This is a genomic window from Nocardioides lacusdianchii, from assembly GCF_020102855.1.
GTDB classification, from domain to species: domain Bacteria; phylum Actinomycetota; class Actinomycetes; order Propionibacteriales; family Nocardioidaceae; genus Nocardioides; species Nocardioides lacusdianchii.
The window spans coordinates 450,709-505,485 of sequence record NZ_JADHZD010000001.1 but is presented as its reverse complement, the minus strand read 5'-3'; the positions used below and the strand labels follow the sequence as shown (position 1 = coordinate 505,485).

Here is a 54,777-nt window from a genome sequence, read left to right as displayed (position 1 = left end):
GCATCGCGGGCACCGAGCTCCCGGAGACGGCCAGGGCGAGCAGGACCCCGCCACCGACGAGGCAGAGCGCGGCCAGCCCGAGGCGCCAGCGGCCCGCCGCCGAGCGGACGTCGACGCCGGTGTCCGGGCGCAGGGCGGCCAGCGGGGCGACCCGCGTCGCGGTGCGCGTCGGCAGCCAGGAGGCCCCGAGCGTGACCAGCGTGCCGACGACGAACGCCGACAGGGCCCAGACGGGGTCGAGCGCCGCAGGTCCCATGTCGGTGAACCAGCGCCGGACCAGGGCCACCAGCCCGGCGCCGGCCGCGACGCCGACCACGATCCCGACGGCGGCTGCCGCCAGACCGAGCGCGAGCGCCTCGAGCCGGATCGCGCGACGCAGCTGTCGGCGGGTGACCCCGACGCAGCGCAGCAGCGCGAAGTCGCGCATCCGCTGGGCGAAGAGGATCGAGAAGGTGTTGGTGATGACCAGCACGCCCACGAAGAGGGCGATCACGACGAAGAGCAGCGCCAGGATCGCGATGACGTCCACGCCGCGCGAGATCTCGGCCTGGCGGGCGGCGGTCCAGTCGGCGGCCGACTCGACGCCTGCCTCGGGAGCGGTCGCCCGCGCCAGGTCCTCCGACCCGCCCCACGCGACGGCGTCGACCCAGAAGGAGGTGTCCTGGAAGCGGCGCAGGTCCTCCCACGGGACGTAGAGCGCGGAGTTCCGCGCGGCCGGGCTGTCGACCAGCCCGACGACCTCGACGTCCACCGCTGCGTCCCCGCTGCCGACCCGCACGACGTCACCGAGGCGTACGCCGCTGCTCTTGGCGCGGTTCACGTCCGCGAGGGCCTCGCCCGTCGCGGCGGGGAACCGTCCGTCCTCGAGCTGCTGCCACTGCAGGCGCGCATCCAGCGACACCTCCGACACGTCGGCGGTCGCGGCCAGCTGCACGCCGTCGCGGGAGACCGGCTCCGTCGCGTACCCGAGGGTGAGCACGGGGATGTCGCGGTCGGCGGCCACCTCGACGAGCCGCGCCACCTCGCGGGAGTCGTACGTCGTCACGACCCGGTCGACGCCCGCGACCGGCGCCCCGACGTCGGCGGTCAGGCCGGAGCGGGTGGCCCCGGTGAGCATCCCGACGACCACGATGAACGCCACGCCGATCGCGACCGCGACCGACGCGGCGACGTACCTGCGGGTGTGGTGGCGCATCGACGCCAGGAGCACGGTGCGCATCAGGCGATCCCTCCGCGCAGCGCGGCGACGAGCGCGTCCTGGTCGGGGTCGGTGAGGTGCGCGGTGACCGCGCCGTCGTGGATGACCACGACGTCGTCGGCGTACGCCGCTGCGTCGAGGCCGTGGGTCACCATCACCACGGTCATGCCGAGCTCGCGGACCGAGCGGCGCAGGTGGCCGAGCACCTCGGCGCTGGCCTCGCTGTCGAGGTTGCCGGTGGGCTCGTCGGCGAAGACGATGTCGGGCTGCGTGACCAGCGCGCGGGCGATCGCGACGCGCTGCTGCTGGCCGCCGGAGAGCTGGCTGGGCAGGTGGCCGAGCCGGTCGGCGAGGCCGAGGACGCCGACCACCTGGTCGTAGCGCTCCCGGTCGACGGCCCGGCCGGCGAGCTCGAGCGGGAGCAGGATGTTCTGCCCGGCGGTGAGCATCGGGAGCAGGTTGAAGGCCTGGAAGACGAAGCCGATGTGCTCGCGGCGGAAGAGTGTCAGTGCGGTGTCGTCGAGGCCGGCGAGGTCGCGTCCGGCGACGGCGATGGTGCCGGAGGTGGCGGCGTCGAGGCCGGCGAGGCAGTGCATGAGCGTCGACTTGCCGGAGCCGCTCGGGCCCATGATCGCGGTGAAGCGGCCGGCGGGCAGGTCGAGGTCGACGCCGCGCAGGGCGTGCACGGTGCTGTCCCCGTCGCCGTAGGTGCGGGTCAGCCCGCGCGCGCTGGCCGCGGTGGCGGTGCCGGTCGGTGTGCCTGTGGGGAGTGTCGTCGTCATGGGGACAACGCTCGTCGTCGGCGGCCCCGCGATCGTCGGTCCCGGGCACGGACCTGCGGTCGGTCCGGGGTCGTACGCCGGCGCGCGGCGTACGACCTGGGTACGACCCGGGCACGCTGTGGGGAGGGTGGATCAGGGAGCGACGAGCCCGGACTCGTAGCCCAGCACCACGAGCTGGACCCGGTCGCGCGAGCCGGTCTTGGCCAGGATCCGCCCGACGTGGGTCTTCACGGTCGTCTCGGCGACGACGAGCTCGGCCGCGATCTCGGTGTTGGTGCGCCCGCGCGCGATGAGGGTGAGAACCTCGACCTCGCGCTCGGTGAGGTGTCGGAGGCGGTCGTCGTGCGCGGCGGGTGCCGCGGGGTCGGGCAGTGCGGCGAAGTGCTCCAGGAGCCGGCGGGTGGTGCTGGGAGCGACGACTGCGTCACCGCCCTGGACCGACCGGATCGCGCCCAGCAGGTCGGGCGGCGCGGCGTCCTTGAGCAGGAACGCGGAGGCGCCGGCGCGGATCGCGGCGAAGGCGTACTCGTCGAGGTCGAAGGTGGTCAGCACGATCACCCGCGGCGCCTCGGGCTGCGCCAGCAGCCGCCGGGTGGCCTCGACCCCGTCGAGCCGCGGCATCCGGACGTCCATCAGCACGACGTCGGCGGCCGTGACCGCGAGCCGTTCCAGCGCCTCGCCGCCGTCGCCCGCCTCGCCGACCACGACCATGTCGTCCTGGCTCTCCACCAGCATCCGGAAGCCCGCGCGCACCATCTGCTGGTCGTCGACCAGGAAGACCCGGATCGGTGCCGTCACGACCCGATCGCTCACAGCGGCAGCCTCGCAGACACCACGAACCCGCCACCCGGTGCGGGTCCGGCCTCCAGCGTGCCGCCGTGCACCGCGGCGCGCTCGCGCATCCCGGTGACGCCCAGCCCACGCCCGTCCGAGGCCGCGGCCGCCCCGCGCCCGTCGTCGCGCACCTCCACCTCGACCGCGCGGCCGACGGCGACCCGCAGCGCCACCGAGGCGCGAGGTCCCGCGTGCTTGCGGACGTTGGTGAGCGACTCCTGCACGATCCGGTACGCCGCCAGCCCGACGCCGTCGGGGACGTCCGGGGCCTCCTCGGGGAGGTCGGCCTCCACCTGCATCCCGGCGGCGCGGGCCTCGTCGACGAGGTGGCGTACGTCGTCGAGGCCGGGCTGCGGCGCGACGCCGGTGTCGCCGTCGCGGAGCAGCCCCAGCAGCCGGCGCATCTCGGTCAGGGACTCGCGTCCGGTGGCCGAGATAGTCGCCAGCGTGCCGACGGCGACGTCGGGGTCCTTGGCGGCGGCGTAGCGGGCGCCGTCGGCCTGCACCACGATCACCGACAGGCCGTGTGCGACGACGTCGTGCATCTCGCGGGCGATGCGCGAGCGCTCGTCGCGCGCCGCCAGCTCGACCTCACGCTCGGCGATCCGCTCGGCCTGCTCGGCGCGCGCGACCAGGGAAGTGACGAACCGCTCCCGCTGCTGCGCGGCGAAGCCGAGCGCCCATGCGGCGGTGACGATCGCGCCGATGCTGACGACGTAGGGCACGACGGCGTCCAGCGTGACGGTCGGGGCGCCCAGGCCCCCGATCCAGCTCCAGGCGGCCACCACGGACCCGATGTAGCCGACGAGCAGCGCCGCGACGCCGTGCGGTCGCGGGCCCCAGCGGGCCACGGAGTAGGTGGCGATCGGAAAGGCCAGCTGGCCGAAGATCGGCATGTCGTGGACGGATGCCTGCGCGGCGCTCGTCATGGCGACGACCGCGAAGACGGCGCTCGGGTGGGCGCGGCGGAACCACAGCGGGGCGACCTGGGCAGCCGTCAGGAGGGCGGCGAGCGGCTCCTCGGCCGTGAGGTGGCCCAGGAACCCCGTGACGAGGAGGCCCAGGGTCAGGGTCGCGTCGAACAGCCACCGGCCGCGTGGGCCGAGCCGCCAGGGGTGGGAGTCCCGGTGATCGCGCATGGTGCGGACCCTAGACGCCGGACGCGGCCGGCACGTCAGACCACGGGAGGACGCCGCGCGGCGCCCGGTGGGGCCCGAGTAGGGTGCGATCCATGACCCAGTGGGAATACCAGGTGGCGCCGATTCCGCTCCACAACGAAGCGCTCATGCTCAACAACTTCGGCCAGGACGGCTGGGAGCTGGTGGCCATCCACACCAACGCCCAGGGCGGTCTGGTGGCCTTCCTCAAGCGCCCGAAGGCGGCCTGACGTGTCGGCCGAGGCGCGCCTCGCCGAGCTCGGCATCACCGTCCCGGAGGTCGTGCCTCCGGTCGCGGCCTACCAGCCCACTGCGCGCACCGGGAACCTCGTCTTCACCGCCGGCCAGCTGCCGGCGCGTGACGGCGAGATGATCGCGGTCGGCAAGCTGGGCGGTGAGGTCAGCGAGGAGCAGGGCTACGAGTGCGCCCGCCAGTGCGCGCTCAACGCGCTCGCCGCGGTGAAGGCCGAGATCGGCTCGCTCGACCAGGTCAAGCGCGTGGTGAAGGTCGTCGTCTTCGTCGCCTCCACCCCCGACTTCACCGGCCAGCCCAAGGTCGCCAACGGTGCGTCCGAGCTGCTCGGCGAGGTCTTCGGCGAGGCCGGCAAGCACGCGCGGTCCGCCGTCGGCGTCTCCGTGCTGCCGCTGGACGTGCCGGTCGAGGTCGAGATCGTCGTCGAGGTCTGAGTGCAGCGCCTCCCGCTGCCCGACGCCCTCGTCGCCCAGGCCAGGGCGTACGCCTCGGGTGACGCCTCGCCGGCCGAGCCGCGCGACGCGGCCACGGTCGTGCTGCTGCGTCCCGGTGCCGCCGGGCCCGACGTCTACCTCCTGCGTCGGCAGACCTCGATGGCCTTCGCGGGCGGGATGTGCGTCTTCCCCGGCGGCGGCGTGGATCCGCGCGACTTCGACGACGAGCTGGTCGACCGCGGGCTCTGGGCCGGGCCGGCACCCGAGGAGTGGGCGCGGCGGCTCGGGTGCGAGGAGCCGAAGGCACGCGCGCTCGTGTGTGCTGCGGTGCGCGAGACCTTTGAGGAGTCCGGCGTGCTGCTCGCCGGCACCGGCGCGGACTCCGTCGTCGCCGACACGACGGGCGACGACTGGGAGGCCGACCGGGTCGCCCTGGAGTCGCGCGCGACCTCGCTGACGGAGTTCCTCGAGAAGCGCTCGCTCGTGCTGCGCACCGACCTGCTCGGCGCGTGGTCCGGCTGGTTGACCCCGGTCTTCGAGCCGCGGCGCTACCGGACGTGGTTCTTCGTGGCCCGGCTGCCGGAGGGGCAGGTGACCCGCGACGTGTCCACCGAGTCGTCGTCGGTGACGTGGACGGGCGCGCTGGACGCGGTCGCCCAGGTCGAGCAGGAGCAGATCCTGATGCTGCCGCCGACCTGGCTGACCTGCCTCGAGATCGGACAGCTCGCTGACCCCGACGCCGTGCTGGTGGCGGCGCAGGACCGGACCGTCGACATGTTCATGCCCGAGGTCGTGGCCGACGGTGACGAGTTCATCCTGTCCACGCCGCCGCACTACACCGCGCTGATGGCCTCTCGATGACCTTCACCCCACGACGTTCTTCTCCTCCGCTGCGCTCCCCCGAACAACGCCGCGGGGACCCCGAATGACTTGGAGCGGGGGCTCCTTCGGCTACACCGGCACGTGCGTGCTGGCGCCGAACGCCGACGTGATGACCCTCGACGGCACCAACACGTGGGTGCTGCGCGACCCGTCCTCCTCGCGCTCCGTGGTCGTCGACCCGGGCCCCTCGATCACCCGCCACCTCGACGCCATCGACGCCGCCGCCGGCGACGTGGCCGTCGTGCTGCTGACCCACCACCACGCCGACCACAGCGAGGCCGCGAGGGAGTACGCCGAGCGGCACGGGTGCGGCGTACGCGCCCTCGACCCGGCGCACCGCCTCGGCTCCGAGGGGCTCGGCGAGGGCGACGTGGTGTCCTTCGGCGACCTCGAGGTGCACGTCGTCGCGACGCCCGGCCACACGGCCGACTCGCTGTCCTTCGTCGTGCCGCAGGACCGGGCCGTGCTGACCGGCGACACGGTGCTCGGCCGCGGCACCACCGTCGTCGCGCACCCGGACGGCCAGCTCGGGGCCTACCTCTCCTCCCTCGAGCGGCTCCACGCGCTGTGCGGCGAGCAGGGCATCACGTCGGTGTGGCCCGGCCACGGGCCCGTGATCGATGACGCCCTCGGGGCGCTCGACTTCTACCTCGCGCACCGCAAGCAGCGCCTCGACCAGGTCCGCGACGCGCTGCGCGACCTGCACGCGATCGCCCGCGAGGGCGGGGAGTTCCCGCACGAGACGCTGCCGCGCGCGATCGTGGAGGTCGTCTACGCCGACGTCGACCCCGTGCTCTGGGGCGCTGCGGAGCTCTCGGTGCGCGCGCAGCTGGCCTACCTCACCGGGTCGAAGTAGGGCTTGCGCGCACGCCCCGGCAGGAGTGGAGTGGGGGCATGGACTCCCAGCACCGGTCCGTCGTCGTCCTGTCCCGCGCGCTCGACCAGGCGGGAGACGCGCTCGCCGCCGTCCATGCGGACGACTGGGACCGGCCGACGCCGTGCGAGGGCTGGACCGTGCGCCAGCTGGCCGACCACCTCGCGGCCGCGCCGCAGCACTTCCTGCAGCTGGCCCGCGGCGAGGAGGTCGACTGGGCGGCCGGCACCGGGGTCGAGCCGCACGTCCTGGCCGCCCACTTCCGTGCACGCGCCGACGACCTCATCCACCACTGGCACGGCCAGCCCGACGACCGGCTCGCGCAGGCCGACTGGCAGACCGCCGAGCTCGGCGTCCACACCTGGGACCTCGTCCGCGCGCTCGGCCAGCCGCTGCCGCTCGACGACGAGGTGGCCGAGCGCGGGCTGGCCTTCATCCAGCAGGGGCTGACCGCGGACAACCGCGGCCCGGCCTTCGGTCCGCCCGTCGCGGTGGCGGAGGACGCCTCGGCGTACGACCGGCTGGTGGCGTTCGCCGGGCGCGACCCGCGCTGAGGCGTCGTACGGACCCAACGGCGCCGGCCTCGGCCGCTGCTGCGGCGCTGTGCTCGGTCCGCGGTCGATCGGTCCGTACGACGGCGCGGACGCGCGGACATTGGTCCGCGGCCCGACCCGGGGCCACGCTCAGCGGCGAGGTGATCGTCGGGCTTTGTCCGCGCGTCTACGTCAGCCGACGCCAGAGCAGACGCAACCCCAGCAGCAGCGCGATCGCCGCGGCCACGCCCAGGCCGATGATCCACGAGACGTCGCGCGGAGTGCCGGCCGTGTCGCCGAAGTCGTGGGTGAGCTCCTGCGACGAGGTGCCGTCGAGGTCGGGGATGAGGTCGACGGCCAGGCTGAGCGAGTTCGCGATGCCGTTGGTCGACACCGAGCCGACCGAACCCCGCCAGGTGCTCGCCGCGCCGACGTCTGGCGTGGTCACCACCAACTCGGGAACGGACCCGTCGAAGGGCTGCACGACGAGCACCTGCAGCCGGTCGTCGAGCCAGCCCACGGGCCTGGCCGCCGACCTCCCCAGAGTGCCCGGCGGGAACGGGTGTCGCAGGACCTCCTGGGTGCGGACGTCGAAGGTGGACGACGAGGTGCCCGGTTCCGTGCCCAGGGACAGGTAGTGGCCATCGGGCGAGAAGGCGAAGGCCCCGACGGACACGTCGGTCGTCACCCGCCCCAGCCCTCGCTGCCCGTCCACCGGGAGGAACAGGCCGCCCCGCATGCTGGTGAGCGCCAGGGCGCCGCTGTCGGTGACCGCCACGCTGGACGGGGTGAAAGGCAGCGCCGTCGTGCGGGACTCGCCCGGCCTGATCCTGCCTACGGCCGGCACGTCGCCGTACCTGGATGACGACCATGCCAGCCACTCGCCACCGGGCGACCAGGTGAGGGTGTCGTAGGTGAGCTCCTCGCCGGGCTGACGGTGCAGCACCTCTTCCCTGCCCGTCTCGAGGTCCAGCCGGGAGATGACCGTCGTTCCGGCGTCCACTCGCTGGTAGGCCAGGAATCGGCCGTCGGGGGACAGCGCCAGCGTCCGACGCTCGAGGGCCCAGCCCGGCAGCCCCAGCCGGCGCGGCACGCCGTCGTTCGCGGTGATCACCACCGGGTCGCCGGTGGCCGAGATGAAGGCCACCGAGGCCCGCCCCACGGCAAGGTCGGTGGTCACCTCGAGGTCTTCGGGGATGTCCTCGATCCGGCTCGGGATCGCGCCACCGGCCGGCACCTCGCCCGACGCCGTACGCGCCTCCCGGTCCGGCGCGGACCACAGCGCTACGCCACCGCCGACGGAGGCCAGGAACACGAGGACTGCGGCCACCGCGAGCGCCTGCGCGCGGCGGCGGGCGGCCCGTCCCCGACGCCAGAGGTCAGCGGACACGGGCAGCGGGGTTACCTCGTCGGCCACGTGGTGCATCCGGGTGCGCAGGTCGTCGCTCATGCGTCTGCTCCGATCAGGTCGGCCAGCTCGGGAGCCAGCGTCCGCAGCCGCGCGAGCGCGTGCCGGGTCGTGGACTTCACGGTGCTCGTCGAGAGGTCGAGCGCACGTGCGGTCTCGACCTCGGTCAGGTCCTCGTAGAAGCGCAGCACCAGCACGGTCCGCTGCTTGGCGGTGAGGCGGGCGAGTGCCTGGTCGAGGGTCAGTCGCAGGTCGGTGTCGACGGCATCGGCCGTGCCGTCGTGCCCGAGCAGCGGTGACTCGGTGAAGCGGCGGCGACGCCACCAGGAGATGTTCTGGTGGTACATCGCGCGCCGGACGTACGCCTCGGGCGAGGTGTGGATCCGCGTCCAGTGCCTCGCCGCCTGCATCAGCGCGGCCTGCACGAGGTCCTGCGCGAGGTGGTGGTCGCCGGTCAGCAGGTACGCCGTCCGCGACAGGGCAGCCTGACGCCCCGCCACGAAGGCGTCGAAGCCCGCCTCGTCCCCTGTGATCACGTCGAACCTCCCCCGCATCAGCACTTCACCACGTACGACGCGCGCTGGCGTTGTGCCGGGTGGCAGTGACCGCGAAGGAGTTTCGGGGCCGTCGGGAGTCAGGTGCCGGGTGTCAGCGTGCGCGGCGCGAGAGGCGCTCGAGGTCCATGATCACCACGGAGCGGGGCTCCAGGCGCAGCCAGCCGCGCGAGGCGAAGTCGGCGAGCGCCTTGTTGACCGTCTCGCGGGAGGCGCCGACCAGCTGGGCGAGCTCCTCCTGGGTGAGGTCGTGGTGGACGTGGACGCCGTCGTCGGCGGTGCGGCCGAAGCGGTCGGCGAGGTCGAGCAGTGCCTTGGCGACACGGCCGGGGACGTCGGAGAAGACGAGGTCGGCGACGACGTCGTTGGACTTGCGCAGGCGGCCGGCGAGCTGGGACAGCAGGCCGCGGGCGACCATCGGCCGGCCGTCGAGCCACTTGAGGAGGTCGTCGTGGGACAGCGAGCCGAAGGTGGCGTCGGTGACCGCGGTGACCGTCGCCGAGCGCGGGCCCGGGTCGAAGAGGGAGAGCTCGCCGAACATCTGGCCGGGGCCCATGATCGCCAGGAGGTTCTCGCGGCCGTCGGAGGAGGAGCGGCCGAGCTTCACCTTGCCCTCGGTGACGATGTAGAGCTTGTCGCCGGAGTCGCCCTCGTGGAAGAGCACGTCGCCGCGACGCAGCGTGGTCTCGGCCATCGAGTTGCCCAGCGCGGTCGCGGCCTCGTCGTCGAGCGAGCTGAACAGCGGTGCCTGCCGAAGCACGTCGTTGTCCACGTTGATCCTCCAAGTAGTTGCGTCCCGTGCCGGGCCCGGTGCCGAGCCCTCGGGATCGGCACGATCCTAGCCGTGGTCTGGCTCACAACGGCCACTTAGGGCCGGTGCGGCAGCCGAAGTCGTCGATCGGGGGCGTGTCGGAGGCGGACCGTAGGCTGGGCGCGTGCCTGCCCCCACTGTGAGCGTCAAGCCCGACACGTCGCTGGTGCGCAGGGCTCGCAAGATGGACCGGATCCTCGCCGAGACCTATCCCGACGCCCGCGCCGAGCTCGACTTCACCAACGCCTTCGAGTGCCTGGTGGTCACCGTGGTCTCCGCGCAGACCACCGACCGCCGGGTCAACGCCGCGAGCCCCGCGCTCTTCGCCGCCTACCCGACGCCCGAGGCGATGGCCGCCGCGCCGCGCGAGCACATGGAGCAGCTGCTCGGCCCGCTCGGCTTCTTCCGCGCCAAGACCGACTCGGTGCTCAAGCTCAGCCAGGCGCTCGTGGAGCGCTTCGACGGCCAGGTGCCCGACCGGCTCGAGGACCTCGTCACCCTCCCCGGGGTCGGCCGCAAGACGGCCAACGTCGTGCTCGGCAACGCGTTCGACAAGCCCGGCATCACCGTCGACACCCACTTCGGCCGCCTCGCACGTCGCTTCGGCTGGACCGAGGAGACCGACCCGGTGAAGGTCGAGCACGCCGTCGGCGCGCTCTTCCCCAAGCGCGACTGGACGATGCTGTCGCACCACCTCATCTGGCACGGCCGCCGGCGCTGCCACGCCAAGAAGCCCGCGTGCGGCGCCTGCCCGATCGCGCGGCTGTGCCCCTCCTTCGGCGCCGGCCCCACCGACCCGGTCGAGGCCGAGAAGCTCGTGAAGACGCAGGGGCCCGCATGAGTCGCACCCGTCTCCGTGGGGTCGTCCTCGCGGGACTGCTCGTCGCGGCACTCGGCTCGTGCACGTCCGACGACGTCGGCGGCGGCTTCGACGTACGCCCTCCCGACGTGCAGGTCGACACCCCCGAGCTGCGCAAGGTGAAGGCGCGCATCGGCATGGAGGACTGCGAGCCCGGCACCGGCGCGCCCGTCGAGGGCGGCCTGCCGGAGCTGACGCTGCCGTGCCTGGCCGGGGGGCCCGACGTCGACCTGTCGTCGTTGCGCGGGCCGCTGGTGATCAACCTGTGGCAGGCCAACTGCGGTCCCTGCCGTGAGGAGATGCCGGTGCTGGAGGAGTTCCACCAGCAGCACGCCGACCGCGTGCGCATCGTCGGCGTCGACTTCAACGACGTGAACCCCGACGGCGCCATGGCGCTCGTCGAGGAGACCGGAGCGACGTACCCCTCGATCGCCGATCCCGGTGGCGAGCTGATGGCGGAGGACACCTTCGCGGTCGGCCGCCGCGGCCTGCCGGCCTTCGTCTTCGTCGACGAGGACGGTGTCGTCGTCGGCCAGGACTCCGGCGGCGTCGAGTCGATGGACGAGCTCAAGGCCCTCGTCGCCGAGCACCTCGGGGTCGACCTGTGACGTCCCTCCCGGGCTGGCTGGCCCCGGTGGTCGAGGCCGCCTCCACGATCACGGTCCACGAGCTGACCCGCTTCATGCCGCCGGAGGACGCCGACGCGCGCCGCGGGGCGGTGCTGATGGTGTTCGCCGACCGCGACGACGACCCGAGCGCTCCCGACGACCTGGCCCACCGCGGCGAGCTGCTGCTCACCGAGCGCGCCCACCACATGCGCTCCCACCCCGGCCAGGTGTCGTTCCCGGGCGGATCGCTCGACGACGGCGAGACGCCCGTGCAGGCAGCGCTGCGCGAGGCCCACGAGGAGATCGGCCTCGAGCCCTCCGAGGTGGAGGTCTTCGGCGAGCTGCCCGAGCTGTGGCTGCCGCCGAGCAACTTCGCGGTCACCCCGGTCCTCGGCTACTGGCGCGACCGCGGCCAGGTGCGGATCGCGAGCCCCGACGAGGTGCACGAGATCCACCACGTGGCGATCGCCGAGCTGCTCGACCCCGAGCACCGGATCAACGTGCGCCACCCCAGCGGCTGGACCGGTCCGGGCTTCCTCATCGGGCCCGACAAGGACGTCATCCTGTGGGGCTTCACCGCCGGGATCATCGCCCGGCTGTTCTCCTTCCTCGGGTGGGACGAGAACTGGGACCGGGCGCGGGTGCGTGACCTGCCGGACCACATGCTGCAGGGTGAGCCCCGACAGTCCGACCTGGCGCCCAACCCGTCGCCCAACACCAGGCTCGAGGAGTAGCAGCGATGAACGTCCTCGACTGGTGCCTGGTCGCACTCGTGGGGATCTACGCGCTCTCGGGCTACTGGCAGGGCTTCATCACCGGCGCCGCCGCCACCGCCGGCCTCCTCCTCGGGGGCCTGCTCGGCATCTGGGTGGCGCCGCTCGCGCTCGGCGACGCGGCCCCGTCGCTGTGGGTCTCGCTCGGCGCGCTCTTCATCGTGATCCTGTCCGCGTCCCTGGGCCAGGCGGTCTTCCAGTGGTTCGGCGCCCGACTGCGCGACCGCATCACCTGGCAGCCGGTGCGCGCGCTCGACGCCGTCGGCGGGTCGGCCCTGAGCGCCGTCGCCGTGCTGCTCGTGGCGTGGGCGCTCGGCGTCGCGGTCTCCGGCACGCGCATCGGCGCGATCACGCCGCTGGTGCGGGACTCCGCGATCCTGGCCCGCGTCGACCAGACCCTGCCGCCCGACTCGGGCAAGGTGCTGGCCACCTTCAACAACGTCGTCGGCACGACCTTCTTCCCTCGCTACCTCGAGCCCTTCGCCCCCGAGCGGATCGTCGCGGTCAAGCCCGGCGACCCGCGGATGCTCACCGACCCCGACGTGATGGCCGCCGAGGCCAGCGTGGTCAAGGTCCGTGGCGCCAACGGCTGCGGCAGCGGAGTCGAGGGCACCGGCTTCTTCTACGCCCCCGGCCGGCTGATGACCAACGCCCACGTCGTCGCGGGCGTCACCCGTCCCGAGGTCGAGGTGGGCGGCTCGAGCGTCGTCGCGTCCGTGGTCCTCTACGACGCCGACCTCGACATCGCCGTGCTCTCGGTGCCCGACGTCGGCGTGCCGCAGCTCGCCTTCGACACCGAGGTCGAGCCGCGCGACCCGATCGCGGTGCTGGGCTATCCCGAGGACGGCCCCTACGACGTGCAGTCCGGTCGCATCCGCGCCGAGCAGCGGCTGCGCTCGCCCGACATCTACGGCGACGGCACCGTGATCCGCCAGGTCTACTCGCTGCGCGCACTGATCCGCCCCGGCAACTCCGGCGGCCCGATCGTCACCTCGGCCGGCGAGGTCGCGGGCCTCGTCTTCGCCGCCTCCGTCAGCGACCGGGACACCGGCTACGCGCTGACCGCGAGCCAGGTCGCGGAGTCGGCGGCCGCCGGTGTCACCCGGGAGTCCCCGGTCGACACCGGCACCTGCGTGCGCTGAGTCGGCGTACGCCCCGGGCGCGGCGGTGCGTGAGGCGGCTTTCGGGCGTGCAGAACCCGCGTCACTCACCGCTCGATCGTGCGGCAGGGATCTCGATACGCCGGCTCGTTCCTCGCCGGCTACTCGATCAGCGAGGAACTAGCCGCGGCCCTTGAGCGCCGAGGGGATCTGCTTGCCCTGCTGGATCGCGCGCTCGGGCGCCTTGACCTGCTTGACCTGCTTGATGCCGACGAAGGCCAGCAGTGCGGCGATGAGGACGTAGAGGCCGAAGACGATCAGGAAGGCCCAGTGCAGGTCGAGGCCGGAGCCGTTCCAGTGGATGAAGTAGGCGATCGCGACCGACAGCATGATCACCGCGAGCAGGCCGAGGAAGGCGGCGCCGGCGAAGAGGCCGATGCCGAGGCCGCCGTGGCGGACGCTCACCTTGATCTCGCTCTTGGCGAGCGCGATCTCCTGCGAGATCAGCGTCGAGATGTCGCGCTGCGCGTCCATGACGAGCTTGCCGAGCGTCGGATCGGTGTCCTTGATCGGTTCGTTGGCCATGTGTGGCGGTCCTTCGGTGAACGCTCGGGGGCTGACGGCTGAGACCCTACCAACGGGTCCGACTAGACTGGAGCCTCAGGTGAGCCGGGAAGTCTGGTCGGCCCGTGACGCGGAGTCGCGGTGACAGTTCCCCGTCGACCCCGAAGGATGCGCCCCCGCATGGCCTCACGCCAGAACAGTCCGCACGACCCGGCTCCCGACGACGACCTCTGGGAGTCCGGGCCGGTCTACATCGCCAGCAACAAGCCGCTGGCGCGCCTCGTCGCGCGGCCGGTGCGCGAGTTCCTCCGGGTGGAGGCGGCCGGCTCGATCCTGCTGCTGCTCGCCGCTGCCACGGCCCTGATCTGGGCCAACAGCCCGTGGGCGTCGTCGTACGACGCGTTGTGGCACGCCCACCTCGTCATCGACGTCGGTCCCCTGTACCTCGACGAGTCGATCCAGCACTGGGTCAACGACGCGCTGATGGTGATCTTCTTCTTCGTCGTCGGCCTCGAGATCAAGTACGAGCTGGTCAACGGCGACCTGCGCGACCCCAAGACCGCAGCGCTGCCGATCATCGCCGCGATCGGCGGCATGGTGGTGCCCGCCGCGCTCTACCTCGCGCTCAACCCGCCCGGCAGTGACGGCAACGCCGGGTGGGGCATCCCCATGGCCACCGACATCGCGTTCGCGGTCGGTGTGCTCGGCGTGCTGGGCCGGCGGATCCCGTCCGCGGCGCGGCTCTTCCTGCTGACGCTCGCCATCGTCGACGACATCGGTGCGATCCTCGTGATCGCGGTCTTCTACACCAGCGACCTCTCGCTCACCTGGCTGGCGATCGCCATCGGCCTGCTGGCGGTCATGGTCGTCGCCCGGCTCCTGCGGGTCTGGTCGGTCGTGGTCTACGCGATCCTCGGCGTGGGCGTGTGGTTCGCGCTGCTCGAGTCGGGCGTGCACGCCACCCTGGCCGGCGTCGCGATCGGACTGCTCGCCCCGGCCAGGCCGCTGCTCAACGAGGCCGTCGCGCGCGGCTACGCCACCGACGCGCTCCGCGACCGCCACCTCAACCCCGACGAGCTGGCGCGCCTGCGCTTCCTGCTCAAGGAGTCGGTCTCGGTCGTGGAGCGGCTGATCAGCACGCTCCACCCGCTGTCGGCCTACGTCGTGCTCCCGATCTTCGCGCTGGCCAACGCCGGCGTCGAGCTGGGAGCGATCAGCAAGGTCTTCACCGAGCCGGTGGGCCTCGGCATCATCCTGGGCCTGGTCCTCGGCAAGCCGGTCGGCATCTTCCTGACGTCCTACCTGGCCGTACGCCTCGGCGTCGCACGCCTGCCGGAGGGCACGTCCTGGCCGATGGTGCTCGGCCTCGGCGCGGTCGCCGGCATCGGCTTCACCGTGTCGATCTTCATCGCCGGACTGTCCTTCCCGGGTGCCGACCTGCTGACCGAGGAGGCGAAGATCGCGATCCTGCTGGCCTCGCTGTTCGCCGCGATCGTGGGCGTCGCGGTGCTGCTGGCCTCGACCAGCGGCGCGACAGAGGACGAGGACGACGCGGTCGACGAGGACCGGGAGACCGCCGCCCCGTGACGGGAGGCGGTCAGGCCGGCAGCCGTACGACGAAGCGGCAGCCGGCCGCGCCCACGCCGTCCGACTCGACGTTGGCCACCGCCACCGCGCCGTGGTGCGCCTCGACGAGGCCCTTGACGATCGCCAGGCCGAGCCCGGCGCGCGAGGTGTGCACGTCGTCGAGCGGCGACTCGGGGGTGCGTGCCGCGGACCCGCGGTAGCCGACGTCGAAGACCCGCTCGCGCGACTCGTCGTCGATGCCGCCGCAGCCGTCGGTGACCTCGAGCTCGACGCCGCCGTCCACCGAGCGGGCGGCGACGTGGACCGAGCCGTCGGCCGGGGTGTGCCGGATGCCGTTGACGATGAGGTTGCCCAGCACCCGGCCGAGCCCGGCGGGGTCGACGGCGACCTGGAGGCCGGGCTGCACGTCGCCCTCGAGGCGTACGCGGCGGGCGCGGGCGACCGGGTCGGCGCCGGCGATCGCCTCGCTGACCAGGTCGCCGAGCAGGACGACCTCGGGCTGGAGGCGCAGCACGCCGGCGTGGATGCGCGAGAGCTCGAAGAGGTCGTCGACCATCTCGACCATGCGGTCGACCTCGCCGCGGATCTGGCGGTGGTAGCGCGCCGGGTCGACGGCCAGGTCGTCCTCGAGCGCCTCGGCCATCGCCCGGATCCCGGCCAGCGGGGTGCGCAGGTCGTGGGAGACCCAGGAGACGAGCTCGCGACGGGACTCCTCGAGCCGGGACTCACGCGCCGAGGCCTCCTCGAGACGGCGCCGGGCCTGGGCCAGCTCGTCGGCCAGCTCGCGCAGCTCGGCGGGAGCATGGGGCGCGGGTCCCTCGGGCAGGCCGCCGCCGATGCGGCGTACCTCCGCCCGGATGCTGCGCGACCACCGCACCAGCGCCTCGGACAGGATCGCGGCGACCGCGAGCGAGATCACCGCGGCCGCGAGGGTCACGAGCATGACCACACCCAGGTCATGGCGCGAGAGGAACATCAGCTGCGCGATCGCCACCACGCCGACGATGACGGTGGTGACCGAGACGACGGCGACCAGCGCGAGCTGCCAGCGCAGGGACCGACGGCGCAGCAGCCAGCCGGCCAGCAGGCCGAGGACGCCGACGACCGCACCGCCACCGGCGGCGACGACGAGGATCTGCAGCTGCTCGCTCACGACGCGGCGTCCCAGCGGTAGCCGATGCCCCAGACGGTCACCAGCCGCACGGGCGCGGTCGGGTCGGCCTCGACCTTCTCGCGCACCCGGCGCACGTGGACCGTGACGGTGGAGGAGTCACCGAAGGACCAGCCCCACACCTGGGTCATCAGCTCCTCGCGGCTGAAGGCCTGCCCGGGGTGTCCGGTGAGGAAGGCCAGCAGGTCGAACTCGCGCGTGGTGAAGGCGCGCGCCTCACCGTCCTTGACGACCGTGCGGCGCCGGCGGTCCACGACGAGGTCGCCGTCGACCGTCACCGGCGGCAGCTCTGTGGCGTGGTCGCCGGCGCTGCGGCGCAGCACCGAGTCCACGCGCAGCACCAGCTCGCGGGGGCTGAAGGGCTTGGTGACGTAGTCGTCGGCACCGGTCTCGAGACCGAGCACGCGGTCCTGCTCGGCGCCGAGCGCGGTGAGCAGGATGACCGGCACGTCACCGGCAAGACGCAGGCGGCGGCACACCTCGAGGCCGTCCATCCCGGGCATCATCACGTCGAGGACCAGCAGGTCGGCGCGCCTGCGTGCGTGCTCGGCGAGCGCGGCGGCACCGTCGCCGGCCTCAGCGACGTCGTGGCCCGCGGCGAGGAGGTAGGACACGACGACCTCGCGGACGGTGACGTCGTCGTCGACGACCAGCACGCGCGCCATGTCAGGCGTCCGCCCGGCGCGAGCGCACCAGGCCCGCCACGGCGACCGCAGCGAGGGTGAGCAGGGTCAGGACGAGCCACGTGGCGAGGTAGGGGCGGTCGAGCAGCGTCGGGTTGTCGGCGCGGGCGCCGAACCTGCCCAGCACCGGCACCGCCATCACCGACACGCTGCCCCACACCACGAGACCGAGTGTCGCAGGCGCGTGCCACGGGAGGGGCAGGACGCGACGGCCGAGGAGCGAGGCGCCGATGACGACGCCGGCGACCAGCGCGTCGTGCACGGCGACGCCGGCGCCCAGCCACAGCGCGATCTCGACGAGCTGGAGGAGGTCCTGCCGCGTCAGCGCCAGCCAGGCGCCGTACGCCCCGCCGAGGACGCCGAGGCCGCCGAGGACCCAGCGGACCGCGCTCATGCGCTGACCTCCAGCGAGGACAGCCACTTGGTCTGCAGCACGCCGGGACGGTTGGGCGCGATCAGCCGGCACGGGTGGCCGTGGTCGAGGGACAGCGGCTCGCCGGCGAGGTCGAGCGCGAGCAGGGTGCGGTCGTCGTCGGCGAAGGCGCCGGGCAGGACGGTGCGCCGGAAGGCGCCGCTCTGCTGGAGCGAGGTGACCAGCACGTCGCGCCCGCCCGACGCGCCGGCCGTTGCGAGCACGTCGGAGATGCGTACGCCCGTCCACCGGCCCTGTGCGCTCCAGCCCTCCACGCAGGCGATCGGCAGGTCGACGGTGTGCTGCGGCAGCGCGCGGAGGTCGGCGAGGCCCAGCCGGGTGCGGACGTCCCCGCCGACCACCACCTCGAGCGCCCAGCCGGGGTCGGCGGCGGTGGTGGTGACGCCGGCCGCGGCAGCGGTCTTGTTGATCGGTACGCCGCCGGGGCCCTCCCCGGTGCGCACGGCCAGCACGCTGACCCGGCGCAGCCACGGCACGGTGCCGCCCGCAGTGGCGAGGACTGCGATGCCGGCGGCCGCCCAGGTGGTGCGCAGCAGCGTGCGGCGCGAGACGGGGCCCGGCTCCACAGCGGTCTCGCGGTCGTGCGTGGTGTCGTCGACGTCGGCGCGGAGGGCGGTGCGGATCACCGGGAGCCTGACCGCGACGTGCACCAGCAGGGCGCCGATCGCGACCCAGGCGAGTGCGTAGTGGGTGGTGCGGAAGGAGAACTCGCGCCAGGGATACCACTGCGAGGCGTTGGCGAGACCGGTCGCGAGCTGGAAGATCGAGGCGGCGACGAGCACGGCGATCGACGCGCGCTCGAGCCCCACGGCGACGAGGCGTCGACCGGCGCCCAGGTCGACCCGCTCGAAGAGGCGGGGGTAGACCGCCCACAGCTTCACCAGCAGCAGGGGCACGGCGGCGCAGCCGGTGACGACGTGCAGGCCCTGGCTGAAGCGGTAGCCCCAGGCGGGCGACGTGGGGAAGCCGATGGCCGGCGACGGGAGCTGCGCCCAGTGGCTCACCAGGCCGGTGAGGAAGCAGGTGCCGAAGCTGATCCCCAGCCAGACGCCGACGCGCGCCGCGACGGCCGGGCTGCGCAGCTGCGAGGTGAAGTGGTCGGGGTGCGGGACCCTCACGACGGGTCCGTGAGGACCGCGGCCCAGCGTCCGCTCCCGGCAAGGTCGTGCAGCGAGTGCATCACCAGGCCCGCGGCGACGGCGACGACGGCGACGTCGTCCGCGGCCACCTGCGCCCAGCGGAACGGCCGGCTGCGGGCGCCGGCGCCCTCGATGACGGTCCACCCCGACGTCGATCCCGTGCCGGGAGCGCTCACCTCGACCACGGCGCGCCCACCCGGGTGCAGGAGCTCGCGCACCCGGCCGAGCAGCCGGTGCGGCTCGCCGCAGATGCCGACGTTGCCGTCGGCGAGCAGCACGCTGGACCACTCGCCCTCGTCGGGCAGCGGCTCGAACACGTCGGCGACGACCGCGTCCGCGCCGCGGCGTCGGGTCTGGGTCACGGCCTCGTCGACCAGGTCGACGCCGAGGGCCCGGTGACCGCGACGGGCGAGCTCCTGGGTGAGGCGGCCGGGGCCGCAGCCGATGTCGAGCGTCGCCCCGCGACACAGGTCGAGCAGGGCGTGGTCGGCGGCGCCGGCCGGCCCCGTCCAGGACGCGACCGGCAGCGGCAACGGCGGGAGCATCTCGTCGGCCTCGTGGACGACGTGGGTCGGCACCCCGCGCAGCGCGGAGGTGAAGACCTCGGTGAACGAGCGCTCGGCGGTCACGGTGCCACCGCCGTGCTGTCGACCCAGGCCCGCAGGGTGCGCGCGAAGTGCGTGTCGGGTGCGAGGCGGGCCACCTCGTGGGCGTCGTCGATCGTGTCGACGTCGCGGAGCCTGGCGGTCGCCCCGACGGTGTGACCGGCGGCGAGGAGCGCGGCCCGGGTGTCGTCGTGCGTGGCGGCGGTGGACATCACGACCGTCGCCAGCGGTGCCGCGACCCGTGGGTCACGGCGGGCCAGCACCCACCAGCCGCCGTCGGGCGCCGGCCCCAGGCAGGCGTCGTACGCCCCGAGGTCGCGCGCCGCACCGAGGAGGAGGTCGGACGTCAGGTGCGGGGTGTCCATGCCCACCTGCACGACCGGGCCGTGGCCGGCGTCCTCGTGCGCGGCGACGAGCCGCTCGGCGAAGGTGCGGCCGCGCTGGGGGGTGATCGTCCAGCCGCGGACGGCGTCGGCCAGGTCGGCCCCACGGGCACCGTCGGCGAGGTCGCCGGCCAGCGCCAGGTGTCCCCGGGCGCCGGGCGTCGCCTCGACGGCGGCGACCGTGTCGAGCAGGGCCGCGGCGGCGAGGTCGGCGGCGACGTCGTCACCGGTGTGGGCGGCGAGCCGGGTCTTGGCCCGGCCAGCGACGGGTGCCTTCGCCATCACCAGCACGGTGAAGCCGCTCACGACAGCACCCGCCAGAAGTCGCGGGCCGTGCGCACGGTCCCCGTCACCGAGCCGGAGACCTTGGAGCGGGTGCCCTCGGCGCGGGGGTGGTAGTCGACGTCGTGCTCGGTGATCCGCCACCCCGCGCGGGTGACGGCCTGCAGCAGCTCGACGGGGTAGCCGAAGCGACGGTCGCGCAGGCCGAGGTCGAGCAGCGCCTGGCGCCGGCACACCCGCATCGGCGCGATGTCGTGGGCGTCCATCCCGATCGAGCGGCGCAGCCAGGCAACGATCAGGGCGTTGCCCAGCCGGGCGTGCCACGGCCACACGCCGCGACCGGTGGGACGTCGTCGGCCGACGGACATGTCGGCGCGGTCCTCGCGCACGTCGGCGAGCAGGCGCCGCAGGTCGGTGGGGTCGAAGGAGCCGTCACCGTCCATGACGGCGACGTAGTCGTGGGTCGCGGCCAGCATCCCGGCGTGGACGGCCGAGCCGTAGCCCGGCGTCGGCTCCACGACGACCCGCGCACCGAGGCCGGCCGCGACCTCCGCGGTGCCGTCACGCGATCCGTTGTCGACGACCACGACGGAGAACTCGGCCGGCACCCGGGCGAGCAGGGCGGCCAGCGCGGGGGCCTCGTCGCGGCACGGCAGCACCAGGTCGCAGACGGTGTCGTGGGTCATGTCATCGAACGTAGCCAGTCGGGCGCAGCCCGTGCTCACCCTTCGGCTTACGAAACTGTGACGGCACTCGGCGGCACTGGGTGCGCTCGCAGGCGGCCCCTAGGCTCGGCGGCATGACCGAGGGGGGCACGACCGTACGCGTGGGGCGACGGGCCGCGATCGGTCTGACCGTGGCGGCGCTGGTGCTGCTGGCGTCGTTCGTCGTCCCGCCCATGACCGGCTGGGACGTCGACGCGCGCAGCGACATGCTGGGCGTGCCGCCGACCCACGGCTTCTGGCAGGCCAAGGTCGGCATCGGCACCCTGCCGGCGTTGCTCGTCGCCGGCCTCGGGGTGTGGCGCGCGGAGGCCTGGGCGCTGGCCTGGTCGTGGCGCCGCCTGCTGCTGACGGCGTACGTCGTCGCGCTGGTGTGGCTGGTGTCCCTCGCCCTCGTCGACGGCTCTGCCGGGCTGACGCGGGTGATGACCAACGACACCGAGTACCTCGTCACGGCGCGGACGGTGTCCGACGTGCCGGCACTGCTCGCGGGATACGTCGAGCGGATCCCGCAGGCCCACCCGGACAACTGGCCGATCCACGTCGCCGGCCACCCGCCCGGGGCGCTGCTGTTCTTCGTGGGGCTTGTCGCGGTCGGCCTGGGCAGCGACCTCGCGGCCGCGCTCGTGGTCTGCGCCGTGGCGGCCAGCATCCCGGTGGCGACCCTGGTCGCCCTGCGCGCGCTCGGGGTGGACCGCGGCGCCCGCCTCGCGGCGCCCTTCTTGGTGCTGACGCCGGCGGCGGTGTTCCTGGCAGTGTCGGCGGACGCGGTGTTCACCGCACTCGGCGCATGGGGGCTCGCTGCCCTCGCTCTGTCGGCGACGTCGCCCTCCCGCGGGCGCCTCATCGGCTGGGGCGTCGTGGCGGGCCTGCTGCTGGGCTGGTGCGTGATGAGCTCCTACGGCCTGCCGCTGCTCGGCCTGCCCGCGCTGGCGGTGCTGTTCCTCGCCCGCTCGTGGTGGCCGCTGCCGGTCGCGGCGGGCGCCGCGCTGGTGGTGGTGCTGGGCTTCGCCGTCCTCGGCTTCGCGTGGTGGGAGGCCTACCCGGTGCTCGTCGACCGCTACTGGGACGGGATCGCCTCGACGCGGCCGGGGGCGTACTGGATGTGGGGCAACCTCGGGGCGCTGCTCGTGTCGGGTGGCCCCCTGCTCGGCGCCGGCCTGGCGGTCGCGGCACGTCGCCACGAGGGCGAGGCGCGCACGCTCGCGGTCCTGGCGCTGGCGGGTGCGGCCGCGGTCGCCGCGGCCGACCTGAGCCGGATGTCGAAGGCGGAGGTCGAGCGGATCTGGCTGCCGTTCGTGCCGTGGCTGACCCTGTCGCTGGCGCTGCTGCCGGGCGGCTGGCGGCGCTGGGGTCTGGGGCTCCAGGTGCTCACCGCGCTGGTGGTGCAGCACCTGCTCTACACGACCTGGTGAGTCCTCAGGCGCGCAGCGGTGCGGTCGCGAAGTCGGCGAGCCCGGCGTGCGGGTCGACCGACGCCGTGAAGCCCAGCTCCGCCGTGGCGAGAGCGGGCGAGGCCACCACGTGGCGTACGTCGCCGACACGGAAGCCCCCGGTCACCTGCGGGGCGATGTCGCGCCCCGTGCCCTCCGCGACGCGGGTCGCGACGTCGAGGATGGTGACGGGCGTGCCGGAGCAGACGTTGTAGGCGGCGTAGCGCGGCGCCGACTCGGTGACGACCTGCTCGAGCGCTGCGACGTTGGCGCGGGCCACGTCGTCGACGTGGACGAAGTCGCGCACCTGCCCACCGTCCTCGAAGACCTGCGGCCGCTCGCCGCGCTCGAGCGAGGAGCGGAACATCGCCGCGACCCCGGAGTAGGGGGTGTCGCGCGGCATGCCCGGGCCGTAGACGTTGTGGTAGCGCAGGGCCACCGCGCCGGCGCCGGCCTGACGCACCCACGACGAGGCGTAGTGCTCCTGGGCGAGCTTGCTCGCGGCATAGCTGCTGCGCGGGTCGAGGCGGGCGTCCTCGGGGACCAGCGACCACGCGAGCGGCTCCGCGCACACGGGGCAGTGGTTGTCGAAGTCGCCGCCCTCGAGCGCCGCGAGGTCACGCGGCGGCGGCTGCTGCTCGCCGTGGCGCGGGCAGGTGTAGCGCCCCTCGCCGTAGACCACCATCGACGAGGCCAGCACCAGCCGGTCGACGCCGGCGTCGTGCATCGCCGCCAGCAGGGCGGCCGTGCCGAGGTCGTTGTGGGAGGCGTACGCCGGCAGGTCGCCGACGCGGACCCCCGCGCCGACCAGCGCGGCCTGGTGGCAGACGACGTCGACGCCGCGCAGCAGGTCGGCCCACTCCGGCGACCCGGCCTCGCGCACGTCGAGCTGGTGGACGCCGTCGGGCGGGGCGGTGGAGCCGTGGGCGCCACCCCCATGAGCATTGGCCAGCATCAGGTCGACGCCGACGACCTCGTGCCCGTCCGCGGTCAGGGCTTGGTCGATCGCGCCGCCGATGAAGCCGGCCGCGCCGGTGAGCAGGACCCTCACGTGGCCGGCACCTCGTAGGTCAGGTCGACGCCGTCCGCCCACGTCGAGCAGGTGCAGCCCTCCGGGTCGGGCAGCGCCTCGATCGCCGCGGTGAGCAGGCCGGTGAGCCGCTCGAGGTTCTGGCGGAAGAGCGCGAAGACCTGCTCCTGGCCGACCCCGTCGCCCGACTCGGCGCCGGCGTCCATGTCGGTGACCAGCGCGAGCGAGGCGTAGCACTGGCGCATCTCGCGGGCGAGGGCCGCCTCGGGGGCGCCGGTCATGTTGATCAGGTCCCATCCCTGGCCCGCGTAGTGCCTCGACTCCGCGCGGGTGGAGAAGCGCGGCCCCTCGACGACGACCATGGTGCCGCCGGCCCGCACGTCCGCGTCGGCGCCGGCCAGCGCTGCGGAGACGCCCGGGCAGTAGGGGTCGGCGAAGGGCAGGTGCACCGCGCCGGACTCGACGAACGACCCGATGCGGCGGTGGGTGCGGTCGACGAGCTGGTCGGGGACGACGAGGTCGCCCGGCGCGACGGTGTCGCGGAGCCCGCCGACGGCACACGGCGCCAGCACCTGGCGTACGCCCAGTGACCGCAGCGCCCACGCGTTGGCGCGGTAGGGGATGGCGTGCGGCGGGTGGTCGTGGTGGCGGCCGTGCCGGGGGAGGAAGGCGACCCGGCGACCCGCCACCTCGGCGATCCCGATCGGCGCGGACGGCTCGCCGTACGGCGTCGCAACCACGTGCTCGGTCGGGTCGGGGAGGAAGGAGTAGAAGCCGGAGCCGCCGATCACGGCGACGTCGGCGCGGGGGGAGTCGGTCACCACCCGAAACTAGCGGACCCCTGGGACGACCCCCGTACGTCATACGAACCCGCACCGATGGGTGCGGGTTCGTATGACGCAGACGAGGGGGCAGGTCAGTCGTCGGAGGCCGAGGACCCTTCCTTCGACTTGATCAGGTCCATGACCGTCGAGTCGGCCAGGGTCGTCACGTCGCCGACCTCGCGGTGCTCGGCGACGTCCTTGAGCAGGCGGCGCATGATCTTGCCGGAGCGGGTCTTGGGCAGCTCGGGCACCACCATGATCTGGCGCGGCTTGGCGATCGCGCCGATCTCCTTCGCGACGTGCGTGCGCAGCTCCTCGACGATGTCCGCGCCACCGTCGCCCGCGGAGTCGCGGAGGATGACGAAGGCGCACACGGCCTGGCCGGTGGTCTCGTCCGCAGCGCCCACGACGGCCGCCTCGGCGACCTTCGGGTGCGACACCAGGGCCGACTCGATCTCGGTCGTGGAGAGGCGGTGGCCGGAGATGTTCATGACGTCGTCGACGCGGCCGAGCAGCCAGATGTCACCGTCGTCGTCGAGCTTGGCGCCGTCGCCGGCGAAGTAGAGGCCCTCCCAGCGCGACCAGTAGGTGTCCTTGAAGCGCTGGTCGTCACCCCAGATCGTGCGGAGCATGGCGGGCCACGGCTCGCGGATCACGAGGTAGCCGCCGTTGCCGTTGCCGACCGGCTCCGCCTCGTCGTTGACCACGTCGACGGAGATGCCCGGCAGCGCCTTCATCGCCGAGCCGGGCTTGCCGGAGGTGACGCCGGGCAGCGGGCTGATCATCATCTGGCCGGTCTCGGTCTGCCACCAGGTGTCGACGATCGGGCAGCGCTCGCCGCCGATGACCTCGCGGTACCAGACGTACGCCTCGGGGTTGATCGACTCACCGACCGAGCCGAGCAGCCGCAGGGAGGTGAGGTCGTAGCCGTCGGGGATCTCGCGGCCCTGCTTCATGAAGGTCCGGATCGCGGTGGGGGCGGTGTAGAAGATGGTGACCTTGAGGTCCTGGATGATCTGCCACCAGCGGCCCTTCTCGGGCGTGCCCTCGTACATCACCTGCGTCGCGCCGTTGGCGAGCGGGCCGTAGACCATGTAGGAGTGGCCGGTCACCCAGCCCACGTCGGCGGTGCACCAGTAGACATCGGTCTCGGGCTTGAGGTCGAAGACCTCCCAGTGCGTGAACGACGTGCCGGTGAGGTAGCCGCCAGTGGTGTGCAGGATGCCCTTCGGCTTGCCGGTCGTGCCGGAGGTGTACATGACGTAGAGCGGGTGCTCGGAGTCGTGCATCTCCGGCTCGTGCTCGGCCGAGGCGCCGTCGACGGCGTCGTGCCACCACACGTCGCGGTCGTCGTGCCAGTCGACGTCCTGGCCCGTACGCCGTACGACGAGGACGTGGCGCACCAGGTCGCCGGTCTTCTCGACGGCCTCGTCGACGGCCGGCTTGAGCGCGCTGGCCGCACCGCGGCGGTAGCCGCCGTCGGAGGTGATCACGACGTGCGCCTCGCAGTCGGAGATGCGCGAGGCGAGGGCGTCGGCGGAGAACCCGCCGAACACGACGGTGTGCGGGGCGCCGAGGCGGGCGCAGGCGAGCATCGCGACGACGACCTCGGGGATCATCGGCATGTAGATCGCGACGCGATCGCCCTTCTTCACGCCGAGCTCGGTCAGCGCGTTGGCGGCGCGGGACACGTCGTCCTTGAGCTGGGAGTAGGTGATGTCGCGGGTGTCGTCGTCCGGCTCGCCGACCCAGTGGATCGCGACCTTGTCACCGTTGCCGGCCTCCACATGGCGGTCCACGCAGTTGACCGAGGCGTTGAGGGTGCCGCCCACGAACCACTTCGCGAAGGGCGGGTTCGACCAGTCGAGGACCTGGTCCCACTTCTGGCCCCAGTCGAGCCGCTCGGCGGCGTCGGCCCAGAAGGCCTCGCGGTCGGAGTCCGCGCGGGCGTAGGCCTCCTCCTTGACGTTGGCGTCGGCGGCCAGTGCGGCCGGCGGCTCGAACCGCCGGTCCTCGCGGGACAGGTTGGACAGGGTCTGCTCGGACAAGGCGCTCTCCTCGTGCAGGGCACGTGCTGGGTGTCAGGGCGTGTCGGGGGTGTCTGGGAAGGGGCCCCCTCGCCGAACCTACTCCGGCTCGGCGAGGGGGTCACGGGTGAATCACGCAGGGTCCACGTGGATCAGTGGTGCGTCGCGCCCTCGGCGCCGGCGCCGGTCAGGGCGCGGACCTCGAGCTCGGTGAAGCGCTCCTCCGCGGACGGCTCCCGGCTGGTGATCGTGCCGATGTAGCCGAGCAGGAAGCCCAGCGGGATCGAGACGATGCCCGGGTTGTTGAGCGGGAAGATCGCGAAGTCCGCGTCGGGGAACATCGAGGTCGGCAGGCTCGACATGACGGGCGAGACCAGCACCAGGCCGACGGCGGAGACGAGGCCGCCGTAGATGCTCCACGTGGCGCCACGGGTGTTGAAGCGACGCCAGAACATGTTGTAGATGATCGCCGGCAGGTTCGCCGACGCCGCCACCGCGAAGGCCAGGGCCACGAGGAAGGCGATGTTGAGGCGCTGCGCCGGGATGGACAGCACGATCGCGATGGCGCCGATCGCGAAGGCGGCGATGCGGGCGACCCGCACCTCGTCCTTCTCGCTGACCTCCTGGTCCTTCTTGAGCACGCCCTTGTAGAGGTCGTGCGCCACCGACGACGAGCTGGCCAGGGTCAGGCCGGCCACCACCGCGAGGATCGTCGCGAAGGCGACCGCGGCGATGAGCGCCAGCAGGACGGCGCCACCCGTGGACCCCGCGCCGCCACCGACGGCCTCGGCGAGGAGCGGGGAGGCGAGGTTCTGGTTGCCGCCCACGGCCGGGTCGACGGCCTCGCGGTCCAGCAGCGCCGCGGCACCGAAGCCGAGCACCAGCGTCATCAGGTAGAACGCGCCGATCAGGCCGATCGCCCACAGCACCGACTTGCGGGCGTCACGGGCGGTCGGGACGGTGTAGAAGCGGATCAGGATGTGCGGCAGGCCCGCGGTGCCGAGCACCAGGGCCAGGCCGAGCGACAGGAAGTCGATCTGCGACGTCAGCGTGCTGCCGTACTGCAGTCCAGGCTGGAGGAACGCGTCGCCCTTGCCCGAGTTCTCGGCAGCGGCGCCGAGCAGCGAGGACAGGTTGAAGTTGAACTCGGCGAGCACCAGCAGCACGATCAGCGCCGAGCCGAGCATCAGCAGCACGGCCTTGACGATCTGGACGTAGGTCGTGCCCTTCATGCCGCCGACGACGACGTAGAAGATCATCAGGATGCCGACGCCGACGATGGTGATGTTCTTGATCGCCTCGCTGTCGACGCCCAGGAGCAGCGCGACGAGCGTGCCGGCGCCGACCATCTGGGCCAGCAGGTAGAAGATCGAGACGACCACGGTCGACACGGACGCCGCCGTGCGGACCTTGCGCTGGTTCATCCGGAAGGCGAGCTGGTCGGCCATCGTGTAGCGACCGGCGTTGCGGAGCATCTCGGCAACCAGCAGCAGGGCGACGAGCCACGCGACGAGGAAGCCGATGGAGTAGAGGAAGCCGTCGTAGCCGTAGACCGCGATGGCACCCGAGATGCCGAGGAACGACGCGGCCGACATGTAGTCGCCACCGATCGCCAGGCCGTTCTGGAAGCCGGAGAAGGACCGGCCGCCGGAGTAGAAGTCGGTGGCCGTCTTGGTCTGGCGGCTGGCCCAGAAGGTGATGCCGACCGTCAGCGCGACGACCGACAGGAACAGGAACGTGGTCAGGAACTGGTCGCTCATGCCTGGCCCCGCTTCCCGGTGGTGCCGGCCTGGTCGCGGTAGGCCTGCTCGAGGTTGCGCGCCAGCGGGTCGAGCTTGGCGTTGGAGTAGCGGCTGTACATGAACGCCAGCCCGAAGGTCGTGACGAACTGCAGGAGCCCGAAGATCAGGGCCACGTTGATGTTGCCCGCGACCTTGATGGCCATGAAGTCGCCTGCCCAGTTCGACATGGCGACGTAGAGCAGGTACCAGGCCAGGAAGGCCACGGTGGCCGGGATGACGAAGCCGCGGTAGCGCTTCCTCAGCTCGGCGAACTCACTGGATTCGTGGAGCCGGTCGTAGACCGGATCGTGGCGCGCTGCCTGGTCGGGTGCCTCGGTGGTCACGGCTTGGTCCTCTCACAAGGGGGTCACGGTCACGCACTGTGACCGCGGTCACCGTGGCACCGGTCACATCCGGGGCGGGAGGGTCCCGGGCGGCCGGGGCGGTCGATGGCGCCCGCCGAGCGGTGAGCGGCGGGTGGGGTACGACGAACGGTCGGGGTGCGAGGCTTCGCCCGTGACCGACACCGACGCCCGCCGCGACGGCGTACGCATCCTCGCTTCCGCCTGGGTGCTGCTGACCCTCGTCGTCCTCGCGGTGGGGTGGCTGCTCACCGGACCGCTGGAGTCGGTGGTGGACCCGTGGGACGACCGCGTCGCGGTGGGGGTCGAGGAACGGCGTACTCCTGCCCTCGACGTGGCCGCTGCTGCCGGCAGCCACGTCGCCGACACGGTGGTGGGGATCGGCCTGGCCGTCGTCATCGCGCTGGTGGCCTGGCGGTGGCAGGGCTCGCGTCGCCCGCTCGTCTACTACGGCGTGCTCGTCGTCGGCGCCCTCGCGCTCTACCTGGTGGCCACGTGGTTCATCACCCGCGACCGCCCGCCGGTCGAGATCCTCGACCCGGGACTCGTGCCGGACCACAGCTTCCCGTCCGGCCACGTCGTGACCTCGGTCGTGGTCTACGTCGCCCTCGCGGTCCACCTCTCCCGCACCGTGGCGGGAGCGAGCCGTTGGGTCTGGCCCCTGTACGCCGTCCCGCTGGTCGTCGCTGCCAGCCGCCTCTACCAGGGTGCCCACCACCCCACGGACGTGCTGACGAGCCTGGTCGTCGCCCCGCTCTGGGTCGCGGTCGTCGCCCACGTCGTGCTGCCGAGGCGCGTTTCCGCGCAGTGACAAGGTGGGGTCCATGACCTCTCGCACAGCTGACCCGATCGTCGTCGTCACCGGTGCCAACGGCCTGGTCGGCAGCCACGTGGTGGCCGCCCTGGCCGAGCGGGGTGCGACCGTGCGCGCGGTTGTACGCCGGGTCGGCACCGCGCCGAGCGCTCCGGGCGTCGAGGAGCACGTCGGCGACTTCGCCGAGCCGGCCTTCGCCGACTCCGTGGTCGCGGACGCGGACGCGCTCGTCACCACCGTCCACCCGCTCGGCTCCGGCGCCGAGGACCAGCGCCGCGTCGGCCTCGACGGCACGCTCGTGATCGCCGAGGCCGCGGTCGCCGCCGCCGTGCCCCTGCTGGTGCACGTCTCGACGGCTGGTGTCTACGACCGAAGCCCCGGGGTCGGGGACATCGACGAGGACGGTGCGCTGGTGCCGGACGGCTCGTCGGCGTACGGCGTGGTGAAGCGCGACACCGACGCCGCCCTCGAGCGGCTGGCCGGCATCACCCGCGTGCTGCTGCGCCCGCCCGCGATCCTCGGTCCGGGCGGGTCGTCGGTGTGGAACACGGTCCGTCCGCGCGACATCGCGGCCGACCCGGCCGAGCAGCACGCCGTCGCCGACGCGACCTTCGCCTGGGTGCACGTGGACGACCTGGCGGCCATCGCCGCCGACCTCGCGACGGGCGCCATCCCCGTGGGGTCCGACGTGGCGACCGGACCGGTCGACGGCGGCTGCACCCCGGTCAACGTGGCCAGCGGTCCCGCGACGCAGCGCGACTACCTCGGTGCCGTGGCGTCCGCCCTCGGGCTCGAGCCGACGTGGGACGACGAGCCGGCCTGGACCGGGCAGATCCGTGCCGACCGGGCGCGGGGCTGGGGCTGGTCGCCGCAGGTGTCCCTCGAGGACGCGCTCGCGGAGCTGCAGGCGGGGTTGCGGGAGTCCTAGGTCGCCTGCCGGACCATCCACCGGTCCGGCTCCGGCAGCGGCGTGAAGCCGTGGGCCGCGTAGACCGTGTGGGCGTCGTACGTCGACAGCAGCGTGCGGCGGACCCCGAGGTCGTCGAGCGCCCAGTAGGCGTCGGTGCTGAGCCAGTGGTGCACGAGGTCGAGGTCCATCGCGTCGGGGCCGGTGCGGATCTCGTAGCCGTCGGTCATGGGGTGATTCTGGCCCGGGTGCACGCTGGGACGCTTGGGTAATCCAGTGAGGGATGGCTGCCCGTGCCGGGTAGTCCAGTGAGGGATGGCTGTGTCGAGGACCGTCCTGCAGCCACATGTCACTGGACTACGACCGGCCGGCGGAGCTACCCGGTAGTCCACCGGCAGGTGGCTGCCCCGACCCGTCCCGGCCAGCCACTTCCCGGTGGACTACCGAGGGCCGACAGCCACTTCCCCGTGAACTACCCGGACGTACGCCGCGTCGGGTGCGGCCGCCGCAACGTGTCGGGCAGCAGCCGGGCACCCGTCCCGCGCTCGGCCTGGACGTCGTCGGGGTTGGAGAAGGCGCAGCTGCGCAGGCTCAGGCAGCCGCAGCCGATGCAGCCGTCGAGCCCGCCCTTCAACCGCTCGAGCGCGGCGATCTGCTCGTCGAGGCGGCGGCGCCAGTGGCGCGAGATGCGCTGCCAGTCGGCCTTGGTGGGGGTGCGGTTGCCGGGCAGGCGGGCCAGCTCCCCGCGGATCTCATCGATGCTCAGCCCGACGTTGGAGGCGGCGCGGATGAAGGCCAGGCGACGCAGCACGCTGCGCTCGAACTGGCGCTGCCCGCCGGCCGAGCGGTGTGCCTCGACGAGTCCCTCGGCCTCGTAGTAGCGGATCGCCGACGCCGCGAAGCCGCTGCGCCGCGAGACCTCGCCCATCGGCAGATGGTCGTGCCCACCCGTCACAGAGGCCCCTCGAGCTCATGTCCACTTCAACTTCAGTGATCTTGCCATGGGATCGAAACGGCAGCCGCGCTCCGCGGAATCCCGGTTCCGGGCCCGATGGCGTACGCTGGTGGTTGTTGAAGGGACGATCCCCGGATCGTCCTGGCCGCTCACGATGTGCGGCTCGTGTTCTTACTCCTGGTTTTCGGTTCGCTGGACTCCATCAGGTGGATGTCTTCAGCAGGTCGCCGGCACACAGCCCGCGAACGAAACAAAGGAAACACATCATGGCTCAGGGCACCGTCAAGTGGTTCAACGCTGACAAGGGCTTCGGCTTCATCGCGCAGGACGGCGGCGGCGAGGACGTGTTCGTCCACTTCTCCGCGATCCAGTCCAACGGCTACAAGTCGCTCGAGGACAACCAGAAGGTCGAGTTCGACCTCGCCCAGGGCCCCAAGGGTCCCCAGGCCGAGAACGTCCGCATCGCCTGACATCTCGTCGAAGAGCCCCGTCCGCCTCGTGCGGCCGGGGCTCTTCGTGCGTTCGGGGGCAGGTCGCACCGGCCGAGGGCCGTGAGGCGGTGAGGTCCGTGAGGTCGTGAGGGAAACGTGACGGTCCTGCCACCGCCGGGCCCACGCGCACGTCACAGTCGCCGACCACGCTGCTGCCATGAGCACGCAGACCCCCACCCGCCGTAGCCGCCGCTGGATCGAGGACTGGCGTCCCGAGGACCCCGAGTTCTGGGAGACCACCGGCCGCCGCGTCGCCCGGCGCAACCTGGTCTGGTCGATCTTCGCCGAGCACCTCGGCTTCTCGGTGTGGCTGATCTGGAGCGTCAGCTCGGCCTTCCTGGTGGCCACCGGGTTCGACTACACGCCGCAGCAGCTCTTCCTGCTGGTGGCGCTGCCCAACCTCGTCGGCTCGCTGCTGCGCCTGCCCTACACCTTCGCGGTGCCGAAGTTCGGCGGTCGCAACTGGACGATGGCGAGCGCGGCGCTGCTGCTCATCCCGACGCTCGGCTTCGCGTACGCCGTGCAGCGGCCGGACACGCCCTACTGGGTCTTCTGCCTCATCGCCGCCACCGCGGGCCTGGGCGGCGGCAACTTCGCCAGCTCGATGGCGAACATCAACTTCTTCTACCCCTCGGCCAAGAAGGGTGCCGCGCTGGGCCTCAACGCCGCCGGCGGCAACCTCGGCGTCTCGCTGATCCAGCTCTTCCTGCCGGTCATCGTCGGCGGCGCGGGGATCTTCGGACTGGTCAAGGCCTCCGAGGGCGGGATCGACCTGCAGCGCGCGGCCTGGGTCTACGCCGGGCTCGCGATCGTCGCGACGCTCGCGGCGTACTTCTTCATGGACAACCTGGCCACCGCGAAGTCCTCGCCGCGTGAGCAGATGCAGGTCGTGCGCAAGCGGCAGACGTGGATCATGGCGTTCCTCTACATCGGCACCTTCGGGTCCTTCATCGGCTACTCCGCCGCCATGCCGCTGCTCATCAAGCTCAACTTCTGGGTGCCGGAGCCGGCGCCGCTGGGCACCGGCATCTACTTCGCCTACTTCGCGTTCCTCGGTGCCCTGGTGGGCTCGGCGACCCGGCCGTTCGGCGGTTGGCTGGCCGACCGCCTCGGTGGCGCCAAGGTGACGCTGGGTGCGTTCGCCGCGATGGTCGTCTTCACCCTCGCCGTGCTCTGGACGCTCATGCAGCTCACCCCCAACCCGACCGCGGACCCGGCGATCGCGTCCGCCAACCAGTCGTGGTTCCCGTGGTTCCTGGGCTTCTTCCTCTGCGTCTTCGCCGCGACCGGCATCGGCAACGGGTCGACGTACAAGATGATCCCGGCGATCTGGCGCACCGAGGCCGAGCGCGCCACGCCGGCCGGTACCCCCGAGCGCACCGCCGCCCTGCTGGCCGGCACCAAGCAGGCCTCCGCCGCGATCGGCGTGATCGGCGCGGTGGGTGCCGTCGGCGGCTTCCTCATTCCGATGGCCTTCAGCGCACCGTGGGTGGCCGACCCGATGTCCGCCACCAAGGGCGCCTTCCTGGTCTTCACCGTCTTCTACGTCGTGTGCGGCGCGGTGACGTGGGCGGTCTACCTGCGCCGTCCCGCCGAGGTCCGGGCCCAGAGCCTGGCCGGCGCCGGCATCTGATCGGTCAGTGGATCAGTGGCGACGGAGACACACTGCCCCTACTGCTCCCTGCAGTGCGGGATGCGGCTCACCGGCCGGCGTGCGCCGGAGGTGTCGGCGTGGGAGGAGTTCCCCGTCAACCAGGGCGCGCTGTGCCGCAAGGGCTGGGCCGCGGCCGGGCTGTACGGCGGTCGCGAGCGGCTCACGTCGCCACTCGTCCGCGATCGGGAGACCGGCGAGTGGTCGGCGGTGACGTGGGACGACGCGCTCGACCGGGTCGTCGCCGGGATCCGCGCCGCGCAGGCGGCGAAGGGCCCCGACGGCGTCGCGGTCTTCGGCGGCGGCGGGCTCACCAACGAGAAGGCGTACGCCCTCGGCAAGCTCGCCCGCGTCGCGCTCGGCACCTCGCAGATCGACTACAACGGCCGCTGGTGCATGAGCTCGGCTGCCTCGGCCGGGATCCGCGCCTTCGGCCTCGACCGCGGCCTGCCCTTCCCGCTCGCCGACGTCGAGGAGACCGACGTGCTGGTGCTCGTGGGTTCCAACCTCGCCGAGACCATGCCGCCGGCCGCGCGTCACCTCGACCGGCTGCGCGCCCGCGGCGGTCGCGTCGTCGTCATCGACCCGAGGCGTACGCCGACCGCGGACCGCGCCGACCTCGTCCTCCAGCCGGTGCCGGGCACGGACCTCGCGCTCGCCCTCGGCCTGCTGCACCTGCTCGTCGCCGCCGGTGCCGTGGACGAGGGCTACCTCGCGGCCCGCACGACCGGGTGGGCAGCCGTGAAGGAGTCGGTCGCACCGTGGTGGCCGGAGCGGGTCGAGCGGGTGACCGGCATCGAGGCGTCGCAGGTGCGCGAGCTCGCGGAGGTGCTGGCCGGCTCACCGCGCGTCATGGTGCTCACCGCCCGCGGCGCGGAGCAGCACTCCACCGGCTCCGACACCGTGCTGGCCTGGATCAACCTGGTGCTGGCCCTCGGCATGGTCGGCAAGCGCGGTGCGGGCTACGGCTGCCTCACCGGGCAGGGCAACGGCCAGGGCGGTCGCGAGCACGGGCAGAAGGCTGACCAGCTGCCCGGCTACCGCCGCATCGACGACCCCGCGGCCCGCGCCCACGTCGCCGGCGTGTGGGGCGTCGATCCTGACTCGCTGCCCGGCCCCGGGCGGTCGGCGTACGAGCTCCTCGACGCCTGCGGCGCCGACGACGGTCCCTCCGCGATGCTGGTGCTCGGCTCCAACATCGTCGTCAGCGCGCCCAACGCGACGCGCGTCACCGAACGGCTCGAGGCGCTCGACCTGCTGGTGGTGTGCGACGTGGTGATGTCGGAGACCGCCGCCATCGCCGACGTGGTGCTGCCGGTGACGCAGTGGGCGGAGGAGACCGGCACCATGACGAACCTCGAGGGCCGGGTCGTGCTGCGGCAGAAGGCGATCACCCCGCCGTCCGGCGTGCGGTCGGACCTCGAGGTCATCGCCGGGATCGCGGAGCGGCTGGGGTCGACGGCGACCTTCGCGACCGACCCGGAAGAGGTCTTCGCCGAGCTCGGCCGGGCGTCCGCGGGCGGGCCGGCGGACTACTCGACGATCACCTACGACCGGATCCGCGACGAGGGCGGTGTCTTCTGGGGTGGCGAGCGGCTCTTCGCCTCGTCCTTCGCGCACCCCGACGGCCGGGCCCGGATGCTGACCGTCGAGCACCGCGGCGCGGCCGAGGTCCCGGACGACGACTACCCCGTCCACCTCACGACCGGGCGGGTGCTCGCGCAGTACCAGTCCGGAGCGCAGACCCGCCGCGTCCGCGACCTCCCCGACGGCGGTCCTTTCGTCGAGCTGCACCCGCTCCTCGCCGGCAGGCTCGGCCTCGCCACCGGCGAGGCGGTCCAGGTCTCCACGCGGCGCGGCACGATGACCGCGCCTGCGCGGGTCGTGACCACGATCCGTCCCGACACGGTGTTCGTGCCCTTCCACTGGGTCGGCGCCAACCGGCTGACCAACGACGCGCTCGACCCAGCCTCGCGGATGCCGGAGTTCAAGGTGTGCGCCGCGCGGCTCGCGGCGGTGGGTCGTGGCTGAGCGGGTCGTCGTGGTCGGCGGTGGCATGGCCGCCGTCCGACTGGCCGAGCAGCTCGTCGGCGCCGACGTGTGCCTCACGGTGCTCGCCGACGAGCCGCACGCGCCCTACAACCGGATCCTGCTCTCCGCGGTCCTCGAGGGCACCCACTCCGCTGACGCGCTGACGCTGCGCTCGCCGGAGTGGTTCGAGGCGCAGGGCTTCGACCTGCGGCTCGGCGCGCGGGTGCTCGAGCTCGACCGCGACGCCCGCGAGGTGGTGCTGGTCGATGGGGAACGCATCGCCTACGACCGGCTCGTCCTGGCCTGCGGATCGATCCCCACGCTCCCGCCGATCCGCGGCCTGGTGCGCCGCGACGGCACGCTCCACCCGAAGGTGCATCCCTTCCGGAGCCTGGCGGACTGCCGCCGTCTCGACGCGGCCACCCACCCCGGGCGGCGGGCGGTCGTCGTCGGCGGCGGCCTCCTCGGCCTCCAGGTCGCCCGCGCGCTGTCGGTGCGCGGGGTGCTCACCGAGGTCGTCGAGGGCGCCGACCACCTCCTCGCCGGCCAGGTCGGCGCGCCGGCGGGCGGGGTGCTGGCTCGCGACCTGCGCCGCCTCGGCACCGAGGTCTACACCGGCGCCCGCGCGGTCCGGATGACCGACGACGGCGTCCAGCTCGACAACGGCGCCCTCCTGCCGACCGACCTTGTCGTCCTCACAGCCGGCGGCCGGCCGTCGACCGCGCTGGCCCGCCGCGCCGGGCTGATGGTGGGCCGCGGGATCGTCGTCGACAGCACGCTCACGAGCGTCACCGACGACCGCATCCACGCCATCGGCGACTGCGCGGAGCACCGTCGGCGTACGACCGGGTTCGTCCCGCCCGCCTGGGAGCAGGCCGAGGTCCTGGCCCGCGTCCTGCGCGGGGAGGAAGCGGCGTACGACGGCCTGCGCAGCGTCGCGCGGCTGCGCGCCACCGGGCTCGAGGTCGCCGTGCTCGGCGACCCGCGCACCGCCGAGGGCGAGGTCGTCGAGGTGACGAACCCGATCGCCGGCTCGCACCGGCGCCTCGTGGTCCACGGCGGTCGGATCGTCGCGGCCGCGCTGGTCGGTGACCTGTCGCGCGTCGGGCTGATCACCCAGCTCTACGACCGCGGCACGATCCTCGGCCCCGACGAGCCCGGCCAGCTGCTGCTGCCCGAGGCCGCCGACGCCCCCACCCCGCTGCCCGACGAGGCCGAGGTCTGCGCCTGCGCCGGCGTCAGCGCGGGGGAGATCCGGGCGTGCGGGACGGTCGCGGAGTGCGTCGACCGGACCCGCGCGACCACCGGCTGCGGCGGGTGCGCGGACGTCGTACGCCGTCTTGTCGGCGAGGTCGGGCCGGTGCGCGTGCCGGTGGGCTGAGGTGCCGGCGCTCGGGTCGCCGATCCGTCGGGATCCCCGGTCAACCGGGGACCCCGACGACAGTGCGGTCGTCATGGTGCGGAATCCACACCACAGCGACCGCGCAAGGAAGTCAGGCCAGGCATCCGGGCTGGACCGGCCTTGTCGCGGCCCGCGGCGAGATCGATCATGGCGTGATGGGAGACGTCGAGCTCCACCTCACGCGCACGGTCCGCGCGCCGGTCGCCGAGGTCTTCGCGCGGCTGGCGGACATCGAGGGCCACAACGAGTGGATGCCGACCAGGGGGAGCATCCGGCGGCGCAGCACGCAGACGTCGCCGGGCCCGCCGGGCGTGGGGACGACGTACGAGGACGTCACGATCATGGGCCGCATGCCGGGCGAGGTCGTCGAGTTCGGTCCTCCGCGCCGGCTGGTCTACCACTGGTGGGACAGCACGGCGTCGGGCAAGGTCAAGACCGAGGGCTGGCCGGGCTACACGCTCGAGCCCAGCGGCGCCAGGGAGACGGTCGTGCACCACGACGCCCGTCTGCGCGCCACCGGGGTCCGGGCCCTGGCGACCCCGGTGCTCAAGCTGGTCGCGCGCCGCGAGCGCACCGCGGTGCTGGACGCGCTGGAGAAGTCGTTCTCCTAGCCGGACGCGGGGCGGCGGAACTGTACGAGAACTGTGCGGGTCCACGCCGTGGTCGCGGCCCGGGCCCGACGGGTGCACTGGTGTCACCGAGACCCGACGGGGGTCCGTGACGAAAGGGTCAGCACCATGAGAACCACCATCCGCCGCCTCGGCGTCGTGTCAGCCGCAGCGGCAGCGGCGGTCGCGGTGACCGCGACCAGCGCCAGCGCGCACCACTGCTACGTGCCGATGTACTCCCTCAGCGCCCCGGCGTCGAGCAACTGGTTCGTGATCTCGGCCGAGATGGGGGCCGACCTGATCTTCGGCTACCAGGCCGCGTGCGACGCGGCCGCCGACGCGGGCTACGACGCTCTGCGCGCAGAGGGCATGCCGGTCGGGATCAAGATCTTCGAGAAGATGACGATCGGCGACCCGAAGGGCACCGAGCGGATCCCGACGCCGAACGGCGCGAACGGCAAGGGCCTGGAGTACTTCGGGGCCGGCTCGACGCTCGCCGACGAGATGGTCGAGACCTGGGTCGCCGGGGCCGAGGCGCACGACTGCTGAGGGGGCCGCGGCTGGCGGGGTGCGTAGCCGGAGGCGGGGCTACTCGTTGGTACGAGTGACCCCGTCGCAGGAGAGAAGCCATGCACCGTCACCTCGCCAGCCGCATCACCGCCGTCGTCGCGGGCGTCCTCGCGCTCGCCTCGGTCCCGTACGTCGCCTCGCCGGCCGCCGCCGCGGACGCCGTCACCACGACCGACGGCTGCCTGACCAGCGTCCCGGACCCGGGCACGACCGCACCGGTGGAGATCTGCTTCACGCTCTTCCGCCCGGCCGGTGCCACGAAGGACCGACCGGTGCCGATGGTGCTGCACAGCCACGGCTGGGGCGGCAGCCGTACGACGGACCCGGCGGCGTTCGCCTACCTCACCGACGCCGGCTTCGGGGTGCTGAGCTTCGACCAGCGCGGCTTCGGCGAGAGCGGCGGCCGGGCCCACATCGAGAACCCCGACGTCGAGGGCAAGGACGTCCAGAAGATCGTCGACGTCGTCGCAGCGCAGCCCTGGGTCAAGAAGCAGAAGCCCGGCGACCCGGTGCTCGGTGCGATCGGCGGGTCCTACGGCGGCGGCTACCAGTTCGTCGGCGCCTTCAGCGAGCTGCGCGACAGGGGCGCGACGCGCTTCGACGCGCTCGTCCCGGAGATCACCTGGTCGAGCCTGACCGAGAGCCTCTTCCCGCAGGGCGTCCCGCGCACCGAGTGGGCCACCGCCCTCACCGCCGCCGCGCTGCCGACCGACGCGCTGCCGCCGCTCGTGGTCCGCGGCTTCGCCGAGGCGACCGCGACGGGCCACGTGCCGGCGTACCTCCACGACTTCCTCGACCGCAACGGCCCGGAGTGGCACGTGCGGCAGGGTCGCAAGCTCGACATCCCCGTGCTCTTCGGGCAGGGCGCGACCGACAACCTCTTCCCGCTCGACCAGGGCCTGAAGAACTTCCGTCGCGCGCTGACCGACAAGGCCCGCGCGCAGAGCCTCCTGGTCGGCGACAACGGTGGGCACACCCTGCCGTCGGTCCTGCCGTTCGGCAGCAACCTCGACGTCCCGCTCGCGACCATCGACGCCTGCTCACTGATGCTCGGCAGCCCGACCTTCGAAGACCTCGGCCTGCGCTTCCTCACGCAGAACCTGCAGGGCGTGAAGACCGGACTGGAGGGCCTCGGCCAGCTGCACCTCACCACGGCCGCCGGCGACCGCTGCGTCACCGTCCCGGCCACCGCGCCCACCACGCCGGTGGAGCTCGGTGAGGTCGTCAGCACCGTCGGTGTCGGCGCCCCGATCGCCTACCCGATCGCGCAGGGCCCACTCACCATCGCGGGCTCCTCGAAGCTCGACGCCACCCTCACCACGCTCGGCCTCGACAACCGCGCCTTTCTCGGCCTGTCGGTCGGCACCAGCCCACTGGACGCGCGCATCGTGCAGAACAACATGCTCCCGGTCCGCGAGAGCGGCATCGTGATCAACAAGCCCCGCCGCGGCATCGAGCTGCCGTCGGTCGCCGTCGACGTGCCGGCGGGGAAGACGCTCTTCCTCACGGTGGCGCCGATCTCGGACATGTACGTCGGCTTCGGCTCGCGCGTGGTCGGTGCGATGCGGATGAAGGACGTCGTCGTGCACCTGCCGGTCACGACTCGCTGACGTAGACGGTGCCGCCGAGGCGTACGAACTCGGCGGACTTCTCCGCGAACCGCTCGCGCACGTCGTGGCTGATGCGCATCGAGCAGAACTTCGGTCCGCACATCGAGCAGAAGTGCGCGGTCTTGGCGCCCTCGGCGGGGAGGGTCTCGTCGTGGAACGACTCGGCGGTGGGCGGATCGAGCGAGAGCGCGAACTGGTCGTGCCAGCGGAACTCGAAGCGGGCCCGGCTGAGTGCGTCGTCCCATGCGCGGGCACCCGGGTGCCCCTTGGCCACGTCCGCGGCGTGGGCGGCCAGCTTGTAGGTGATGACGCCGGTCTTGACGTCGTCGCGGTTCGGCAGGCCCAGGTGCTCCTTGGGCGTGACGTAGCAGAGCATCGCCGTGCCGTGCATGGCGATCGCCGCGGCGCCGATGGCGCTGGTGATGTGGTCGTAGCCGGGTGCGACGTCGGTGGCCAGCGGGCCGAGGGTGTAGAACGGCGCCCCGTGGCACCACTCCTGCTGGAGGCGGACGTTCTCCTCCACGAGGTCGAGGGGGACGTGGCCGGGGCCCTCGACCATCACTTGGACGTCGTGCTCCCACGCCCGCGCGGTCAGGTCGGCGAGGGTGCGCAGCTCCGCCAGCTGGGCCGCGTCGTTGGCATCCGCCACGCTGCCGGGGCGTAGGCCGTCGCCCAGGGAGAACGCCACGTCGTAGGCCGCGAAGATCTCGCACAGCTCGTCGAAGTGGGTGAAGAGGAAGTTCTCCTCGTGGTGCGCCAGGCACCAGCCGGCCATGATCGAGCCGCCGCGCGACACGATGCCGGTCACCCGGTCGGCGGTGAGCGGGACGTGCCGCAGCAGCACGCCGGCATGGACGGTCATGTAGTCCACGCCCTGCTCGCACTGCTCGACGACCGTGTCGCGGAAGACCTCCCAGCTCAGCCGCTCCGCCTCGCCGCCGACCTTCTCCAGCGCCTGGTAGAGGGGGACGGTGCCGATGGGGACCGGCGAGTTGCGCAGGATCCACTCGCGGGTGGTGTGGATGTCCTCGCCCGTGGAGAGGTCCATGACGGTGTCGGCGCCCCACGTGGTCGCCCACGTCAGCTTGTCGACCTCCTCGGCGATGCTGCTGGTGACGGCGCTGTTGCCGATGTTGGCGTTGATCTTCACCAGGAACGCCCGTCCGATGATCATCGGCTCCGACTCCGGGTGGTTGACGTTGGCGGGGATGATCGCGCGGCCGGCGGCGACCTCGCTGCGCACCAGCTCCACGTCGCAGCCCTCGCGGGCGGCGACGTACTCCATCTCCGCGGTGACGATGCCGCGGCGGGCGTGGTGGAGCTGGGTCACGTTGCCGCCCGCCACCGCCCGGCGCGGACGTCGTCGCTCGCCGCGCCACGCGCCGCGCGTCGATCCTCGGCGTACGGCGGATCGGCCGTCGTCGCGCAGCAGGGCCTCGCGACCGGCGTACTCCTCGGTGTCGCCACGGTCCTCGATCCACCCCGCCCGCAGCGCGGGCAGGCCGGTCTCGGGGTCGGACCCCGGTCCGGAGGTGGAGTAGAGGTCGAAGGTCTCGCCGTTGCTCAGGTGGACGCGGGTGGCGGGGACGTCGAGCGGGCCGGTGAGCACGCGCTCGTGGGCGGCGTGGACGGTCATGCGGGTTCCTCCTGGGTGGGTGGTGGTGCCTGGACGAGGTGGGAGACGGGGCCGCGACCGCGACCCAGCAGCCAGCCGCTGCTGGCGGCGAGGCGGGCCCCGACGAAGGCCGCGGCACCGTCGGCGGCGTCCTCGAGGTCGGTGCCGTGGGCGAGGTGGGCGGCGAGCGCGGCCGCGTAGGTGCACCCGCTGCCGTGGTCGGCGGTGGTCGCCACGCCCGGGTGGCGCAGCGGCACGGGCGTGCCTCCGGGCCGGCAGAGCCAGTCGGTGCACGTCGTCCCCGGATCGCCCGGCCGCCACTCGGGCCCGCCGGTGACGACGAAGGCGCAGCCGAGGTCGGCGAGCGCCGCGGCGAGGTCGGGCGCCGACCCGGCGCGGCCGGCGAGGGCGCGGGCCTCGGACAGGTTGGGCGTGGCGACGAGCGCCCGGGGCAGCAGCGCCTCGCGGTAGGCCGCGACGACGGCCGCGTCGCCGAGCACCGCGCCGCTGGTGGCCACGATGACGGGATCGACCACGAGGGGCAGGTGACCGAGGTGGGTGGCGACCAGGTCGACGACCTCGGGCGAGCCCAGCATCCCGGTCTTCACGACCGCGACCGGTAGGTCGCCCAGGACGGCCCCGACCTGGGCCGCGACGGTGGCCGCCGGGACCGGGTGGACCGCGTGGACGCCGGTGGTGTCCTGCGCCGTCACCGCGGTCACGGCACAGGCGCCGTGGCAGCCGAGCGCAGCGACCGTGGCGAGGTCGGCCGCGAGCCCGGCGGCTCCACCGCTGTCGGTGCCCGCCACCGCGAGCACCACCGGCGGGGTCAGCACCCGGTCTCCCGCAGCAGCCCGGCCACGACGCGTGCCGGGGCGGCGGCCCGCATGACCGCGCCCATCACCGCGACGCCGTGGGCGCCGGACGCCCGGGCAGCGGCGGCGGTGGTCACGTCGACGCCGCCCAGCGCCAGCACCGGGACGGGGTGCCCCGCGTACGCCTCGGGGGGCAGGGCGGGTCCGTGCCCCGGCTTGCTGACGCTGGCGGCGTACGGCGAGAGGGTGACCCACGCGGCGCCCTCGGCCGCAGCGACCGCCACCTCTCCCGGGGCGTGGCACGACCGTCCCCAGCGACCCTCGCCCGGAGGTTGCTGGCGGGCGGCCAGGTGCAGGCCGTGGGCGGCCGGGTCGGGGAGCCGGGACGACAGCACCGTGAGCCCGTCGACGGCGGCCAGGCGGGCGACGAGCGCGTGCCGGCTCGGGGGGTCGAGGTCGTGCTCGCGCACGACGACCGCCTCCAGCCCGGCGTCGGCGCACTCGAGGACGGTGCGCACGAGGCCGCGACCGAGACGGAGCTGGGAGCGGTCGGTCAGCAGGACGAGCCGGGGGACCACGTCACCCTCCCCTCGGTCGGGCTGGAGGCCCGCGCCGTGGCGCGACGCGGAATGCGGCCGGCGTCCCGTGCGGCGGTGCCGGCCGCCACGGCCAGCCGCAGGGCGTGGGCCATCCGCTCGGGGTCGGCGGCGCGGGTGACCGCAGTCGCGGCGAGCACCGCGTCGCACCCGAGCTCCAGCGCGAGCGCCGCGTCGGAGGCGGTGCCGACGCCCGCGTCGAGCACCACGGGCACGTCGACCGCAGCGACCACCGCCTCGATCGCGTAGGGGTTGAGGACGCCCAACCCCGAGCCGATCGGCGACCCCAATGGCATCACCGCTGCACACCCGGCATCGGCGAGGCGGCGGGCCACGACGGGGTCGTCGGTGGTGTAGGGGAGCACGGTGAAGCCGCGGGCCACGAGTTCCTCGGCCGCCTCCACGAGCTCCACCACGTCGGGCATCAGGGTGGTCTCGTCGCCCACGACCTCCAGCTTGACCCAGCTGGTGCCGAGCGCCTCGCGGGCCAGCTCGGCGGTGAGCACGGCCTCACGCGCCGACAGGCATCCGGCGGTGTTGGGCAGGACCGGCACGCCGTGCTCCTGCAGGACCGAAAGGATGCCGCCGGCGGCGGTGCTCGACGTACGCCGCACGCTGACGGTCACCAGTCCGGGCCGGGCGGCGTCCAGCACCGGACCGAGCAGGTCGGGGCGCGGCAACCCACCCGTGCCCAGGAGCAGGCGCGAGGCCAGGCGGGTGCCTGCGATGACGAGGTCGCTCATCCGCCGGCCACCGCCGTCACCACGTCGACGACGTCGCCGTCGGCCAGCGCGACGCGGTCGTGGTCCGCGCGGGGCACGACCTCGAGGTTGACCGCTGCTGCCTGCCCGGTGGGCAGGGGGCCGACGAGGTCGGCGAGCGTGGTGACGTCCACGTCGAGCGGGACGCCGTTGAGGGTCAGGTGCACGGTGGTCCTCCTGGAGCGGTGGGGGTGGCGAGGAGTCGTCGGGGGTCGACGGCCGGGTCGGGGGCGGCACCCTCGAGGGCGTCGGCGAGGAGCCGCGCGGTCAGCGGCGCGAGCAGCACGCCGTGGCGGAAGTGACCCGCTGCGAGCCAGGTCCGCGGGTCGTGGGTCGGGCCGACGAGGGGCAGGTGGTCGCGCGTCGCCGGGCGGTCCCGGGCGGCGCACGCGAGGACCTCGGCCCGGTCGAGCGCGGGGAGCAGGACGCGTGCTGCGCGCAGCAGCCGCAGCACCCCGCCGGCGGTCGGGACCGGTGGCTCGTCGTGCTCCTCCACCGTGGCGCCCACGACGACCTCGCCTCCCTCGCGCGGGACGACGTAGACGTGCTCGCCGGCCACCCATCCGCGCACGACGTGGCGCGGCGGGTCCGAGGTGTGCAGCCGGACCACCTCGCCCCGCACGCCGCGCAGCAGGTGGGTCCACGGCTCGGGGAGCCGGGCGCCGGTGGCGAGGACGACCGCGTCCGCGACGGGTCGGGGCTCGCGGGCGTGGACGCGACCTGCGAGCCGCCGCAGCAGGGCCGCGACGACGGCGCGCGGGTCCACGGAGCGGTCGTCGACGCGCGCACCTCCGGACACCCGGCCCAGGCCGGGCTCGAGCCGGCGCACCTGGGCGGGGGAGAGGAGGTCGGTCACGACACCGAGCCCGGCCAGCAGCGCGACCTGACGACGGACGTCGTGCCGGTCGTCGGCGTCGTGCCCGACCAACAGGGTGCCGTGGTCGTGCAGCGGCACGTCGAGGCGAGCGGCGTACGTCGGCCACAGCCGTGCGCTCTCGACGCCGAGCCGGTGGACGTCCTGCTCCCCGTGCCAGGCCTCCGCGGCCGGCGACAGCATGCCGGCGGCGACGGCGGACGCTCCGCTGCCGACCGCAGGGTCGACCACGACGACGTCGTGCCCGCGCGCGAGCAGCTCGTCGGCGCACGCCAGTCCGACGACGCCGCCCCCGAGGACGTGCACGCGCATCAGCCGAGCTCCCGGACCAGCTCCTTCGCTGCTGCCAGAGGGTCGGGGTCCCGCCAGATCGCGCCCAGCACGGCCACCCCGTGGGCACCGGCGTCCAGCGCGGGGCGCACGCGGCCGGGGCCGATGCCGCCGATCGCCACCAGGGGCAGCACGCCGCACGCGTCGGTGATCGCAGACGTGCCAAGCGCGGCCGGCAGGCCCGTCTTGCTCGCGGTGTCGTGGACCGGGCCGAAGCCGGCGTACGACGCTCCCGCCGCGGCTGCCCGCTCGACCGCCTCCCGGTCGCGACAGGTCGCGCCCAGCAGGAGGTGGGGCGCGACGGTCGCGGCCAGCTCGACGGGGAGGTCGTGCTCGCCGAGGTGGACCCCGTCCGCGCCCGTGGCGAGGGCGACGTCGAGCCGGTCGTCGACGACGACGGTCGCGCCCAGCGGGCGGACCGCAGCCAGGACGACACGGGTCAGCTCGACGAGCTCACGGGTGGTGGCGGCCTTGTCGCGGACCTGGAACCCGTCGATCCCGGCCAGCGCCAGGTCGGCCAGGAGGGACAGGTCGTCGGTCGAGGAGACCAGGCTGAAGATGCGTGGCAGTGACACCGGAACTCACTTCCTTCGCCGGCATGACCCGGATCAGGTGCGACGGTCGGAGCGGTGTACAGCTCCCTCTCAGCCCGCTACCGCGGACTCCCGTGTGGACGGCGTGGACGTTAGCAGACGTCGATGACCGGCATCGCCCGCTAGCGCGGCGGCGGCACCTCGCCGTTGGCGACGGCCTCGATCCAGTCGACGACGTCGTCGGGGAGGTAGGCGCCCTGCGGGGTGTCGTGCCCCGCGCCCCACGCGTCGGTCGACACGAGGCCGCCCGCGCGGTTGATCTCCGCCATCACGGTGGGCGTCACCTCGTCGCCGTTGTGGGCGACGAGCCAGTCCCGGGTCTCCTGCGACAGCCGGGGCCACCAGGCTTCGATCGATGTGGGCATGCGGTCAACGTAGCCGCGATGGCCCCGGCCACCTAGAACTCGGTCGTGCCCCGCAGCCGCCGAGGCCGGCCGTCGGGGTCGTAGAGCAGTCGGTAGGCAGGCGCGGCCCACCGCGTCGTACGCCGGGACAGCGCGGGCGGCTCGTGGACGCCGATGCGGCTGCCGGGGGCGCCGACCCGCTCGCGCCACAGGTCGAGCGCGCCGTCGAGGTCGGCGAGTCGCGGGTCGTCCTCGGGCAACCCGAGGTGCTCGGCCCACAGCGACGTACGCAGGGTGCGGGGGAGCTCGCCGTCGGGGTCGACGACCGCGCAGGTCAGCTCGGAGTCGTGGGTCCACGAGCGCAGGTTGAGGTTGTCGGAGCCGATGGTCATCCACGCGTCGTCGACGATGCAGACCTTGGCGTGGACGTAGACCGGGGTGCCGGCGGCGTTCTCGAGGTCGTACATCGCGAAGCGCTCGCCACCCGCGGCGCGGAGGCTGTTCCAAGCGAGCCGCTGGCCGTGGTGGATGGGTGGGCCGCCGACCCGTCCGTCGGACTCCGGGAAGCGTGGCACGACGGCGATGACGACCAGACCCGGCTCGCGGCGCAGCGCGTCGGCGAGGGTGGTGGCGACGACGTCGGACCAGAAGTACTGGTCCTCGATGTAGACCAGGCGCCGCGCGCGGCTGAAGGCGCGGGAGTAGCCGCGCGCGATCGAGCGCTCGCCGTCGGGGGCGAACGGGTAGTGGGGGCGCTTGAAGGGGTAGGTCCGCAGGATCTGCACCTGGTGGCGCCCGGCGTCCGGTGGCGGGTCCCAGCTCTCGGGCAGCTGCTCCGGGTGGCGCGGCATCCGCGCGATCCGGTGGGCGACGGCGCGATAGGGGTTGCGGTGGTCGAGCGGCGTCGGGTCGTCCCACCGCTCGGTGAAGGTGTCGAGCACGTGCGCGACCGCCGGGCCGCGGATCTCGGCCATCGCGTCGTGCCAGGGCGGGGCGTCGCCGTAGCGGTCGTCCAGGGGCGCGACCTGCGGGTCGCCGGCGTGCGCAGCGTCGTCGCGGCGGCTGTAGCAGAGGTCGATCCCGCCGACGAAGGCCACGTCGTCCTGCGGCCGGTCGTGGTGGCGTACGACGAGCAGCTTCTGGTGGTGCGAACCGCCGTAGCGCACCCGCTCGTCGAGCAGCGCCTCGCCGCCGCACTCGTTGATGATCCGCCCGAGGTGCCCGTTCTCCTCGCCGTTGAGCTGCCCGGGGTGCGAGCGCCACATGAGGGCGCGGACCTCGACGTCGCGTGCGGCGGCCGCGCGCAGCAGCTCGGCCACGGTCGGTCCGTCGTCGGTCAGCCGCTCGTCGGCGTCGCCGCGCCAGTCGGTGAAGAAGATTCGGTCGCCGGCGTCGGTGGCGCCGATGAGCTCGACCAGGCGAGCGAAGTAGGTCGCGCCGTGCACCCGCGGCAGGACGAGGTTGCCCGAGGTCCAGGGACGCTCGCTCTCGGGCAGGAACCACTCGCTCACTCACTCACGCTCGCACCCCACGGAGCGTGTGTCGATGGCCGCTCACCCGTCCGGGCGCGTGAGCCCGTGCCACCCAGTTTTCACGCCCGAAACATTCGCGGAGCCCGCTGACAACATCGGGTTCCTACCGTCCTTGGCATGACCAAGCGCCAGAGGATCGTCGTCGTCGGGCACGGCATGGTGGGCCACCGCTTCGCCCAGGCTGCCGTCGAGCGCGGCCTGACCGAGACCCACGACGTCGTCGTGTTCGGCGAGGAGCCGCGGGCGGCGTACGACCGCGTGGGCCTCACGAGCTGGTTCGGCCACCCCGACGGCGCGGAGGGGCTCTCGCTCCTGCCGGGTGGGGTGTACGACGACCCGCGGGTGCGGCTGGTGCTCGACAGCGTCGTGACCGAGATCGACCGCGCGGCGCGGACCGTCACCGTCGTGTCGCCGCCGTCGGCCGTGGGGGACCTGCTGAGCAACCCCGGCGCGGTCACCGTCCACGACTACGACGTGCTCGTCCTCGCGACCGGCGCGGCGCCCTTCGTCCCGCCGGTCGAGGGCCGCGGCAAGGACGGCTGCTTCGTCTACCGCACGATCGAGGACCTCGAGGCGATCAAGGCCGCCAGCGAGGCCGCGACCAGCGGCGTCGTGATCGGCGGCGGGCTGCTCGGGCTCGAGGCGGCCAACGCGCTCGTCCAGCTCGGCCTCGACACCCACGTCGTCGAGATGGCGCCGCGACTGATGCCGGTCCAGCTCGACGAAGCCGCCGGCGTGACGCTCGTGCGCCACGTCGAGAAGCTCGGCGTGAAGGTCCACACCGCCGTCCTGACAGAAGAGATCGAGGGCGGCGACTCGGTGACCGGCCTGCGTGTGAGGCAGGCCGGCACCGAGGAGGGCGCCCCGACGGAGGTCGTCGAGGCGCAGGTCGTCGTGTTCTCCGCCGGCATCCGCCCGCGCGACGCCCTGGCCCGCGAGTGCGACCTCGCGACGGCCCCGCGCGGCGGCGTACTGGTCGACGAGCAGTGCCGCACCGCGGACCCGCACGTCTTCGCGATCGGCGAGTGCGCGGCGCCGGGCGGCACGATGTACGGCCTGGTCGCGCCGGGCTACGCGATGGCCGAGGTCGTGGTCGACGCGCTCCTCGACGGCCCCGGCACCTTCACCGGCGCCGACATGTCCACCAAGCTCAAGCTCCTCGGCGTCGACGTGGCCAGCTTCGGTGACGCGTTCGCGACCACCGAGGGCGCGCTCGAGCTGACGTACGCCGACGCGGTGAGCGGGGTCTACAAGAAGCTCGTCGTCAGCGAGGACGGCCGGCGGCTGCTCGGCGGCATCCTGGTGGGCGACGCGTCGGCGTACGGCATCCTGCGGCCGATGGTCAGCAGCGGGCTCGCGCTCCCCGACAACCCCGAGCAGCTCATCCTCCCTGCGAGCAGCGGCGTCCAGCTCGGGATGCCCGACGAGGCGCAGGTCTGCTCGTGCAACGACGTCACGAAGGCCGACATCCTCCACGCGGTGGCCGAGCAGGGCTGCGAGAGCGTCGCCGACGTCAAGCAGTGCACCCGCGCCGGCACCACCTGCGGCTCGTGCGTGCCGACGGTGAAGAACCTCATCGAGGAGCACTTCGCCAGCGTCGGCAAGGTCGTCGACAAGGGCCTGTGCGAGCACTTCCGGCTCACCCGGCAGGAGCTCTTCGACGTGGTCGCGGTGCACGGCTACCGCCGCTTCGACGACATCGTCGAGGCCCACGGCACCGGCCGCGGCTGCGACGTCTGCAAGCCCGCGATCGCCAGCATCCTGGCCAGCCAGACCAGCACCCACATCCTCGAGCCCGCGACCGCGGAGCTGCAGGACACCAACGACAAGTACCTCGGCAACATCCAGCGCAACGGCACCTACAGCGTCGTCCCGCGCATCCCCGGCGGCGAGATCACGCCGGAGAAGCTGATCGTCATCGGCGAGGTGGCGCGCGACTACGGGCTCTACACCAAGATCACCGGCGGCCAGCGCATCGACCTCTTCGGCGCCCGGATGGAGCAGCTGCCGGCGATCTGGAAGCGGCTCGTCGACGCAGGCTTCGAGTCCGGCCACGCCTACGGCAAGTCACTGCGCACGGTGAAGTCGTGCGTCGGGTCGACGTGGTGCCGCTTCGGCGTGCAGGACTCGGTGGGCCTCGCGATCGCGCTGGAGCTGCGCTACCGCGGGCTGCGCAGCCCCCACAAGCTCAAGGGCGGCGTCAGCGGCTGCGCCCGCGAGTGCGCGGAGGCGCGCGGCAAGGACTTCGGCGTCATCGCCACCGAGAAGGGGTGGAACCTCTACGTCGGCGGCAACGGCGGCGCCACGCCGGCCCACGCGCGGCTGCTCGCGGGTGACCTGGACACGGAGACGCTGGTGTCGTACCTCGACCGCTTCCTCATGTACTACGTCCGCACCGCCGACCGCCTCCAGCGCACCTCGACGTGGATCGAGCAGCTCGAGGGCGGGCTGGAGCGGGTGCGCGAGGTCGTCGTCGACGACTCGCTCGGCCTGGGCGCAGAGCTCGAGGCGGAGATGGCGCGGCACGTGGGCGGGTACGCCGACGAGTGGGCCGCGACGCTGGCCGACCCCGCGAAGCTCGAGCGCTTCGTGTCCTTCGTCAACGCCCCCGACACCCCCGACCCGACCATCGCCTTCACCACCGAGCGCGACCAGATCCAGCCGATCGCGCCGGCACTGATCCCGGTGGGAGCGCCCGCATGATCGATCTCGTTCGCGCCACCGCCGTGTGCGCCGTCGCCGACATCCCGCTCGAGGGCGGCGTCGCCGCGCTGGTCGACGGCCTCGCGGTCGCGGTCTTCCGCACCCACGACGGCTCGGTCCACGCGATCGGCAACGTCGACCCCTTCAGTGGAGCGTCGGTGCTCTCCCGCGGGATCGTGGGTTCGCGCGGGGAGGCACCGGTGGTGAGCTCGCCGATGTACAAGCAGGCCTTCGACCTCCGCACCGGCGCCTGCCTGGACGACGCGTCGGTGTCCGTCCCGTCGTACGACGTCTCGGTGGTCGACGGCGTCGTGCTCGTCGGGGGCGTCCGGTGAGCGTCCTGCCACTGGAGGGCTTCCGGATCGGGGTGACCGCTGCCCGCAAGGCCGACGAGCAGGTCGCGCTGCTGGAGCGGCGCGGCGCCAAGGTCGAGTGGGCGGCGGCGCTGTCGCTGGAGCCCAACCACGTCGACCTCGCCGAGCTCCTGGCCGCGACCCGCGACGTGGTCTCCGCGCCCGTCGACCTCTTCCTCGCCACCACGGGCATCGGGATGAAGGCGTGGCTCGACGCCGCGACCGAGGCGGGACTGTACGACGAGCTGGTGGCCGTCCTCGGCGCCTCGGAGATCCTGGCCCGCGGCCCGAAGAGCGTCGGCGTGCTGCGCCGCCACGGCCTGCGCGAGCTGTGGTCGCCGGAGTCGGAGTGCTTCGAGGACGTGCTGGCGCACCTGCGCGGACGCGACCTCACCGGCAAGCGGATCGTGGTGCAGGAGCACGGCCAGTCGCTGTCGATGGCCGCCCACGCCCTGCGGCGCCAGGGCGCGTCGGTGGTGACGGTCCCGATCTACCGCGTGGAGTCGGCCGACGACCCGTCCCCGATGTTCCACATGATCGACCTGATCGCCGACCGCGAGCTCGACGCCGTCACCTTCACCTCGGCGCCCGCCGTGGCCGCGCTGATGGAGGCGGCCTACAGCGTCGGGCGCCGCGACGACCTCATCTCCGCCTTCCAGTCCGACGTCGTCGCCTCCTGCGTCGGACCGGTCACCGCGGCGGCCTTCGAGATGTGGGGCGTGCCGACGATCGTCCCCGACCGCTCGCGCCTGGCCGGGATGATCAAGCAGCTCGAGACCGAGCTGCCGACGCGGCGGGACGGCGTCGACGTACGCCTCTCCGACGGGCGGACGCTGATCGTGCACTCCGACTCGCTGCTGCTCGACGGGGTGCCGGTGGAGCTGTCGCCCGCGCCCCTCTCGGTGCTGATGGCGCTGCTGGTGAACCCTGGTTTCGTGGTGTCGAGGCGGGCTCTGCTCGCTGCGCTGCCTTCGGGTCAGGCGGGGTCCGAGCATGCGGTGGAGATGGCTGTCGCTCGGCTCCGGGCTGCTATCGGGACGAAGGCCGTGCTCACCGTGGTGAAGCGGGGGTACCGGTTGGCGGTGGGGTGAGGGGAAGCATCTTCCTGATCGCCGGACAACGCCTGACGTACTGACATACCTTCGTGGCCATCGTGCCTGCACCGGGGACGACCAAACGGGGAGATCCATCGTGCACGCCACCAAGACGCTCATCTCGATCGCAGTCACCACCCTGGCCGCCACCACGCTGACGCTGGCCGGTCCGGCGTCGGGTCACACGACCGGCCACCACGACAACTGCACCAACCTCAACAAGAAGTGGCCCCACGGCGTCGGCCTGGCCAAGGCGAGGGACCGCACGAGCGGTACGCCGGTCACCAACTTCTACCGCAACACCAAGGAGTACCGGGCTGCTGACGGTCACAACGGCACGCTCGACGCGGACAACGACGGCATCGCCTGCGAGAAGCGCTGACCCGAGCGGCCGCGCCGCCTGAGTCGCGCTCGATCCCACTCTGCCGACGCGGATCCCCATGAAGCTCACGCATGTCGTCGTGGGTGCCGTACTTCTTGTGGTGGTCGCCCAGTGTGGCGGCGACTCCGACGTCGTGGCGGGCGCGCGCGACGCTTCCGTTGAGCCCTCTCGCCCGTCGCCGTCCGCGTCTCCGTCCGCCGGTCGTAAAGCCGACGACGGAACCGCTGTGGCGGCGCTCAGCCTCCTTCCGGTCAAGGGGCGTGCTCCCATGACGGGATATGACCGCGACCGCTTCGGGCCGGCGTGGCTCGACGCGGACCGGAATGGGTGCGACACGAGGAACGACGTCCTCCGTGAGCGCTTGTTTCCGGTGACGCTGGAGAGCAACGGCTGCGTCGTGGCTGCTGGCTCGTACGACGACCCCTACACCGGGTCGACGATCGACTACTGGCAGGGCCATGTCTCGCTCATCGACATCGACCACATCGTCTCCTTGGGAAACGCCTGGGCGACGGGAGCCTTCGGCTGGCCGATCAAGAAGCGCGCTGCCTTCGCCAACGACCCGCTGAACCTCCTCCCGACGGACGCCGGAGCCAACCGTCAGAAGGGCGACGGTGACGCCGCCACGTGGCTGCCGGCCAACAAGCCGTACCGCTGTGAGTACGTCTCCCGGCAGGTCGCGGTGAAGGCCAAGTACGACCTCTGGGTGACCTCTGCGGAGCAGGCTGCGATCCAGCGAGTGCTGACCCCGTGCGACGGACAAGCCCTCACGCCTGACCCGTGGGGCGCGCCGACAGCGGTGGATCACAACATCTCTGACCCGTTCGACGCCACCAACGACGCGGCGACCGACTCATCCGCCGAGCCCGCGACTTACGACAGCTGTGACGAGGCTCGTGCGGCGGGTGCGACCCCGGTCCGCATCGGGGACTTGGGGTACGGGACCCACCTGGACGGGGACGGGGACGGGACTGGCTGCGAATGAGGCCCGGTAGCTCCGGGTGACGCGACCGCACGGCGCGTGGTCGATGTCAGACCCGGCGCGCCGCCAGCGCCGCGGCACCGGCCGCGGCGAGGAGGGCCAGCCCCACCAGCACCGTGGGCAGCTCGAACGAACCGAGGAGTGCGCCGACCACCGTCGGTCCGACCACAGCGGCGAGCGCGCCGACAGCGAGGACGCTCGTCATCGCCTGTGTCGCGCGCTCGGGGGCCAGCGAGGAGGTCCAGATGGCGATGACCGCGGCGCCGCCCATGTAGCCCGGAGCGAAGACCGCCGCCGCCGCAAGAGCGGCAACCCAACTATCGCCGGCGAGTGCGAGGACGGCGAGCGCGACGGCGATGAGCGCGAGGCACGAGGCTGCGACGCGGCGGGCGCCGATCCCTTCGCACCAGCGCCCCGTCAGCAGTCCGACGAGGCCGAGAACCCCGATGACGGCGTAGAGCGCGGGCGCTGCCTGGGACGGCAGCCCGCCGAGGCGAAGCGTCTCGGCGGCATAGGTGAAGAACAGTGTCGTCGTGACGTAGAACCCCACCGAGTAGGCGGCCGGGAGCAGCAGAGGTCGCCAGGGGACCCGGTCGGTCCTGCCGCACGGCGGGGGCGCCACCCGCGGGACCCAGCGCAGATTGAGCAACGCCGCTGCGGCCGATGCGAAGCCGACCGCGGCCCACGCCGTCCGCCACCCCGAACCGACCAGCGCAACCATCGCGACAGCGACCAGGCCGGCGCTGGTCCCCGTTGCGACCAGTGCGAGCAGTGTGGGGCGGCGAGCAGGCGGAGCGACTGCGGCGATCAGATCGTTGTACGGCGCCCACACCCAGCCCGCAGCGCTGCCCACCAGTACCGCACCTGCGGCGAGCACCGCCGGATGCGGCGCGCCGAACACCACTAGGCCGCCGATGGTGCCGCAGGCACAGCCGAGCGTGGTGGGCGCGCGAGGACCGCGTCGCCGCGCGAGGAGCGGGGCCCCGAGGATGCCGGCGAGGAAGCCCGCGAACGTCGCCGAGGCGATCAGACCGAGAAGCGGGTCGGACAGGCCAGCAGGGGAGAGGGAGGGATCCGAGCGCAGATCGGGCAGCGTGAGGCCGAACACGAAACGGCCCATCCCGAACTGAACGGCGATCACGACCGCGCCGGCCACGCCCACGCGGACGGCGGAAGCATCAGTGCGGGCTGGCACAACAGGTCACCCTAGGCGCTAAGACGCACCCATGTGGCAGACCTGGAGGTCGAACGACGCGGACGCTGGGGTCTCAGATCGCCCGCAACCCGGCAGTGACAAGGACTGCCACAACGGCGGACAGCACCAGTGAGCAGCGACGCCACAGCATCAACGCGGCTACTCCGACGCCCACGGTGTGTGCACCTACCGACCATGAGCGTCCAGTGGCGAACACCGAGGTCACGACCAACGCGCTGAGAAGCGCGGGCGCCATCAGGACGATGACGCGGGAGAACCATGGCGGCAGCTCCCGTCCGCCGAGGAGCACCGGACCCAGGGCCTTGATCAGCACGGTCAGGGCGGCCAGGCCGAAGATGAGGACCCATACCTGGGTGTAGGTCAGCGTCACCTCGACCTCCGCACCAGTCCGATGAGGGTAACGGCGCTCGCAGCCAGGATCGGCACGCCCGGAGGACTGATCGGCACAAGAGCGAGCGCGAGAAGTCCGCCGCAGGCGGCCACCCAGCGGGAGGGCCCGTCCCTGAGCTCCGCGACCAGCAACGACAGGAAGAACACGGGGTAGATCGCGTCCAAGCCGAGCCGGTGCGTATCACCCAGAGCGTCTCCAAATATCGCGCCCACGACCGAACCGAGCGTCCAGGTCACGTACTGCGGGACTGTTGTGCCGAACAGCAGCCACCGGTCGAAGGTGCCGTCCCCGCGATTGGCGAGTGCCCACGAGGAGTCGACGACGGCCTGCCCCTGCGCTGCGCGCTTCATCGGGCCGCCCGGCAACGATGGTGCCAGCGCGATGCCCATGGCCAAGAAGCGCGCGTTCATCAGGCTCCCTGCGGTCAAGGCCGCGGGGATGCCCCCTCCGACGGTGATCACGGACAGCGCCGCGAACTGCGCCGAACCAGCGAAGACAATCATCGCCGTGACGATGGCCTGCGCGACGCTGAAGCCTGCCTGTCGAGCCAGCACACCGAATGAGGCGCTCAGGAAGAAGCCGACCACCCCGAACGGGACGCCCAGCTTGAGGCCGCGTAGAAACGCTTCCCGCGCTCCCTCGTCTCTCCCGGCTGCCACCGGCGCAGGCTAGCAACGCAGGTAGATCCCACCCCGGCGGACTCTCGTGTCTCACATCGTCCGCGGGTGCGGATGGCTGGGCTTCGAAGGCTCCCGCAGTCCCAACACGCGGCGGAATGCCGCGGCCGACGTCAGCCCACAGAGGTGGGACGGTCCTTTGAGGCCGAGTGTTCATCTGGATGCGTTTTCAAAGGACGGACTGGGTACGGCAGACTGCGCTCGCCCCGAACGAATAGGACGTACCTCCCACCATGGCAACTGACTACGACGCCTCTCGCAAGAGCGAGGAGGAGCAGAAGGAGGAGAGCCTCGAAGCTCTTCGCCTCGCTGCGACCAACAAGGACGCGAGCTCCAGCAAGATCGACGAGGACGAAACCGAGGCCGCAGAGTCCTTCGAGCTGCCCGGAGCCGA

At 73.0% G+C, this 54,777-nt stretch carries 60 protein-coding genes, 1 pseudogene and 1 riboswitch (2 of these 62 cut by a window edge); of the genes and pseudogenes, 27 read left to right on the top strand and 34 right to left on the bottom strand.

All coding sequences use genetic code 11. The features are described 5' to 3' along the window. From IRX98_RS02575 to IRX98_RS02560, 4 genes are all read right to left on the bottom strand, one after another. On the bottom strand, positions 1-1,219 hold the 5' portion of the coding sequence (locus tag IRX98_RS02575; RefSeq protein ID WP_224273615.1) for an ABC transporter permease. 1,199 nt of this gene lie to the left of the window's left edge; the window shows 1,219 of its 2,418 coding nt (coding positions 1-1,219); the start codon lies at positions 1,217-1,219; its stop codon lies beyond the left edge, outside the window. Beyond that, positions 1,219-1,980 (bottom strand): ABC transporter ATP-binding protein, encoded by a 762-nt coding sequence (locus IRX98_RS02570; protein ID WP_224273613.1) that lies wholly within the window; start codon positions 1,978-1,980, stop codon positions 1,219-1,221. Before IRX98_RS02570 ends, IRX98_RS02575 begins: the two co-directional genes overlap by 1 nt. 132 nt (positions 1,981-2,112) lie before the next feature. Then, the gene (locus tag IRX98_RS02565) at positions 2,113-2,793 is read right to left on the bottom strand and encodes a response regulator transcription factor (RefSeq protein WP_308044385.1); all 681 of its coding nucleotides are present in this window, start codon (positions 2,791-2,793) and stop codon (positions 2,113-2,115) included. Next, entirely contained in the window at positions 2,790-3,953 is a 1,164-nt protein-coding gene (locus IRX98_RS02560; protein WP_224273611.1) for a sensor histidine kinase, read from the bottom strand. The genes IRX98_RS02565 and IRX98_RS02560 overlap by 4 nt, the downstream gene beginning before the upstream one ends. Before the next feature lie 92 nt (positions 3,954-4,045). Here IRX98_RS02560 and sp36 point away from each other — a divergent pair, with 92 nt between their 5' ends. From sp36 to IRX98_RS02535, 5 genes are all read left to right on the top strand, one after another. Then, positions 4,046-4,201: a Sp36 family protein gene (gene sp36, locus IRX98_RS02555; protein ID WP_165356019.1), complete on the top strand. Its 156-nt coding sequence runs from the start codon at positions 4,046-4,048 to the stop codon at positions 4,199-4,201. Between the two features lies 1 nt (position 4,202). Further along, on the top strand, positions 4,203-4,658 hold the full coding sequence (locus IRX98_RS02550; RefSeq protein WP_224273609.1) for a RidA family protein: 456 nt from the start codon (positions 4,203-4,205) through the stop codon (positions 4,656-4,658). Further along, on the top strand, positions 4,659-5,519 hold the full coding sequence (locus IRX98_RS02545; RefSeq protein ID WP_224273607.1) for an NUDIX hydrolase: 861 nt from the start codon (positions 4,659-4,661) through the stop codon (positions 5,517-5,519). A gap of 64 nt (positions 5,520-5,583) precedes the next feature. Further along, on the top strand, positions 5,584-6,396 hold the full coding sequence (locus IRX98_RS02540) for an MBL fold metallo-hydrolase (RefSeq protein ID WP_224273605.1): 813 nt from the start codon (positions 5,584-5,586) through the stop codon (positions 6,394-6,396). 38 nt (positions 6,397-6,434) lie between these two features. Then, positions 6,435-6,968 carry a TIGR03086 family metal-binding protein gene (locus tag IRX98_RS02535; protein WP_224273603.1) on the top strand — a complete coding sequence of 178 codons (534 nt, stop codon included), beginning with the start codon at positions 6,435-6,437 and terminating at the stop codon, positions 6,966-6,968. 166 nt (positions 6,969-7,134) lie between these two features. On the opposite strand, the gene IRX98_RS02530 is transcribed toward IRX98_RS02535, so the two are convergent. The 3 genes from IRX98_RS02530 to IRX98_RS02520 form a co-directional block, all read right to left on the bottom strand. Beyond that, entirely contained in the window at positions 7,135-8,397 is a 1,263-nt protein-coding gene (locus tag IRX98_RS02530; RefSeq protein WP_224273601.1) for a WD40 repeat domain-containing protein, read from the bottom strand. Beyond that, complete coding sequence (locus IRX98_RS02525; RefSeq protein WP_224273599.1) at positions 8,394-8,891, bottom strand: SigE family RNA polymerase sigma factor; 498 nt, start codon at positions 8,889-8,891, stop codon at positions 8,394-8,396. Before IRX98_RS02525 ends, IRX98_RS02530 begins: the two co-directional genes overlap by 4 nt. Before the next feature lie 112 nt (positions 8,892-9,003). Continuing rightward, positions 9,004-9,681, bottom strand: coding sequence for a Crp/Fnr family transcriptional regulator (locus IRX98_RS02520; protein ID WP_224273597.1), 678 nt, complete (start codon positions 9,679-9,681; stop codon positions 9,004-9,006). Positions 9,682-9,904: 223 nt separating this feature from the next. Between IRX98_RS02520 and nth the strand changes: the two genes are divergently transcribed. Genes nth through IRX98_RS02500 form a run of 4 tightly spaced genes read left to right on the top strand, consistent with a single transcriptional unit; the run spans position 9,905 to position 13,102 of the window. Beyond that, positions 9,905-10,561 carry an endonuclease III gene (gene nth / locus IRX98_RS02515; RefSeq protein WP_224273645.1) on the top strand — a complete coding sequence of 219 codons (657 nt, stop codon included), beginning with the start codon at positions 9,905-9,907 and terminating at the stop codon, positions 10,559-10,561. After that, positions 10,558-11,187, top strand: coding sequence for a TlpA family protein disulfide reductase (locus IRX98_RS02510; RefSeq protein WP_224273595.1), 630 nt, complete (start codon positions 10,558-10,560; stop codon positions 11,185-11,187). The genes nth and IRX98_RS02510 overlap by 4 nt, the downstream gene beginning before the upstream one ends. Continuing rightward, the gene (locus IRX98_RS02505; protein WP_224273593.1) at positions 11,184-11,921 is read left to right on the top strand and encodes an NUDIX hydrolase; all 738 of its coding nucleotides are present in this window, start codon (positions 11,184-11,186) and stop codon (positions 11,919-11,921) included. Before IRX98_RS02510 ends, IRX98_RS02505 begins: the two co-directional genes overlap by 4 nt. 5 nt (positions 11,922-11,926) lie before the next feature. Then, positions 11,927-13,102: a MarP family serine protease gene (locus tag IRX98_RS02500; RefSeq protein ID WP_224273592.1), complete on the top strand. Its 1,176-nt coding sequence runs from the start codon at positions 11,927-11,929 to the stop codon at positions 13,100-13,102. A gap of 138 nt (positions 13,103-13,240) precedes the next feature. On the opposite strand, the gene IRX98_RS02495 is transcribed toward IRX98_RS02500, so the two are convergent. Next, positions 13,241-13,645: a phage holin family protein gene (locus IRX98_RS02495; RefSeq protein ID WP_224273590.1), complete on the bottom strand. Its 405-nt coding sequence runs from the start codon at positions 13,643-13,645 to the stop codon at positions 13,241-13,243. Between the two features lie 159 nt (positions 13,646-13,804). Here IRX98_RS02495 and nhaA point away from each other — a divergent pair, with 159 nt between their 5' ends. Continuing rightward, positions 13,805-15,211: a Na+/H+ antiporter NhaA gene (gene nhaA, locus IRX98_RS02490; RefSeq protein WP_224273588.1), complete on the top strand. Its 1,407-nt coding sequence runs from the start codon at positions 13,805-13,807 to the stop codon at positions 15,209-15,211. Positions 15,212-15,221: 10 nt separating this feature from the next. Here the strand turns inward: nhaA and IRX98_RS02485 are convergent, their stop codons facing one another. Genes IRX98_RS02485 through IRX98_RS02455 form a run of 7 tightly spaced genes read right to left on the bottom strand, consistent with a single transcriptional unit; the run spans position 15,222 to position 20,593 of the window. Continuing rightward, positions 15,222-16,364, bottom strand: a complete 1,143-nt coding sequence (locus IRX98_RS02485; RefSeq protein WP_224273587.1) for a sensor histidine kinase — start codon at positions 16,362-16,364, stop codon at positions 15,222-15,224. Continuing rightward, positions 16,361-17,047, bottom strand: coding sequence for a response regulator transcription factor (locus tag IRX98_RS02480; protein WP_224273586.1), 687 nt, complete (start codon positions 17,045-17,047; stop codon positions 16,361-16,363). The genes IRX98_RS02485 and IRX98_RS02480 overlap by 4 nt, the downstream gene beginning before the upstream one ends. Position 17,048: 1 nt before the next feature. Next, positions 17,049-17,459 (bottom strand): hypothetical protein, encoded by a 411-nt coding sequence (locus tag IRX98_RS02475; protein WP_224273585.1) that lies wholly within the window; start codon positions 17,457-17,459, stop codon positions 17,049-17,051. Further along, positions 17,456-18,616 (bottom strand): molybdopterin-dependent oxidoreductase, encoded by a 1,161-nt coding sequence (locus IRX98_RS02470; protein WP_224273584.1) that lies wholly within the window; start codon positions 18,614-18,616, stop codon positions 17,456-17,458. Before IRX98_RS02470 ends, IRX98_RS02475 begins: the two co-directional genes overlap by 4 nt. After that, complete coding sequence (locus IRX98_RS02465; RefSeq protein WP_224273583.1) at positions 18,613-19,266, bottom strand: class I SAM-dependent methyltransferase; 654 nt, start codon at positions 19,264-19,266, stop codon at positions 18,613-18,615. Before IRX98_RS02465 ends, IRX98_RS02470 begins: the two co-directional genes overlap by 4 nt. After that, positions 19,263-19,931, bottom strand: a complete 669-nt coding sequence (locus IRX98_RS02460; protein ID WP_224273582.1) for a TIGR04282 family arsenosugar biosynthesis glycosyltransferase — start codon at positions 19,929-19,931, stop codon at positions 19,263-19,265. The genes IRX98_RS02465 and IRX98_RS02460 overlap by 4 nt, the downstream gene beginning before the upstream one ends. After that, entirely contained in the window at positions 19,928-20,593 is a 666-nt protein-coding gene (locus tag IRX98_RS02455) for a glycosyltransferase family 2 protein (RefSeq protein ID WP_224273581.1), read from the bottom strand. The genes IRX98_RS02460 and IRX98_RS02455 overlap by 4 nt, the downstream gene beginning before the upstream one ends. 113 nt (positions 20,594-20,706) lie before the next feature. Between IRX98_RS02455 and IRX98_RS02450 the strand changes: the two genes are divergently transcribed. After that, the gene (locus tag IRX98_RS02450) at positions 20,707-22,044 is read left to right on the top strand and encodes a hypothetical protein (RefSeq protein WP_224273579.1); all 1,338 of its coding nucleotides are present in this window, start codon (positions 20,707-20,709) and stop codon (positions 22,042-22,044) included. A 4-nt stretch (positions 22,045-22,048) separates the two neighbouring features. Here IRX98_RS02450 and IRX98_RS02445 read toward each other — a convergent pair whose 3' ends face one another. The 5 genes from IRX98_RS02445 to IRX98_RS02425 form a co-directional block, all read right to left on the bottom strand. Next, positions 22,049-23,113, bottom strand: coding sequence for an NAD-dependent epimerase/dehydratase family protein (locus tag IRX98_RS02445; protein ID WP_224273577.1), 1,065 nt, complete (start codon positions 23,111-23,113; stop codon positions 22,049-22,051). Then, positions 23,110-23,913 (bottom strand): S-methyl-5'-thioadenosine phosphorylase, encoded by an 804-nt coding sequence (locus IRX98_RS02440; protein WP_308044384.1) that lies wholly within the window; start codon positions 23,911-23,913, stop codon positions 23,110-23,112. Before IRX98_RS02440 ends, IRX98_RS02445 begins: the two co-directional genes overlap by 4 nt. Positions 23,914-24,008: 95 nt before the next feature. Further along, positions 24,009-25,964: an acetate--CoA ligase gene (acs, locus tag IRX98_RS02435; RefSeq protein WP_224273575.1), complete on the bottom strand. Its 1,956-nt coding sequence runs from the start codon at positions 25,962-25,964 to the stop codon at positions 24,009-24,011. Between the two features lie 131 nt (positions 25,965-26,095). Further along, positions 26,096-27,703 (bottom strand): monocarboxylic acid transporter, encoded by a 1,608-nt coding sequence (locus IRX98_RS02430; RefSeq protein ID WP_224273574.1) that lies wholly within the window; start codon positions 27,701-27,703, stop codon positions 26,096-26,098. Next, positions 27,700-28,068: a DUF485 domain-containing protein gene (locus IRX98_RS02425; RefSeq protein WP_224273573.1), complete on the bottom strand. Its 369-nt coding sequence runs from the start codon at positions 28,066-28,068 to the stop codon at positions 27,700-27,702. The genes IRX98_RS02430 and IRX98_RS02425 overlap by 4 nt, the downstream gene beginning before the upstream one ends. 172 nt (positions 28,069-28,240) lie before the next feature. Between IRX98_RS02425 and IRX98_RS23295 the strand changes: the two genes are divergently transcribed. Continuing rightward, on the top strand, positions 28,241-28,897 hold the full coding sequence (locus tag IRX98_RS23295; RefSeq protein ID WP_224273572.1) for a phosphatase PAP2 family protein: 657 nt from the start codon (positions 28,241-28,243) through the stop codon (positions 28,895-28,897). Positions 28,898-28,910: 13 nt separating this feature from the next. Beyond that, positions 28,911-29,828, top strand: a complete 918-nt coding sequence (locus IRX98_RS02415) for an NAD-dependent epimerase/dehydratase family protein (RefSeq protein ID WP_224273571.1) — start codon at positions 28,911-28,913, stop codon at positions 29,826-29,828. Here the strand turns inward: IRX98_RS02415 and IRX98_RS02410 are convergent. Both IRX98_RS02410 and soxR read right to left on the bottom strand, forming a co-directional pair. Then, positions 29,825-30,037: a hypothetical protein gene (locus IRX98_RS02410; protein ID WP_224273569.1), complete on the bottom strand. Its 213-nt coding sequence runs from the start codon at positions 30,035-30,037 to the stop codon at positions 29,825-29,827. The two genes, IRX98_RS02415 and IRX98_RS02410, sit on opposite strands and share 4 nt — an antisense overlap. A 242-nt stretch (positions 30,038-30,279) precedes the next feature. After that, positions 30,280-30,735 (bottom strand): redox-sensitive transcriptional activator SoxR, encoded by a 456-nt coding sequence (gene soxR, locus IRX98_RS02405; RefSeq protein ID WP_224273567.1) that lies wholly within the window; start codon positions 30,733-30,735, stop codon positions 30,280-30,282. 293 nt (positions 30,736-31,028) lie between these two features. Between soxR and IRX98_RS02400 the strand changes: the two genes are divergently transcribed. From IRX98_RS02400 to IRX98_RS02370, 7 genes are all read left to right on the top strand, one after another. Next, the gene (locus tag IRX98_RS02400; protein ID WP_207083637.1) at positions 31,029-31,232 is read left to right on the top strand and encodes a cold-shock protein; all 204 of its coding nucleotides are present in this window, start codon (positions 31,029-31,031) and stop codon (positions 31,230-31,232) included. Positions 31,233-31,410: 178 nt separating this feature from the next. Beyond that, positions 31,411-32,886, top strand: coding sequence for an MFS transporter (locus tag IRX98_RS02395; protein WP_224273565.1), 1,476 nt, complete (start codon positions 31,411-31,413; stop codon positions 32,884-32,886). Positions 32,887-32,901: 15 nt separating this feature from the next. Continuing rightward, a complete protein-coding gene (locus tag IRX98_RS02390; RefSeq protein WP_224273563.1) occupies positions 32,902-34,935 on the top strand; it encodes a molybdopterin oxidoreductase family protein in 2,034 nt (677 codons plus the stop codon). Then, the gene (locus tag IRX98_RS02385; RefSeq protein ID WP_224273562.1) at positions 34,928-36,316 is read left to right on the top strand and encodes an FAD-dependent oxidoreductase; all 1,389 of its coding nucleotides are present in this window, start codon (positions 34,928-34,930) and stop codon (positions 36,314-36,316) included. The genes IRX98_RS02390 and IRX98_RS02385 overlap by 8 nt, the downstream gene beginning before the upstream one ends. A gap of 176 nt (positions 36,317-36,492) precedes the next feature. Continuing rightward, the gene (locus IRX98_RS02380; protein WP_224273560.1) at positions 36,493-36,948 is read left to right on the top strand and encodes an SRPBCC family protein; all 456 of its coding nucleotides are present in this window, start codon (positions 36,493-36,495) and stop codon (positions 36,946-36,948) included. A gap of 126 nt (positions 36,949-37,074) precedes the next feature. Then, positions 37,075-37,494: a hypothetical protein gene (locus tag IRX98_RS02375; protein WP_224273558.1), complete on the top strand. Its 420-nt coding sequence runs from the start codon at positions 37,075-37,077 to the stop codon at positions 37,492-37,494. An 80-nt stretch (positions 37,495-37,574) separates the two neighbouring features. After that, positions 37,575-39,125: an alpha/beta hydrolase gene (locus IRX98_RS02370; protein ID WP_224273556.1), complete on the top strand. Its 1,551-nt coding sequence runs from the start codon at positions 37,575-37,577 to the stop codon at positions 39,123-39,125. Here the strand turns inward: IRX98_RS02370 and thiC are convergent. The 9 genes from thiC to IRX98_RS02325 form a co-directional block, all read right to left on the bottom strand. Next, positions 39,112-40,761 carry a phosphomethylpyrimidine synthase ThiC gene (gene thiC, locus IRX98_RS02365; RefSeq protein WP_224273555.1) on the bottom strand — a complete coding sequence of 550 codons (1,650 nt, stop codon included), beginning with the start codon at positions 40,759-40,761 and terminating at the stop codon, positions 39,112-39,114. The genes IRX98_RS02370 and thiC overlap by 14 nt on opposite strands. Further along, complete coding sequence (thiD, locus tag IRX98_RS02360) at positions 40,758-41,576, bottom strand: bifunctional hydroxymethylpyrimidine kinase/phosphomethylpyrimidine kinase (protein ID WP_224273553.1); 819 nt, start codon at positions 41,574-41,576, stop codon at positions 40,758-40,760. Before thiD ends, thiC begins: the two co-directional genes overlap by 4 nt. Next, positions 41,570-42,133, bottom strand: a complete 564-nt coding sequence (locus IRX98_RS23290) for a thiamine phosphate synthase (protein ID WP_224273551.1) — start codon at positions 42,131-42,133, stop codon at positions 41,570-41,572. The genes thiD and IRX98_RS23290 overlap by 7 nt, the downstream gene beginning before the upstream one ends. After that, the gene (locus IRX98_RS02350) at positions 42,109-42,894 is read right to left on the bottom strand and encodes a thiazole synthase (protein ID WP_224273550.1); all 786 of its coding nucleotides are present in this window, start codon (positions 42,892-42,894) and stop codon (positions 42,109-42,111) included. Before IRX98_RS02350 ends, IRX98_RS23290 begins: the two co-directional genes overlap by 25 nt. Continuing rightward, positions 42,891-43,079, bottom strand: coding sequence for a sulfur carrier protein ThiS (thiS, locus tag IRX98_RS02345; protein ID WP_224273549.1), 189 nt, complete (start codon positions 43,077-43,079; stop codon positions 42,891-42,893). The genes IRX98_RS02350 and thiS overlap by 4 nt, the downstream gene beginning before the upstream one ends. Next, the gene (locus IRX98_RS02340) at positions 43,070-44,098 is read right to left on the bottom strand and encodes an FAD-dependent oxidoreductase (RefSeq protein ID WP_224273548.1); all 1,029 of its coding nucleotides are present in this window, start codon (positions 44,096-44,098) and stop codon (positions 43,070-43,072) included. The genes thiS and IRX98_RS02340 overlap by 10 nt, the downstream gene beginning before the upstream one ends. Continuing rightward, positions 44,098-44,691, bottom strand: coding sequence for a thiamine phosphate synthase (locus IRX98_RS02335; protein ID WP_224273547.1), 594 nt, complete (start codon positions 44,689-44,691; stop codon positions 44,098-44,100). Before IRX98_RS02335 ends, IRX98_RS02340 begins: the two co-directional genes overlap by 1 nt. Beyond that, a riboswitch (TPP riboswitch) is annotated at positions 44,685-44,795 on the bottom strand. (Overlaps the previous gene by 7 nt.) Positions 44,796-44,831: 36 nt before the next feature. Then, positions 44,832-45,074 (bottom strand): hypothetical protein, encoded by a 243-nt coding sequence (locus IRX98_RS02330; protein ID WP_224273546.1) that lies wholly within the window; start codon positions 45,072-45,074, stop codon positions 44,832-44,834. Between the two features lie 32 nt (positions 45,075-45,106). After that, complete coding sequence (locus IRX98_RS02325; RefSeq protein ID WP_224273545.1) at positions 45,107-46,564, bottom strand: phospholipase D family protein; 1,458 nt, start codon at positions 46,562-46,564, stop codon at positions 45,107-45,109. Between the two features lie 138 nt (positions 46,565-46,702). Between IRX98_RS02325 and nirB the strand changes: the two genes are divergently transcribed. The 6 genes and pseudogenes from nirB to IRX98_RS23705 all read left to right on the top strand — a co-directional run bounded on the left by nirB (position 46,703) and on the right by IRX98_RS23705 (position 52,102). Next, entirely contained in the window at positions 46,703-49,288 is a 2,586-nt protein-coding gene (nirB, locus tag IRX98_RS02320) for a nitrite reductase large subunit NirB (protein ID WP_224273544.1), read from the top strand. Continuing rightward, complete coding sequence (nirD, locus tag IRX98_RS02315; RefSeq protein ID WP_224273542.1) at positions 49,285-49,623, top strand: nitrite reductase small subunit NirD; 339 nt, start codon at positions 49,285-49,287, stop codon at positions 49,621-49,623. Before nirB ends, nirD begins: the two co-directional genes overlap by 4 nt. Next, entirely contained in the window at positions 49,620-50,732 is a 1,113-nt protein-coding gene (locus IRX98_RS02310) for a uroporphyrinogen-III synthase (RefSeq protein WP_224273540.1), read from the top strand. Before nirD ends, IRX98_RS02310 begins: the two co-directional genes overlap by 4 nt. 100 nt (positions 50,733-50,832) lie before the next feature. Further along, on the top strand, positions 50,833-51,117 hold the full coding sequence (locus tag IRX98_RS22950; protein ID WP_224273538.1) for an excalibur calcium-binding domain-containing protein: 285 nt from the start codon (positions 50,833-50,835) through the stop codon (positions 51,115-51,117). 58 nt (positions 51,118-51,175) lie between these two features. After that, a pseudogene (locus IRX98_RS02300) lies at positions 51,176-51,886 on the top strand (HNH endonuclease family protein); the annotation flags it as partial. Between the two features lie 30 nt (positions 51,887-51,916). Continuing rightward, positions 51,917-52,102, top strand: coding sequence for an excalibur calcium-binding domain-containing protein (locus IRX98_RS23705; RefSeq protein WP_372455989.1), 186 nt, complete (start codon positions 51,917-51,919; stop codon positions 52,100-52,102). Positions 52,103-52,148: 46 nt separating this feature from the next. Here IRX98_RS23705 and IRX98_RS02295 read toward each other — a convergent pair whose 3' ends face one another. The 3 genes from IRX98_RS02295 to IRX98_RS02285 all read right to left on the bottom strand — a co-directional run bounded on the left by IRX98_RS02295 (position 52,149) and on the right by IRX98_RS02285 (position 54,365). Beyond that, positions 52,149-53,294, bottom strand: a complete 1,146-nt coding sequence (locus tag IRX98_RS02295; RefSeq protein WP_224273534.1) for an MFS transporter — start codon at positions 53,292-53,294, stop codon at positions 52,149-52,151. A gap of 73 nt (positions 53,295-53,367) precedes the next feature. Next, positions 53,368-53,685, bottom strand: coding sequence for an AzlD domain-containing protein (locus IRX98_RS02290; RefSeq protein ID WP_224273532.1), 318 nt, complete (start codon positions 53,683-53,685; stop codon positions 53,368-53,370). Beyond that, the gene (locus tag IRX98_RS02285) at positions 53,682-54,365 is read right to left on the bottom strand and encodes an AzlC family ABC transporter permease (RefSeq protein WP_224273531.1); all 684 of its coding nucleotides are present in this window, start codon (positions 54,363-54,365) and stop codon (positions 53,682-53,684) included. The genes IRX98_RS02290 and IRX98_RS02285 overlap by 4 nt, the downstream gene beginning before the upstream one ends. A gap of 251 nt (positions 54,366-54,616) precedes the next feature. On the opposite strand from IRX98_RS02285, the gene IRX98_RS02280 reads away from it, so the two are divergent. Then, positions 54,617-54,777 carry the 5' portion of a DUF4193 domain-containing protein gene (locus IRX98_RS02280; protein WP_224273530.1) on the top strand. Its footprint extends 136 nt past the window's final position, so only the first 161 of its 297 coding nucleotides appear in the window; the start codon lies at positions 54,617-54,619; its stop codon lies off the right edge, out of view.

What these genes read in the sequence shown, in the direction of transcription:
- IRX98_RS02570 (WP_224273613.1), bottom strand. Translation starts at nt 1,980, where the DNA reads ATGACGACGACACTCCCCACAGGCACACCGACCGGCACCGCCACCGCG.
- IRX98_RS02560 (WP_224273611.1), bottom strand. Translation starts at nt 3,953, where the DNA reads ATGCGCGATCACCGGGACTCCCACCCCTGGCGGCTCGGCCCACGCGGC.
- sp36 (WP_165356019.1), top strand. Translation starts at nt 4,046, where the DNA reads ATGACCCAGTGGGAATACCAGGTGGCGCCGATTCCGCTCCACAACGAA.
- IRX98_RS02540 (WP_224273605.1), top strand. Translation starts at nt 5,584, where the DNA reads ATGACTTGGAGCGGGGGCTCCTTCGGCTACACCGGCACGTGCGTGCTG.
- IRX98_RS02535 (WP_224273603.1), top strand. Translation starts at nt 6,435, where the DNA reads ATGGACTCCCAGCACCGGTCCGTCGTCGTCCTGTCCCGCGCGCTCGAC.
- IRX98_RS02530 (WP_224273601.1), bottom strand. Translation starts at nt 8,397, where the DNA reads ATGAGCGACGACCTGCGCACCCGGATGCACCACGTGGCCGACGAGGTA.
- nth (WP_224273645.1), top strand. Translation starts at nt 9,905, where the DNA reads ATGGACCGGATCCTCGCCGAGACCTATCCCGACGCCCGCGCCGAGCTC.
- IRX98_RS02510 (WP_224273595.1), top strand. Translation starts at nt 10,558, where the DNA reads ATGAGTCGCACCCGTCTCCGTGGGGTCGTCCTCGCGGGACTGCTCGTC.
- IRX98_RS02500 (WP_224273592.1), top strand. Translation starts at nt 11,927, where the DNA reads ATGAACGTCCTCGACTGGTGCCTGGTCGCACTCGTGGGGATCTACGCG.
- IRX98_RS02495 (WP_224273590.1), bottom strand. Translation starts at nt 13,645, where the DNA reads ATGGCCAACGAACCGATCAAGGACACCGATCCGACGCTCGGCAAGCTC.
- nhaA (WP_224273588.1), top strand. Translation starts at nt 13,805, where the DNA reads ATGGCCTCACGCCAGAACAGTCCGCACGACCCGGCTCCCGACGACGAC.
- IRX98_RS02480 (WP_224273586.1), bottom strand. Translation starts at nt 17,047, where the DNA reads ATGGCGCGCGTGCTGGTCGTCGACGACGACGTCACCGTCCGCGAGGTC.
- IRX98_RS02475 (WP_224273585.1), bottom strand. Translation starts at nt 17,459, where the DNA reads ATGAGCGCGGTCCGCTGGGTCCTCGGCGGCCTCGGCGTCCTCGGCGGG.
- IRX98_RS02455 (WP_224273581.1), bottom strand. Translation starts at nt 20,593, where the DNA reads ATGACCCACGACACCGTCTGCGACCTGGTGCTGCCGTGCCGCGACGAG.
- IRX98_RS02450 (WP_224273579.1), top strand. Translation starts at nt 20,707, where the DNA reads ATGACCGAGGGGGGCACGACCGTACGCGTGGGGCGACGGGCCGCGATC.
- IRX98_RS02430 (WP_224273574.1), bottom strand. Translation starts at nt 27,703, where the DNA reads ATGAGCGACCAGTTCCTGACCACGTTCCTGTTCCTGTCGGTCGTCGCG.
- IRX98_RS02415 (WP_224273571.1), top strand. Translation starts at nt 28,911, where the DNA reads ATGACCTCTCGCACAGCTGACCCGATCGTCGTCGTCACCGGTGCCAAC.
- IRX98_RS02410 (WP_224273569.1), bottom strand. Translation starts at nt 30,037, where the DNA reads ATGACCGACGGCTACGAGATCCGCACCGGCCCCGACGCGATGGACCTC.
- soxR (WP_224273567.1), bottom strand. Translation starts at nt 30,735, where the DNA reads ATGGGCGAGGTCTCGCGGCGCAGCGGCTTCGCGGCGTCGGCGATCCGC.
- IRX98_RS02400 (WP_207083637.1), top strand. Translation starts at nt 31,029, where the DNA reads ATGGCTCAGGGCACCGTCAAGTGGTTCAACGCTGACAAGGGCTTCGGC.
- IRX98_RS02395 (WP_224273565.1), top strand. Translation starts at nt 31,411, where the DNA reads ATGAGCACGCAGACCCCCACCCGCCGTAGCCGCCGCTGGATCGAGGAC.
- IRX98_RS02380 (WP_224273560.1), top strand. Translation starts at nt 36,493, where the DNA reads ATGGGAGACGTCGAGCTCCACCTCACGCGCACGGTCCGCGCGCCGGTC.
- IRX98_RS02375 (WP_224273558.1), top strand. Translation starts at nt 37,075, where the DNA reads ATGAGAACCACCATCCGCCGCCTCGGCGTCGTGTCAGCCGCAGCGGCA.
- IRX98_RS02370 (WP_224273556.1), top strand. Translation starts at nt 37,575, where the DNA reads ATGCACCGTCACCTCGCCAGCCGCATCACCGCCGTCGTCGCGGGCGTC.
- thiC (WP_224273555.1), bottom strand. Translation starts at nt 40,761, where the DNA reads ATGACCGTCCACGCCGCCCACGAGCGCGTGCTCACCGGCCCGCTCGAC.
- IRX98_RS02350 (WP_224273550.1), bottom strand. Translation starts at nt 42,894, where the DNA reads ATGAGCGACCTCGTCATCGCAGGCACCCGCCTGGCCTCGCGCCTGCTC.
- IRX98_RS02340 (WP_224273548.1), bottom strand. Translation starts at nt 44,098, where the DNA reads ATGCGCGTGCACGTCCTCGGGGGCGGCGTCGTCGGACTGGCGTGCGCC.
- IRX98_RS02330 (WP_224273546.1), bottom strand. Translation starts at nt 45,074, where the DNA reads ATGCCCACATCGATCGAAGCCTGGTGGCCCCGGCTGTCGCAGGAGACC.
- nirB (WP_224273544.1), top strand. Translation starts at nt 46,703, where the DNA reads ATGACCAAGCGCCAGAGGATCGTCGTCGTCGGGCACGGCATGGTGGGC.
- nirD (WP_224273542.1), top strand. Translation starts at nt 49,285, where the DNA reads ATGATCGATCTCGTTCGCGCCACCGCCGTGTGCGCCGTCGCCGACATC.